General features: G+C 64.0%; 60 protein-coding genes and 2 tRNA genes (2 of these 62 cut by a window edge). 31 read left to right on the forward strand and 31 right to left on the reverse strand.

Annotated features, from left to right (window positions below):
• From glmS to glmU, 5 genes are all read right to left on the reverse strand, one after another.
• On the reverse strand, positions 1 to 204 hold the 5' portion of the coding sequence (gene glmS / locus V473_RS11055) for a glutamine--fructose-6-phosphate transaminase (isomerizing) (protein ID WP_066603849.1). It extends 1620 nt beyond the left edge of the window; 204 of the gene's 1824 nt are visible here — the first part of the coding sequence; the start codon lies at positions 202 to 204; its stop codon lies off the left edge, out of view.
• 15 nt (positions 205 to 219) lie between these two features.
• On the reverse strand, positions 220 to 600 hold the full coding sequence (locus tag V473_RS11060; RefSeq protein ID WP_066603858.1) for a PIN domain-containing protein: 381 nt from the start codon (positions 598 to 600) through the stop codon (positions 220 to 222).
• Positions 597 to 971 carry a ribbon-helix-helix domain-containing protein gene (locus V473_RS11065; RefSeq protein ID WP_082679071.1) on the reverse strand — a complete coding sequence of 125 codons (375 nt, stop codon included), beginning with the start codon at positions 969 to 971 and terminating at the stop codon, positions 597 to 599. The genes V473_RS11060 and V473_RS11065 overlap by 4 nt, the downstream gene beginning before the upstream one ends.
• Before the next feature lie 30 nt (positions 972 to 1001).
• Positions 1002 to 1892, reverse strand: coding sequence for a metallophosphoesterase (locus V473_RS11070; RefSeq protein ID WP_066603869.1), 891 nt, complete (start codon positions 1890 to 1892; stop codon positions 1002 to 1004).
• Between the two features lie 96 nt (positions 1893 to 1988).
• Positions 1989 to 3284, reverse strand: a complete 1296-nt coding sequence (gene glmU, locus V473_RS11075; protein ID WP_066603870.1) for a bifunctional UDP-N-acetylglucosamine diphosphorylase/glucosamine-1-phosphate N-acetyltransferase GlmU — start codon at positions 3282 to 3284, stop codon at positions 1989 to 1991.
• Between the two features lie 175 nt (positions 3285 to 3459).
• Here glmU and V473_RS11080 point away from each other — a divergent pair, with 175 nt between their 5' ends.
• Positions 3460 to 4128 (forward strand): HAD family hydrolase, encoded by a 669-nt coding sequence (locus tag V473_RS11080; protein ID WP_201785520.1) that lies wholly within the window; start codon positions 3460 to 3462, stop codon positions 4126 to 4128.
• A 10-nt stretch (positions 4129 to 4138) separates the two neighbouring features.
• A complete protein-coding gene (locus V473_RS11085) occupies positions 4139 to 4900 on the forward strand; it encodes an enoyl-CoA hydratase/isomerase family protein (protein WP_066603877.1) in 762 nt (253 codons plus the stop codon).
• Between the two features lie 71 nt (positions 4901 to 4971).
• Here the strand turns inward: V473_RS11085 and V473_RS11090 are convergent, their stop codons facing one another.
• The 4 genes from V473_RS11090 to V473_RS11105 all read right to left on the reverse strand — a co-directional run bounded on the left by V473_RS11090 (position 4972) and on the right by V473_RS11105 (position 7977).
• A complete protein-coding gene (locus V473_RS11090; protein WP_066603884.1) occupies positions 4972 to 5331 on the reverse strand; it encodes a UrcA family protein in 360 nt (119 codons plus the stop codon).
• 615 nt (positions 5332 to 5946) lie between these two features.
• A complete protein-coding gene (locus tag V473_RS11095; RefSeq protein ID WP_066603886.1) occupies positions 5947 to 6762 on the reverse strand; it encodes a phosphotransferase in 816 nt (271 codons plus the stop codon).
• Positions 6763 to 6844: 82 nt separating this feature from the next.
• On the reverse strand, positions 6845 to 7729 hold the full coding sequence (locus tag V473_RS11100) for a restriction endonuclease (RefSeq protein ID WP_201785496.1): 885 nt from the start codon (positions 7727 to 7729) through the stop codon (positions 6845 to 6847).
• 44 nt (positions 7730 to 7773) lie between these two features.
• The gene (locus V473_RS11105) at positions 7774 to 7977 is read right to left on the reverse strand and encodes a hypothetical protein (RefSeq protein ID WP_066603892.1); all 204 of its coding nucleotides are present in this window, start codon (positions 7975 to 7977) and stop codon (positions 7774 to 7776) included.
• 161 nt (positions 7978 to 8138) lie between these two features.
• Between V473_RS11105 and uvrA the strand changes: the two genes are divergently transcribed.
• From uvrA to V473_RS11135, 8 genes are all read left to right on the forward strand, one after another.
• Positions 8139 to 11069: an excinuclease ABC subunit UvrA gene (uvrA, locus tag V473_RS11110; RefSeq protein WP_066603894.1), complete on the forward strand. Its 2931-nt coding sequence runs from the start codon at positions 8139 to 8141 to the stop codon at positions 11067 to 11069.
• A gap of 11 nt (positions 11070 to 11080) precedes the next feature.
• Positions 11081 to 11890 (forward strand): hypothetical protein, encoded by an 810-nt coding sequence (locus tag V473_RS23565; RefSeq protein ID WP_148648363.1) that lies wholly within the window; start codon positions 11081 to 11083, stop codon positions 11888 to 11890.
• A 62-nt stretch (positions 11891 to 11952) separates the two neighbouring features.
• Entirely contained in the window at positions 11953 to 12276 is a 324-nt protein-coding gene (locus V473_RS23570; protein ID WP_148648364.1) for a hypothetical protein, read from the forward strand.
• A 134-nt stretch (positions 12277 to 12410) separates the two neighbouring features.
• Positions 12411 to 12605 (forward strand): type II toxin-antitoxin system RelB family antitoxin, encoded by a 195-nt coding sequence (relB, locus tag V473_RS11115; RefSeq protein WP_066603901.1) that lies wholly within the window; start codon positions 12411 to 12413, stop codon positions 12603 to 12605.
• Positions 12605 to 12880: a type II toxin-antitoxin system RelE/ParE family toxin gene (locus V473_RS11120; RefSeq protein WP_244884377.1), complete on the forward strand. Its 276-nt coding sequence runs from the start codon at positions 12605 to 12607 to the stop codon at positions 12878 to 12880. Before relB ends, V473_RS11120 begins: the two co-directional genes overlap by 1 nt.
• Positions 12881 to 12973: 93 nt before the next feature.
• Complete coding sequence (locus V473_RS11125) at positions 12974 to 13156, forward strand: hypothetical protein (protein WP_148648365.1); 183 nt, start codon at positions 12974 to 12976, stop codon at positions 13154 to 13156.
• An 84-nt stretch (positions 13157 to 13240) separates the two neighbouring features.
• A complete protein-coding gene (locus V473_RS11130; RefSeq protein WP_066603911.1) occupies positions 13241 to 14290 on the forward strand; it encodes a hypothetical protein in 1050 nt (349 codons plus the stop codon).
• A gap of 358 nt (positions 14291 to 14648) precedes the next feature.
• Entirely contained in the window at positions 14649 to 14861 is a 213-nt protein-coding gene (locus V473_RS11135) for a cold-shock protein (RefSeq protein ID WP_066603914.1), read from the forward strand.
• 35 nt (positions 14862 to 14896) lie between these two features.
• Here the strand turns inward: V473_RS11135 and V473_RS11140 are convergent, their stop codons facing one another.
• Entirely contained in the window at positions 14897 to 15493 is a 597-nt protein-coding gene (locus tag V473_RS11140) for a hypothetical protein (protein ID WP_066603917.1), read from the reverse strand.
• Positions 15494 to 15615: 122 nt separating this feature from the next.
• Between V473_RS11140 and V473_RS11145 the strand changes: the two genes are divergently transcribed.
• Together V473_RS11145 and V473_RS11150 are read left to right on the forward strand one after the other, a co-directional pair.
• A complete protein-coding gene (locus tag V473_RS11145; protein WP_066605525.1) occupies positions 15616 to 15828 on the forward strand; it encodes a hypothetical protein in 213 nt (70 codons plus the stop codon).
• 179 nt (positions 15829 to 16007) lie between these two features.
• Positions 16008 to 16364 (forward strand): glycine zipper 2TM domain-containing protein, encoded by a 357-nt coding sequence (locus tag V473_RS11150; RefSeq protein WP_066603921.1) that lies wholly within the window; start codon positions 16008 to 16010, stop codon positions 16362 to 16364.
• A 55-nt stretch (positions 16365 to 16419) separates the two neighbouring features.
• Here the strand turns inward: V473_RS11150 and V473_RS11155 are convergent, their stop codons facing one another.
• The 4 genes from V473_RS11155 to V473_RS22940 all read right to left on the reverse strand — a co-directional run bounded on the left by V473_RS11155 (position 16420) and on the right by V473_RS22940 (position 20088).
• The gene (locus tag V473_RS11155) at positions 16420 to 17352 is read right to left on the reverse strand and encodes an electron transfer flavoprotein subunit alpha/FixB family protein (RefSeq protein WP_066603923.1); all 933 of its coding nucleotides are present in this window, start codon (positions 17350 to 17352) and stop codon (positions 16420 to 16422) included.
• The gene (locus V473_RS11160) at positions 17349 to 18098 is read right to left on the reverse strand and encodes an electron transfer flavoprotein subunit beta/FixA family protein (RefSeq protein WP_066605528.1); all 750 of its coding nucleotides are present in this window, start codon (positions 18096 to 18098) and stop codon (positions 17349 to 17351) included. Before V473_RS11160 ends, V473_RS11155 begins: the two co-directional genes overlap by 4 nt.
• Before the next feature lie 113 nt (positions 18099 to 18211).
• Positions 18212 to 19411 (reverse strand): ADP-forming succinate--CoA ligase subunit beta, encoded by a 1200-nt coding sequence (gene sucC / locus V473_RS11165; RefSeq protein WP_066603925.1) that lies wholly within the window; start codon positions 19409 to 19411, stop codon positions 18212 to 18214.
• Positions 19412 to 19914: 503 nt separating this feature from the next.
• Positions 19915 to 20088 (reverse strand): hypothetical protein, encoded by a 174-nt coding sequence (locus V473_RS22940; protein ID WP_165363643.1) that lies wholly within the window; start codon positions 20086 to 20088, stop codon positions 19915 to 19917.
• A 385-nt stretch (positions 20089 to 20473) separates the two neighbouring features.
• Here V473_RS22940 and V473_RS11175 point away from each other — a divergent pair, with 385 nt between their 5' ends.
• From V473_RS11175 to V473_RS11195, 5 genes are all read left to right on the forward strand, one after another.
• On the forward strand, positions 20474 to 21862 hold the full coding sequence (locus tag V473_RS11175) for a glycosyl transferase family protein (protein ID WP_066603929.1): 1389 nt from the start codon (positions 20474 to 20476) through the stop codon (positions 21860 to 21862).
• A gap of 305 nt (positions 21863 to 22167) precedes the next feature.
• Entirely contained in the window at positions 22168 to 22932 is a 765-nt protein-coding gene (locus tag V473_RS22945) for a hypothetical protein (protein WP_244884380.1), read from the forward strand.
• 57 nt (positions 22933 to 22989) lie between these two features.
• The gene (locus tag V473_RS11185) at positions 22990 to 23904 is read left to right on the forward strand and encodes a sulfite exporter TauE/SafE family protein (protein WP_066603935.1); all 915 of its coding nucleotides are present in this window, start codon (positions 22990 to 22992) and stop codon (positions 23902 to 23904) included.
• Positions 23904 to 24665, forward strand: a complete 762-nt coding sequence (locus V473_RS11190; protein WP_244884381.1) for a TIGR02186 family protein — start codon at positions 23904 to 23906, stop codon at positions 24663 to 24665. The genes V473_RS11185 and V473_RS11190 overlap by 1 nt, the downstream gene beginning before the upstream one ends.
• Positions 24666 to 24758: 93 nt before the next feature.
• Entirely contained in the window at positions 24759 to 26084 is a 1326-nt protein-coding gene (locus tag V473_RS11195) for a DUF3422 domain-containing protein (protein WP_066603936.1), read from the forward strand.
• A gap of 3 nt (positions 26085 to 26087) precedes the next feature.
• On the opposite strand, the gene V473_RS11200 is transcribed toward V473_RS11195, so the two are convergent.
• The 15 genes from V473_RS11200 to V473_RS11270 all read right to left on the reverse strand — a co-directional run bounded on the left by V473_RS11200 (position 26088) and on the right by V473_RS11270 (position 43298).
• Positions 26088 to 29414, reverse strand: a complete 3327-nt coding sequence (locus V473_RS11200) for a glycosyl hydrolase (RefSeq protein WP_066603939.1) — start codon at positions 29412 to 29414, stop codon at positions 26088 to 26090.
• An 18-nt stretch (positions 29415 to 29432) separates the two neighbouring features.
• On the reverse strand, positions 29433 to 30353 hold the full coding sequence (locus tag V473_RS11205; protein WP_066605533.1) for an alpha/beta hydrolase: 921 nt from the start codon (positions 30351 to 30353) through the stop codon (positions 29433 to 29435).
• Complete coding sequence (locus V473_RS11210; RefSeq protein ID WP_066603941.1) at positions 30353 to 30784, reverse strand: hypothetical protein; 432 nt, start codon at positions 30782 to 30784, stop codon at positions 30353 to 30355. The genes V473_RS11205 and V473_RS11210 overlap by 1 nt, the downstream gene beginning before the upstream one ends.
• Entirely contained in the window at positions 30781 to 31689 is a 909-nt protein-coding gene (locus V473_RS11215; protein WP_066603944.1) for an alpha/beta hydrolase, read from the reverse strand. The genes V473_RS11210 and V473_RS11215 overlap by 4 nt, the downstream gene beginning before the upstream one ends.
• Positions 31690 to 31701: 12 nt before the next feature.
• Complete coding sequence (locus tag V473_RS11220; protein ID WP_066603947.1) at positions 31702 to 33018, reverse strand: family 1 glycosylhydrolase; 1317 nt, start codon at positions 33016 to 33018, stop codon at positions 31702 to 31704.
• 13 nt (positions 33019 to 33031) lie between these two features.
• Complete coding sequence (locus V473_RS11225; RefSeq protein ID WP_066603950.1) at positions 33032 to 33883, reverse strand: alpha/beta hydrolase; 852 nt, start codon at positions 33881 to 33883, stop codon at positions 33032 to 33034.
• 68 nt (positions 33884 to 33951) lie between these two features.
• Positions 33952 to 36165: a TonB-dependent receptor gene (locus tag V473_RS11230; protein ID WP_066603953.1), complete on the reverse strand. Its 2214-nt coding sequence runs from the start codon at positions 36163 to 36165 to the stop codon at positions 33952 to 33954.
• A gap of 38 nt (positions 36166 to 36203) precedes the next feature.
• Positions 36204 to 37034 carry a fumarylacetoacetate hydrolase family protein gene (locus V473_RS11235; RefSeq protein ID WP_066603956.1) on the reverse strand — a complete coding sequence of 277 codons (831 nt, stop codon included), beginning with the start codon at positions 37032 to 37034 and terminating at the stop codon, positions 36204 to 36206.
• Entirely contained in the window at positions 37034 to 37954 is a 921-nt protein-coding gene (locus V473_RS11240; protein ID WP_066603958.1) for a VOC family protein, read from the reverse strand. Before V473_RS11240 ends, V473_RS11235 begins: the two co-directional genes overlap by 1 nt.
• Positions 37951 to 38382: a GlcG/HbpS family heme-binding protein gene (locus V473_RS11245; protein WP_066603960.1), complete on the reverse strand. Its 432-nt coding sequence runs from the start codon at positions 38380 to 38382 to the stop codon at positions 37951 to 37953. The genes V473_RS11240 and V473_RS11245 overlap by 4 nt, the downstream gene beginning before the upstream one ends.
• Positions 38379 to 39878 carry a bifunctional 3-(3-hydroxy-phenyl)propionate/3-hydroxycinnamic acid hydroxylase gene (locus tag V473_RS11250; RefSeq protein ID WP_066603965.1) on the reverse strand — a complete coding sequence of 500 codons (1500 nt, stop codon included), beginning with the start codon at positions 39876 to 39878 and terminating at the stop codon, positions 38379 to 38381. Before V473_RS11250 ends, V473_RS11245 begins: the two co-directional genes overlap by 4 nt.
• A 16-nt stretch (positions 39879 to 39894) precedes the next feature.
• The gene (locus tag V473_RS11255; protein ID WP_066605535.1) at positions 39895 to 41130 is read right to left on the reverse strand and encodes an amidohydrolase family protein; all 1236 of its coding nucleotides are present in this window, start codon (positions 41128 to 41130) and stop codon (positions 39895 to 39897) included.
• Between the two features lie 81 nt (positions 41131 to 41211).
• A complete protein-coding gene (locus V473_RS11260) occupies positions 41212 to 42108 on the reverse strand; it encodes a LysR family transcriptional regulator (RefSeq protein ID WP_066603967.1) in 897 nt (298 codons plus the stop codon).
• Positions 42105 to 43097 (reverse strand): threonine ammonia-lyase, encoded by a 993-nt coding sequence (locus tag V473_RS11265; RefSeq protein WP_066603969.1) that lies wholly within the window; start codon positions 43095 to 43097, stop codon positions 42105 to 42107. Before V473_RS11265 ends, V473_RS11260 begins: the two co-directional genes overlap by 4 nt.
• A 126-nt stretch (positions 43098 to 43223) precedes the next feature.
• Positions 43224 to 43298, reverse strand: a tRNA-Gln gene (locus V473_RS11270).
• A 122-nt stretch (positions 43299 to 43420) separates the two neighbouring features.
• Here V473_RS11270 and V473_RS11275 point away from each other — a divergent pair.
• Both V473_RS11275 and V473_RS11280 read left to right on the forward strand, forming a co-directional pair.
• Positions 43421 to 43936 (forward strand): MarR family winged helix-turn-helix transcriptional regulator, encoded by a 516-nt coding sequence (locus tag V473_RS11275; protein WP_066603974.1) that lies wholly within the window; start codon positions 43421 to 43423, stop codon positions 43934 to 43936.
• A 70-nt stretch (positions 43937 to 44006) separates the two neighbouring features.
• A complete protein-coding gene (locus tag V473_RS11280; RefSeq protein WP_066603975.1) occupies positions 44007 to 44321 on the forward strand; it encodes a hypothetical protein in 315 nt (104 codons plus the stop codon).
• Positions 44322 to 44398: 77 nt separating this feature from the next.
• On the opposite strand, the gene V473_RS11285 is transcribed toward V473_RS11280, so the two are convergent.
• A complete protein-coding gene (locus V473_RS11285; RefSeq protein ID WP_244884385.1) occupies positions 44399 to 44977 on the reverse strand; it encodes a helix-turn-helix domain-containing protein in 579 nt (192 codons plus the stop codon).
• 27 nt (positions 44978 to 45004) lie between these two features.
• Here V473_RS11285 and V473_RS11290 point away from each other — a divergent pair, with 27 nt between their 5' ends.
• Complete coding sequence (locus tag V473_RS11290) at positions 45005 to 45904, forward strand: DMT family transporter (protein ID WP_066605536.1); 900 nt, start codon at positions 45005 to 45007, stop codon at positions 45902 to 45904.
• Here the strand turns inward: V473_RS11290 and V473_RS11295 are convergent.
• A complete protein-coding gene (locus tag V473_RS11295) occupies positions 45901 to 46659 on the reverse strand; it encodes an enoyl-CoA hydratase (RefSeq protein ID WP_066603977.1) in 759 nt (252 codons plus the stop codon). The genes V473_RS11290 and V473_RS11295 overlap by 4 nt on opposite strands.
• 114 nt (positions 46660 to 46773) lie before the next feature.
• Here V473_RS11295 and V473_RS11300 point away from each other — a divergent pair, with 114 nt between their 5' ends.
• The 11 genes from V473_RS11300 to rplA form a co-directional block, all read left to right on the forward strand.
• Entirely contained in the window at positions 46774 to 47763 is a 990-nt protein-coding gene (locus V473_RS11300) for a bile acid:sodium symporter family protein (RefSeq protein ID WP_066605541.1), read from the forward strand.
• Positions 47764 to 47842: 79 nt separating this feature from the next.
• Entirely contained in the window at positions 47843 to 49006 is a 1164-nt protein-coding gene (locus tag V473_RS11305; RefSeq protein WP_066605546.1) for an aromatic ring-hydroxylating oxygenase subunit alpha, read from the forward strand.
• Complete coding sequence (locus tag V473_RS11310; RefSeq protein ID WP_066603980.1) at positions 49003 to 50613, forward strand: phytoene desaturase family protein; 1611 nt, start codon at positions 49003 to 49005, stop codon at positions 50611 to 50613. Before V473_RS11305 ends, V473_RS11310 begins: the two co-directional genes overlap by 4 nt.
• A 53-nt stretch (positions 50614 to 50666) precedes the next feature.
• A complete protein-coding gene (locus V473_RS11315) occupies positions 50667 to 51662 on the forward strand; it encodes an aspartate carbamoyltransferase catalytic subunit (RefSeq protein ID WP_066603983.1) in 996 nt (331 codons plus the stop codon).
• A 123-nt stretch (positions 51663 to 51785) separates the two neighbouring features.
• Positions 51786 to 53009, forward strand: coding sequence for a dihydroorotase (locus tag V473_RS11320; protein ID WP_066603985.1), 1224 nt, complete (start codon positions 51786 to 51788; stop codon positions 53007 to 53009).
• 63 nt (positions 53010 to 53072) lie between these two features.
• Positions 53073 to 53990 (forward strand): YihY/virulence factor BrkB family protein, encoded by a 918-nt coding sequence (locus V473_RS11325; protein WP_066603988.1) that lies wholly within the window; start codon positions 53073 to 53075, stop codon positions 53988 to 53990.
• A gap of 62 nt (positions 53991 to 54052) precedes the next feature.
• Positions 54053 to 54128 (forward strand) — tRNA-Trp (locus V473_RS11330).
• A gap of 228 nt (positions 54129 to 54356) precedes the next feature.
• A complete protein-coding gene (secE, locus tag V473_RS11335) occupies positions 54357 to 54563 on the forward strand; it encodes a preprotein translocase subunit SecE (protein WP_066603991.1) in 207 nt (68 codons plus the stop codon).
• Positions 54564 to 54652: 89 nt separating this feature from the next.
• Positions 54653 to 55189, forward strand: coding sequence for a transcription termination/antitermination protein NusG (nusG, locus tag V473_RS11340; RefSeq protein ID WP_066603996.1), 537 nt, complete (start codon positions 54653 to 54655; stop codon positions 55187 to 55189).
• A 152-nt stretch (positions 55190 to 55341) separates the two neighbouring features.
• Positions 55342 to 55773, forward strand: a complete 432-nt coding sequence (gene rplK / locus V473_RS11345) for a 50S ribosomal protein L11 (protein WP_066603999.1) — start codon at positions 55342 to 55344, stop codon at positions 55771 to 55773.
• A 4-nt stretch (positions 55774 to 55777) separates the two neighbouring features.
• A protein-coding gene (rplA, locus tag V473_RS11350; RefSeq protein WP_066604003.1) for a 50S ribosomal protein L1 crosses the window boundary here: on the forward strand, positions 55778 to 55909 show its 5' end (the start). 567 nt of this gene lie beyond the right edge of the window; 132 of the gene's 699 nt are visible here — the first part of the coding sequence; it begins with the start codon at positions 55778 to 55780; its stop codon lies off the right edge, out of view.

Consider the following 55909-nt stretch of genomic DNA (forward strand, 5'->3'; position numbering starts at 1 on the left):
GCCGGTGGTGCCGGGCAGCGGCTCGTCGCGCAATTCGCGCACCAAATTCGCCAACTTGCCCTCGGCCCGCCGCCGCTCGATCGCGCCGTCATGGATGGTGGCCACCCCCGCGCTGTCATAGCCGCGATATTCCAGCCGCTTCAAACCGTCGACCAGCCGTTCCGCCACGTCGTCCTTGCCGATGATGCCGATGATGCCGCACATGTGCCGGAAAGCCTTTCAGAGTGTATAGGGAACGCGGATGCCCGGCATCTCTGCCGGGAAATCCTTTGTATTTCGTGTCACCAGCACGCGGCCGCGCAATTGCGCCGTGGCCAGGATGATGGCGTCTGGCGACTTGAGCCGTGCCCGTTCACGGCGCAACGCCGCCGCCCGACGCGATATCTCGTCATCGATTTCGTCTAGGCCGAACTGCCCCAGAAACATCAACACGTCGCGGACAGCCGATTCATTGCCTTTCGACAATATCTCTATCCACGCCATGCGACTGATCCACATGCGCGCGCCGCTGTCCGCTATGCGGAAAATTTCGCGATGCGCCGGCTCATGATTCAATAAGGCGTCGATGACGATATTGGCATCGAGACTATAGCCGCTCATGCGCCATTCTTCTTGCCCTTTTCTGGCGCCTTCGTCCCGGCCGCCTTTTTCGTCAGCGCCAGATAATGCGCCCGCTCCTTGTCATCCTCTTGCGTGAAATATTCGGGCGACGCGGCGCGAACTTCATCATAATCATCATCCCACGGGCGGGTCCATTCCGCCCGCCGCGCCCGATCATATTCATCGGGATCGACCGACACCCCATGCCGCGCCCACGCGCCGAAACCCTGCTCCAGCCAATCTTTCGATGTTTGCGGACGGTAGGCGGAAACCGCCTCCCGCAACACCGCCGCGCGCGACTTGCCCTGCTCGCGCGCGATCTGGTCGAGCCATTTGACATCTTCGTCGGGAATATCGGCCAGGAAACGCATGATGCCATGATATCATATCATGATATCAAGTCAATCGCCTCGCAGGGGCTTGATAGTCACCAGCCAGATATCAGGCGGCGCCAGCATCCGCACCGGCGCGCTGCTCGTCCCCACCCCGCCCGACACGATCATCGTCCGCTTGCCCTCGCGATATCGGCCGCACGCATAGCGCGTCCCATATTTCGACGGTACATAGACGATGCCGAAAAACGGCAGGGCGATCTGCCCGCAATGGCTATGGCCGACAAGCGTCAGAGACTCCCGGTCGGGCAGTCGCGGGAACACGTCCGGCCCATGCGACAATATCACCGGCGCGCCGCCCACCCGATCCATCGCCGCCAGCGTGCCGGGCATGTCGATCTTGCGGGTGTAAATATCCTTCAACCCGCCGATCGCCAAAGGCCCGCGCCGCGCCGCGCCATCCTGCAACAGAGTGACGCCGATCCCCGCAAACGCCGCCCGCCAGTCCGGCCCGCTCAACGCCCGGCGATTCAACTTGCTGCGGCTGTCATGATTGCCCAGCACCGCCACCACGCCCAACGGCGCGCGCAACCCCGCAAAGGGCGCAATGCTCGCCCGCGCATCATAGCTGCTCCACCCCTTGTCATCGCCGATATAATCGCCGCCCAGCAGGATCAGGTCGGGCTTCAACCCATTGATCTGCGCCACGATCCGCGCCAGCCGATCCCGGCTGCCGTCCGGCCCCGACAAATGCGTGTCGGTCAGCAGCGCGACGGTGACGGGCGTGCGCGGCGCGGCGGCGGGAAAGGGCAACGCCACCTCCGCCCGCCGCACGACCGGCATGGCGCTGGCGTTCAGGAACAGCCATAAAGCGAAAATGGCGATACCAAGTGAAAGGACGAGCAGAATGATGAGCAGGGCGCGAAGGCGATGCCGCGCCGTAACGCCAGCCGCCCTCACCCTTTCCACCGCCTGCGGCGGCAGGCCCCTTCCCTCTCCCGACGGGAGAGGGAAAGAGGCGCGAATGCGCCGATAAGGGTGAGGGTGAAGCGCCGCTTATGCTTTTGCATTCTTCCGCGCCATCATCCGCTCCCGAAAGCGCTTGGCCCATCCCGCCTTGCCGACCTGCGCGGGCCGCACCAGGCACAGCGCATCGGCCTCCACCGGCTTCGTCACCACGCTGCCGGCCGCTACGATCGCGCCCGCGCCGATGGTCGCCGGGGCCACCAGCGCGCTGTTGGACCCGATGAACGCTCCCGCGCCGATCTGCGTCTTATATTTGAAGAAGCCGTCATAATTGCAGGTGATCGTACCCGCCCCGATATTGGCGCCCGCCCCCACGCTGGCGTCGCCGATATAGGACAGGTGGTTGACCTTCGCCCCCTCGTCCAGCCGCGCCTTCTTGATCTCGACGAAATTGCCGACCTTGGCGTTGGGGCCGATATCCGCCCCCGGCCGCAACCGCGCATAGGGGCCGATCGCCGCGCCGCTTGCCACGCTCGCGCCTTCCAGATGGGAAAAGGCGTAGATCACGACATCGTCCGCCACGGTCACGCCCGGCCCGAACACGACATTGGGCTCCACCACCACGTCGCGGCCCAGCACGGTATCATGGGCGAAGAACACCGTTTCCGGCGCCACCAGCGTCACGCCATCGCGCATCGCCTCGTTCCGCCGCCGCGCCTGCCACATCGCCTCCACGCCCGCCAGTTCGATCCGGCTGTTCACGCCCGCCACTTCCCAGGCGTCGGTCTCGATCACCGCGCTTGTCCCACCGGGCAGCATGACGATGTCGGGCAGATAATATTCGCCCGCGGCATTCTGGTTGCCGATCTGGTCGAGCAGCACGAACAGGTCGGTCGATCGCACCGCCATCAACCCGCTATTGCACAAGGTAACGGCGCGTTCGGCTTCGCTTGCATCCTTAAATTCCACCATCTTCTCGATGATGCCCTGCCCATCGGCGATGATCCGGCCGTATGCGGCGGCGTCATCGGGGCGAAAGCCCAGCACGACAGCGCGCGGCTCGTCGCCCCGGCTCAGCCGATCGAGCATCGCGCGCATCGTGCCCGCGCTCACCAGCGGCACGTCGCCATAAAGGATCAGCACGTCGCCCGCGAATCCCGCCAGCGCATCATGCGCCTGGGCGACGGCATGGCCCGTGCCCAGTTGCTGCGCCTGCACCGCGACGATCGCGCCGGTGCCGGCCACCGCCTGCTCGACCTGTTCGCGCCCCGCGCCGACCACCACGACCTGCCGCTGTGGCGACAATGCGCCCGCGCTCGCCAGCAGGTGCAGCAGCATCGGCCGCCCGGCCACGGGGTGCAACACCTTGTGCAGGCTGGATTTCATCCGCGTCCCCTGCCCCGCGGCAAGGATGATGACGGCGAGCGGGCGCGAAGACGAGTCGGGTACAGTCACGATGAAAGCGTCCCTGGCAGGAGGAGGAATCTTGCCGCTCTCTGCCATGTTTGCCTTGCCATTGCCACCGCGCACGCGGCATGGCGGCGGCATGACCAGCCCCCCCATCGATCCCATCCCCTTCGACATCGTCGGCTTCGACCTCGACGGCACCCTGATCGACACCAGCGGCGATCTCGCCGCCGCGGTCAATTACGCCATCGGCACGATCGACCGCCCGCCCTTTCCGGCCGCCGCGATCCACCCCTTTGTGGGCAAGGGCGCAAAGGTTATGCTGGCCAGGGCGCTAGACGCATCGGGCGGCTACACCGCGGACATGCTAGATGCCCTCCTGCCGATCCTGCTCGACTATTATGAGCAGAATCTCGCCATCCACTCGGTCCCCTATCCCGGCCTGCTGGACGCGATGGATGCGCTGGCGGAGGCCGGCGTCACGCTCGCCATCTGCACCAACAAGGCGGAACGCTTCACCATCCCGCTGATGCGCCAGCTCGGCCTGTCGGACCGCTTCGCCGCGATCGTGGGCGGCGATACGGTCGGCGTCGCCAAGCCCGACCCGGCCCCGATCCGCGAAATGATCGCCCGCGCGGGCGGCGGCCGCGCCATCTTCATCGGCGACACGATCAACGACATAGCGGGCGCACGCAATGCCGGCATCGCCAATGTCGCGGTCGGCTTCGGCTTCCTCGACGGCCCTGTAAACAATCTCGACGCCGACGCCGTCATCCACCATTATGACGAACTGGTCCCGCTGCTCCGGCGCTGGCCGGCATGACGCGCCTGTCATGACCCTGCGCCTGGAGCATGACGGTCCCGTCGCCCGGCTGCTGATCGATCGGCCCGACCGTCGCAACGCCATGACCCAGGCGATGTGGGAAGCCCTGCCCGCCCTCGTCGGCCAGGCGATGGCCGATGACGCCATCCGCGTCCTCATCCTCGCCTCCGCCGCCCCCGGCCTCTTCTGCGCTGGCGCGGACATCAACGAATTTGCGACCTGCTCTGCGCAAGAAGACTGGCGCGTCGCCAACCAGGCCGCGATCCGCGCCAGCCAATATGCCCTCGCCCATGCGCCAAAGCCCGTGATCGCCGCGATCGACGGCGATGGCGTCGGCGGCGGCTGCGGCCTCGCCATCGCCTGCGACCTGCGCATCGCAGCGCCCACAGCCCGCCTCGGCATTACGCCAGCGAAACTCGGCATCGTCTATTCGCTGTTCGACACCAAATTGCTGGTCGACCTGGTCGGCCCCGCCCGCGCGAAGCGCATCCTCTACACCGGCGCGCTCCACAGCGCCGACGAAGCCCTGTCCATCGGCCTGATCGAGGAGATCGCGCCCGATCCGCTCGCCGCGGCGCAAGCCCTCGCACGCACCATCGCCGCCAACGCCCGGCACAGCGTCCAGTCCTCCAAGGCGATCGTCCGCCGCATCCTCGACGGACAAGCGGACGACGACGCGACGACGCTGGCGCTGTTCCGCGACGCCTTCACCCTGCCCGACTTCGCCGAAGGCGTCGCCGCCTTCCGCGCCAAGCGCCGCCCGGATTTCTGAATCGCTTTTACCGTCGCCCAACGCAAAAAGGCCCGGCGCGAACCGGGCCTTCTACATGGCGGGCGGGACGATCAGTTGCCCACGACCGGCCGCATCTCCTTGCCCGCATCCGCCCCACCCGCGTCGGCATAGCGCTCGCCCGTTTCGGCGCGGGCGATGGCGGCGCTGACGGGGGCCTGGACCTGCGCCACCGCCTTGACCTTGCACGCTTGCGCGGCGGCCAGGTCCATCGAGGAGCACACGCGGCTGGCGGCGCGGGCGATACGGCTGCGGAGCTGCTGCTGGTGCGCCGGCTGGGTCAGGTCCAGGTCGCCATGATAGACGGCGCTGGTGCGGCCATTGGAGACGAAGTCTTCGGCGGATGCGGCGCCGGCGCTGGCCAGCAGGGCAAGGGACGCAACGGCGGCGGCGAATTTGGGTGCTACGAACATGGGCTTATCTCCTCAAAATCTGTTGTGACCGGCGCACCGCTGCAAAGGGGGGCTGTGCGGGGCGCCGGGTGCGAACGGGGGGAGCCAGAGGGTCTTTTTGGGGTCGGCATCCTGCCCCGTTCGCCTCATCTTGTTACCCTTGCCGCGTGCGCCGCGCCCGCCCGCTTCGACCGATGGCGATCCGCATCGGCCAACGACAGGATCGGCGACCAAGGACAGAGGAAAGCGGACGAACGGCGCGACGAACGACATCCGCGCCCATGCGAACGACATGCGCGCGCCATATTGCCGTAAGGGAAAGACGAATCGCCCAGCCGCCAGCGCCAGACGCGAAAACGCCCCCGGCGCAAGGGAAGGCCGGGGGCGTATCCAGATGCTGTCGGGCACCGGATCGGGGATAAAGCTATATGGCGGAGACGACGCCATCGGCGCTGAACCGTCGCTTAACGGGGCTGATGGCGCCGCGCTCTGCCGATGCCCCACCATAGCAGGTGAACGCGCCCGATCTGCCCCGCTTCGATGATCCGCCCATGCGCAGCGCCCGGCGGCATCCGCGCCGGACCAACGGCCCTCAGCGCGCCACGAACGACATGGCGGGCCTCGCCAAGCCAGCATTCACTGGTCGATCGCGGGCAATCCTGCGGCGGCCAGCGCCTCGTCCAGATAGAGCGCAAAGGCGTCGTTTCGCGCCGGCAGCCGCTGCCGCAACCAGGCCAGCGCCACCAGCGGTCGCCACGCCGCCAGCGCCTCCGGCTCCATGTCCGTCACCGCCCGATAGCGGCTGATATACTGGGCCGCCGCCTGATCCCGTATCTTCTCCTCCCACCATCCCCCCGTCTGGCCGGGACCAAAGCGCATCAGCATCTCGGTCCGCACCACGTCCGTCGGCGCTGCGGCGCGCGCCGCCCGCGACCAGTCGATCACCGCCAGTCCGTCGGGCGTCACGATCAGATTGGCCGGGTGCAGATCGCCATGGGACAGCGCGTCTCCCTCGATCAGTTGGTCCAGCCGCTCGATCGCGGCGGCGCGCAGCCTCTCGCCCACTGGCGCCACCTCGATATCCTCGGCCAATATCGCCTTGCGGCTGCGCAGCATCGGCAAGCGCTGCGCCTGGATATGCTGCTGCAACCGCGCCATCTGCGCCAGCGCCCAGCGCCAACGCCACGGTTTCTGGCGCAAATGGACCAGCAGGTCCGACCCCGCCATCTCGCCATAGACGATCCCGCGCCGACCGCCCGCTTCCTTCAACCCCAGCGCCGGCGCCACCGGCAAGTCGGTCGCCTGGATCGCCTGCATCATCGCATATTCGCGCTCGACAATGCCGGGGTCGATACCCGCATGAAACAGCTTGAGCACTCGCCCCCCGTCCAGCCGGAACACCTCGGCGCTCTGCCCGGCGGCGATGAAATGGGACGGATCGGGCAGGCTCATGGGCGCAACCTCTGCCCTAGCGCGGCCGGATTGGCCAGTGGGTTTGCGGTGGACGGGAACGCGTCAGGCCGCCTTGCGCGTTTCAAATTTCCGCAAAAAAGTCACTGACGATATCGACTTCCTCATGGATCACCTGCCGCACCCGCACGCCCAGCCCCCGCTCTTTCAGCAACTGGCACAGCGCTTCCCCATCGATCAGGTCGATGGCCGGCGCGCCGTCGCGTGTAGCCTCCTTGCGCGCATCGGTGGTGAAAGTGCCGGTGGTGATGATCAACCCCTTATCCGCCCGCCCCTGCATCGCCCCGCGAAAATCGCGTACAGTGGGGGAAGACACCGATCCGGCATAGCGCTTGCACTGGAACAGCACCTGAAAACTGATGAGGTTCATGCGCAGCACGCCCGCCCCGTCAATGCCGCCATCGCCCGACTTGCCCGTCACCTCGACCCGCACGAAACCGCTTTCGCGCAGCAACCGCTGCGTAAGCCGTTCGAACGCGTCAGGCGGCATGGTGCGAAGCACTTTCAGCAGCGCATCGGACCATTCTGCCTCTTCTTCCTCGGTTGGCTGATCATGCAGGATGATTTCTTCGTTTCGGGTCGGCGTCGCTGCGTCATCGCCCATGGCCGCCGCCTCTTTGGCCTTCCGGCGCGCGGCCAGTGCAATTTGATGCACATTATAGGCATCGGCCACCATCCGCCGAACCTTCTCGTCTGGCATCGACACGGCTTGCCGCCCGTCGTCGGTCAACACCCACATGCCGCGCTTGGGATTATCGACCAGCCCCGGATATTTAAGGTAACTGCGCGCCCACGACATGCGGTCGGGCACCACTGCCGCGCCGGAGGTCGGATAGGTCACGTCCATCTGCTGCGGCGTCATCCCCAGCATCTCGATCAGCGCTTCCTCTATCTCCTCGTTCGTCGCCGATCCGCCATGGCTGTCCAGCACCTTAAGTATGGGCAGCATGAAATCTTCGTGACGGGGGATGGAAAGAGGTGAAGTTTGATCGGTCATAACAAACGCCCCTGCTTGCCGGTATCCGCAAACGCTTTGATCTGCGCGTCGGACTGGCCACCGCTTGGCGACTTGAACAGGATATTATAATGAACTTGGGAATGGAACGGAGGGTCCGGGCAGACGAGATCGATGCCTTCACTGGCCACATACGCGCGTACCACGTCCAGATTATTGCCATAATAGAGTTTGTTGCTCATTGGTCCCCCGCTGCTGCCAACCCTAGTTGCGACCGCCATGCCGTGCCAAGCAAAACTTGCCTTTCCGGCCACCTTCCCCTGCCGCTGCCCAATCCCTATCTTCGCCCGCAAGGGCGCACCAGCGCTTGCCCAATTAGAACAAATCTGGAACAACACGCCCCATGAGCCTCACCCACATCTCCGTCCGCGGCGCGCGCGAGCACAACCTCAAGGGCGTCGACGTAGACCTGCCCCGCGACAGCCTCATCGTCATCACCGGCCTGTCCGGCTCCGGCAAATCCAGCCTCGCCTTCGACACCATCTATGCGGAGGGGCAGCGGCGCTATGTGGAATCGCTCTCCGCCTATGCACGCCAGTTTCTGGAGATGATGCAGAAGCCCGATGTCGAGCATATCGAGGGCCTCAGCCCCGCGATCAGCATCGAGCAGAAGACGACCAGCCGCAACCCGCGCTCGACGGTCGCCACGGTCACCGAAATCTACGACTATATGCGCCTCCTCTGGGCGCGCGTCGGCATCCCCTACAGCCCCGCGACCGGCCTCCCCATCAGCGCGCAGACGGTGTCGCAGATGGTGGACCGCGTCGCCCTCCTGCCCGAAGGCACCCGCTTCTACCTGCTCGCCCCGGTCGTACGCGGGCGCAAGGGCGAATATCGCAAGGAACTCGCCGAATGGCAGAAGGCGGGCTACACCCGCGTCCGCATCGACGGCGAAATGATGCTGATCGAGGATGCGCCCGCCCTCGACAAGAAATACAAGCATGACATCGAAGTCGTGGTCGATCGCCTGGCCGTGGAGCCCGACATGGGCACGCGGCTGGCCGACAGTTTTGAGCAGGCCCTCAAACTCGCCGATGGCCTCGCCTTCGTGGACTTGGCCGACGGCGTCGTGCCGGGCCGCGAAAACGAAGTACAGTCCGCCGACAAGAAGATGAAGGGCGCGGGCATCCCCGCCAACCGCATCGTCTTCTCCGAAAAATTCGCCTGCCCGGTCAGCGGCTTCACCATCCCCGACATCGAACCGCGCCTCTTCTCCTTCAACGCGCCCATGGGCGCCTGCCCGGCCTGTGACGGCCTGGGCGAGCGGCAGGAATTCGACCCCGAACTGGTGGTCCCCAACGAAGCGCTCTCGATCAAGAAGGGCGCCGTCGTCCCCTGGGCCAAATCCAATCCGCCCAGCCCCTATTATATGCAGGTGCTCGGCTCCCTCGCCAAGGAATTCGCCTTCTCGCTCGACACCCCCTGGGCCGATCTGCCGGGCGAAGTGAAGCTCATCATCCTCCACGGCACCGGCGGCAAGCCCGTCACCTTGCGCTTCATCGACGGCAAGAAGAGCTATGAGGTCAAGAAGGCGTTCGAGGGCGTCATCGGCAACCTCAATCGCCGCCTGCTCCAGACCGAAAGCGCCTGGATGCGCGAGGAACTGAGCAAATATCAGACCGCCATGCCCTGCGAAACCTGCCACGGCGCGCGCCTGAAACCCGAAGCGCTCGCCGTCAAGATCGCGGGCGAGGACATCTCCGTCTCCACCCGCCGCTCGGTGGTGGACGCGCTCGCCTTCTTCACCGCGATGCCCGATCATCTGAACGACCAGCAGCAGCAGATCGCCCGCGCCATCCTCAAGGAAATCGTCGAGCGCCTCGGCTTCCTCAACAATGTCGGCCTCGATTACCTCAACCTCGACCGCACCAGCGGCACCCTGTCCGGCGGCGAATCCCAGCGCATCCGCCTCGCCAGCCAGATCGGCAGCGGCCTGTCGGGCGTCCTCTACGTCCTCGACGAACCCTCGATCGGCCTGCACCAGCGCGACAATGACCGGCTGCTCGTTACCCTCAAACGCCTGCGCGACCTCGGCAACAGCGTCATCGTCGTGGAGCATGACGAGGATGCGATCCGCCACGCCGACTATATCGTCGACATGGGTCCGGGCGCAGGCGTCCATGGCGGCCAGATCGTGGCGCAGGGCACGCTGGCCGAAATCCTGGCGCACAAGGACAGCGTCACCGCGGACTATCTCAACGGCACCCGCCGCATCGAAGTCCCCGCCAAACGCCGCAAGGGCTCAGGCAAGAAACTCACCGTCCACAATGCCCGCGCCAACAACCTGACCGGCGTCACCGCGTCGATCCCGCTCGGCACCTTCACCTGCATCACCGGCGTCAGCGGGTCAGGCAAATCCAGCTTCACCATAGATACCCTCTATGCGGCATCGGCGCGCGCCCTCAACGGCGCCCGCATCGTCGCCGGCCCGCATGACAAGATCACCGGCCTCGACCATTGCGACAAGGTGATCGACATCGACCAGTCGCCCATTGGCCGCACCCCGCGGTCCAACCCGGCCACCTATACCGGCGCCTTCACCAACATCCGCGACTGGTTCGCGGGCCTCCCCGAAAGCCAGGCGCGGGGCTACAAGCCCGGCCGCTTCAGCTTCAACGTCAAGGGCGGCCGCTGCGAAGCGTGCCAGGGCGACGGCGTGCTCAAGATCGAGATGCACTTCCTCCCCGACGTCTATGTCACCTGCGACGTCTGCCACGGCGCGCGCTATAATCGCGAGACGCTGGAGGTGAAGTTCAAGGGCATGAGCATCGCCGACATACTCGACATGACGGTCGAGGATGCGGTCGAATTTTTCAAGGCCGTGCCCCCCATCCGCGACAAGATGGCGATGCTCGCCGAAGTGGGCCTGGGCTATGTCAAGGTCGGCCAGCAGGCCACGACCCTGTCCGGCGGCGAAGCCCAGCGCGTCAAACTCGCCAAGGAACTGTCGCGTCGCGCCACCGGCAACACCCTCTATATCCTGGACGAACCCACGACGGGCCTGCATTTCGAGGATGTCCGCAAACTGCTCGAAGTCCTTCACGCGCTGGTCGACCAGGGCAATAGCGTGGTCGTGATCGAGCATAATCTGGACGTCATCAAGACCGCCGACTGGATCATCGATATGGGACCGGAAGGCGGCGTCAAGGGCGGCGAAGTGGTCGCCGAAGGCACGCCGGAGAAGGTGGTGAAGGAGAAGCGCAGCTTTACCGGGCGCTATCTGGCGCCGTTGCTGGGGCTGGAGGCTTTGGCGGCGGAGGAAATTTTGATGTAGGAAAGGACAGCATGAGCAGGCCACTCGAAGTAAATAAAACTTCCGGCAGAAAACTCGCGGACCTTAAAGATTCGCTAATGCTGATTCATGACTGCTGCAAAAATTGTAGAGATGGTAAATTACACTATATCCCAGCACTTGCAGGGCAGCTTAGATCCATTCTGAGCGAAAAAAGAAAAGATGCAGATGCACTTATCAAAGTTATAGCAGATAGCTTCAACATAGAATTAAATTTCTTTGTGTTTATTGACGCAAATAATCTACAGGACTCTTTTCCAGACGATATAAAACCAGAAGTGACAATGTCTGGCTTTCCAATTTCTTCTGAAAGAGAAATAAATTCGCAGACCAGACTAAATCTGGACGATTTTCTTAATTACAAAATATTAAAAATCAAAGAAAATTCATATAGTGTTATCAACATAATTAAGTGGTTCTCCGACAGGGCAGGCGGATCTCATTATTCTAAAACTCTTCCAAAAGATTTTTCTGATCTATTAGATTTAGGATACGCAGGATTCCCGTTTTTAATTCAGTTTTTTATTCAGATTGGCGAGGCAGTAGTTAGCGCAGGATATAAAATTCTGGCCAAATTTTCCAATCAAGATATTTGCTTGATAATGGGAGCCCATTCAGTTCCAAAAAACTTTGCACATATAATTGATTGCTCAAGTAAATTCTCGAAAATGAGAACTATTTTACACTTTGATGAGAATGGAAAATTTGGATCATACATATCAGGAATACAAGGTGAAAATATTAGATTGAGATCTAACGCAGATTTTGATTTTGAAAAACCAATGTTATCCAGTTATCATTAAGAATATCGCACGATTTAAAATCGATAGCCAGCCTAAGATTAAATGACAATAGTGTTTGCGATGTGATCGCAGAATTCCCTATCTTAAACTCCTCCGATTGGGGCATGTCTGATGTATTCGTTAATAAGAAAATGGAAGAATCGGATGGTCAGGATTTTGAGTTTTTAATGATGTTATTTTCCATGCACTCCAAGCAATTATCCACACTGGAAAATGCAAAAATGCTCGCATACCATGCAAGCCGTGCAAATAATCCTGAAGATAGTGGAATATTAGTAGGGAAAAATAGCTATTTATATATGAAACCAGGAGATATTAATTTCGAATCATTTGGCGGGTCAATTAAGACAATTTCAGCAATTGATGCGGGATTTAATAAAAATTAGTTTTTGAATAACGGAGGCGAATTCTTGCAACTACATTTGCAGGTTATAACTAAATCCCTCCAAACCTGATCCATATCGGACCAACCTGCTGCACCCCGATTGGCCCCACCACGCTCATCTGCTACACTCCCCCCATGACCAAGCTCACCCCCATCGAGTCCGAGTTCGCGACGACCAAAGACGCGGAAGCCTATGACGCATGGTTCCGTGCGGAGGTCGAAGCCGCCATGGCATCGGACGAACCCGACATCCCTCATGACGAAGCGATGGCTCGGATGCAGGCCATTATCGACCGCCGCAAAAAGACTGACAGACGTAAGACAGCATAGTGCTGCCGGTCGTCTGGAGAGCCAGCGCTCTGCGAAAACTCGAAAGCGTCATCGACTATATCGAAATACGGAATCCGGCGGCGGCCGACCGCATTGGTGCTGCTATCCAACACGCAGCCGATCGCCTGCCCGACCATCCCTATCTTCACCGGCCCGGCCGTGTTTCCGGCACGCGAGAGGCTGTGGTTCATCCCAACTATATCCTCGTCTATCGCGTCATGGCCGACCGGATTCAGATACTTGCGCTTCACCATAGTCGCCAGCAATATCCCTGAAGATATCCGGGCGACCTACGCATCATTGACGTCATCATTTTTTTCACTTGTCTGCTTCTGCCGTTCGTCGCGATGCCCCTCCTGTGGCGGCGCATGAAGCGCGTCCGCAACGAAACCTATCAACACAAGCAGCAGGAACGGCGCGCCCAGCCATGGGAAGAATCCCTTGGCTCGGACGGCGAAGTCCCGCTCGCCCGATCCGGCAGCCCGAATGACGATCTCATCGACCTTGGCAGCAAGGCGCGCGAAACCCGCTGGCCGATCGAAAATCCCTGAACCGATTTATCCTATTTCGCTGTCCTACATGCCCCTTTTCTGTCCATCCTCCCGGCAATCCCCTCAGCCGGAGGCACGCGACCCATGTCCTATCACGACCCCATCCTCCCCACCCCTACCCCCGCGCCGCAAAGCCGCGTCGATGGCTGGAGCCCCGCGCGCCAGCGCCGTTTTCTCGAAGTCCTCGCCGCGACCGGCGTCATCCGCCTCGCCTGCGAAGCCGTGTTCATCACCACCCGCTCCGCCTATACGCTGCGCATCCGCCGCGACGGCGCGGCCTTTCGCCTGGGCTGGGACGCGGCGATCCTGATCGCCCGCGCGCGGCTGGCCGACACCTTGCTCGCCCGCGCCATCATGGGGACGGAGGAAACCATCCGCCGCGATCCCGACAATGATGAAATCACCCGCCACCGCCACGACAACCGGCTCGCCATGTCGATGCTCGCCCGGCTCGATCGCATGGCCGATTGCCCGGTCGAAGGCTCCGACGCCGCGCTCGCCCGCGTCGTCGCGCAGGATTTCACGGCCTACCTCGACATGCTTTGCCCGGAAGCCGACGCCCAGGCCGAAGCCGACCGCCTCGGCCTGCCCCGCACCGGCGCGGAGCCGGCCGCGCGCCTGATGGAGGACGCCACCCTCTATGACGGCTCCATGCCCGACACGCCCGCCCCGGTCGATACCGACACCGCCCTCTCAAGCCAATTGTCTCCGGGCGCATCGGCCGCGCTGTTCGTCGCCGCGCGCATGGCGCTCCACAAACCGCAAAACCCGCACTTTTCCGTTGATGATGAACGGTGTGAACTTCGCGATCCGCCACCCCTAAATCTCGCCGATCTCCCGCCGGACGAAGCCGCCGATCGGTTGCGCGGCATCTGGTGGGACGACCGACTGGACCGCTGGCGCACCGATTTCCCGCCGCCGCCCGGTTTCGACGGCGACGCCAGCGACACGATCTACGATGTCGACGATTATGAGCGCGACCTGACGGAGGCGGAGGAAGACGCGCTCGCCGCCCAGCAGGCCGCCGAACGCCGCCCCTATGAACAGGCCGCCGCCCTCGCCCGCGACGATTTCTTCGGCTTCGTCCTGGCGCAGGACGCGGGGTGCGCGGACGCAATGGCTGGGGCGGGATGATGGGATGATGGGCATCGCCGCCGCCGCCTCAACCACCCCGCTCGTGGCCGATGCCGCCCCCCGCCCGCCCGTTCGCTTCGAGCGTAGACGAGAGGCGGTAGCGCCACGCCCGCGTCAAACCACTCGCCAGCGCCGCCGACATTTCTCGACTGCGCTCGAAACGAACGAGGGTCGGGTGATGGCTCCGCGCCCAACCCACCCCGATTTGCTATTTGCCCGCCCATGCCCTAAGAGAAGGCAGCTACAGTCGCAAATCGACGGTTCTCGGCGCTTTGCGGCACCTGTTTCCTTCTTTCCCTGCCCCTTTAGCGATCCGGTGCGACCACACGGGCCGCGCCGCACGAAAGAAGGAACTACCATGAGCATCGTCGGAACCGTCAAATTCTTCAACGCCGACAAGGGCTATGGCTTCATCGCTCCCGATGACGGCAGCCCGGACGCATTCGTTCACATCACCGCCGTCGAGCGCGCTGGCCTCGCCACGCTGCGCGAAAAGGACCGCGTCTCCTATGATCTGGAGCAGGACCGTCGTGGCAAGATGGCCGCTGTGAACCTGCAGCACGCCGAATAATCCGGATGGCGGGCGCTCCGGCGCCCGCCTTTCTACTATGGCTGCTGGTCCATATAGACCGAGCCGACCAGCAGAATCGCGATCAGCGCGACCAGCAGCGCCCCGTTGACCCAGCGATGGCGCACGAACAGCAGGGCGATCAGCGCCCCGAACAGCCCCAGCAGAGCCAGCGACATCCAATAGTCGGCATCTGCGCTCAGGGCCGGCCCGGTCGATGGCCGATAGATTTCCAGCGCCACCTGGCCGACGATGTTGCCGATATTGGCGCACAGCACGCCGCCGATCACCAGCCTTTTGTGGCGGTCGTACCACTGGTCGAAATCGGGCCAGTCTTCCGGCTCGTCGGGGAAAATCAGCGTCGCGGCCAGATAATAGACCCCGACCAGCGCCAGCACCGCGGTCAATGTCAGATAATTGGCGTCCATCTGCGCCCGCGCCTCATAGGCCGTCAGCCAGAAACTGGTAAGGTCGAGCAGCACGAACAGCCCCAGCAGCGGCGTCAGCCAGCCGATCCGCACCGCCCTGGCGCCCCGCTTCAGCTTGAGCGCCCTGGAAAAGCCGCCCAGCACCTCACTGATCGCCAGCCCCAGCAACAGCCCAAAGGCCGCGAACACCAGATCGAATCCCGACATTCGGCTCCCCCGACGCACCGTCCGTCGCAAGCCTAGCAAAAGCGACCGTCCAGGCAATGCGGCTTGGAACCCCCGGCCCCGCCGCCGGTTATCCCCCCGAACCCGCAACCATGGAGCATAACATGATCCGCACCCTGATCTTCGGCGCTATCGCCGGCTATGTCGGCAAGAAACTCTACGACGAAGGCAAGCTGACCGAATTCAAGAACGACCTGGTCACCCGCTACAACGACGCCAAGACGAGCCTGGCCGACCAGAGCGCGACGAAGGACACCGCGGTCAGCGCCCCGCTGGTCACCTCGACCGGCGCGATCAACCGTCCGCTGCCCAACTAACCCCCTTCCCATCCGGCGGCCCAGTCCCCCCGCTCGCCGCCGGTCACCGCCCGCTCGCCACCGCTCCCCCTCTCGCGGTCGCAGCGGGCGGTTTTCTTTTGACCGCACTCGTCACCGCCACGCAACCATGGCTGCTGCGCCGGGTTGTTGAGGGCATAAGGGTAATAAGGAGAGACGCCATGAAGAAACCCATCCTCGCCGCCGCCATGCTGGCCATGCTGCCATTGGGCGCCTGTACGTCGGACAATTATGGCGGCGGTTACGGCTATGACCGTCCTGGCGACCGCCGCGGCCCGCCGCGCCACAACCGTCGTCCGATCCGCGACAACGACCAGATTTACCGCGACCGCGATGGCCGCTATTATTGCAAGCGCGACGACGGCACCACCGGCACCATTGTCGGCGCCATTGCCGGCGGCGTGCTGGGCAATGTCATTGCGCCCGGCGGATCAAAGACGCTGGGCACGATCCTTGGCGGCGCAGGCGGTGCTCTGGCTGGCCGGGCCATCGACAAGAACGACATCAACTGCGAATGACATGAAAAAGGGCGCGGAGATTACCCCGCGCCCTTTCCTACATCGTCACGCTGGCTTACAGCTTGCCGGTAAGCTCCGGTACGACTTTGAACAGATCACCCACCAGACCGATATCGGCGACTTGGAAGATCGGCGCATCCTCATCCTTGTTGATGGCGATGATGGTCTTGCTGTCCTTCATGCCGGCCAGATGCTGGATCGCACCCGAAATGCCGACGGCGACATAGACTTCCGGCGCGACGATCTTGCCGGTCTGGCCGACCTGATAGTCGTTGGGGACGTAGCCCGCATCGACCGCCGCGCGGCTCGCACCGACCGCAGCGCCCAACTTGTCGGCGAGCGGGAAGATCACCTCTTCAAATGTCGGCCCATCCTTGAGCGCACGACCACCCGACACGATGATCTTGGCGCTGGTCAGTTCGGGACGTTCCAGCTTGGCGATCTCGGCGCCGACGAAGGACGACAGTCCCTTGTCCCCGGTCGAAGCGACCGCTTCCACCGTGCCGCTGCCGCCGTCACGCTCCGCCTTTTCGAAAGCCGTGCCGCGAACGGTGATGACCTTTTTGGCGTCCTTGCTCTTGACGGTGGCAATAGCGTTACCGGCATAGATCGGGCGGGTAAACGTGTCTTCGCTCTCGACCGACAGGATATCGCTGATCTGCATGACATCGAGCAGCGCGGCGACGCGCGGCGCGATATTCTTGCCGTTGCTGGTGGCCGGCGCGACGAAGGCGTCGTGATGGCCCATCAGTTCGACGATCAGCGGCGCCACATTCTCCGCCAGCGCATGAGCGAAAGCAGCATCATCGGCGACATGGACCTTGCCCACGCCCGCAATCTTCGCGGCGGCGGCGGCGACGCCATCGACGCCTTGGCCGGCGACCAGCAAATGCACTTCGCCCAGCTTGGCGGCGGCGGTGATGGCGGAAAGGGTCGCGTCCTTGACGGCGCCGCCCTCATGTTCAACCCAAACAAGTGTCTTGCTCATGCGGCGACTCCCAGAGCTTTCAGCTTTGCGACCAGTTCATCGACATCGGCGACCTTGACGCCGGCGGTGCGCTTGGGCGGTTCGACCACCTTGAGCGTTTCCAGCCGGGCGCTGATGTCCACGCCGTAATCGGCGGGGGTCTTCTGCGCCAGGGGCTTGGACTTGGCCTTCATGATGTTGGGCAGCGACGCATAGCGCGGCTCGTTAAGGCGCAGGTCGGTGGTGATGATCGCCGGCGTCGACAGCTTCACCGTCTCCAGCCCGCCATCGACTTCGCGGGTGACCGAAACGCTGCCATCGGCAACTTCGACCTTCGACGCGAACGTGCCCTGGGGCAGGCCCAGCAGGGCGGCCAGCATCTGGCCGGTCTGGTTGCTGTCGTCGTCGATCGCCTGCTTGCCCAGGATGATGAGGCCAGCGCCTTCCTCTTCCTGCACCTTGGCGAGCAGCTTGGCCACGCCCAGCGGTTCGACCTCATCGTCGGTCTGGATCAGGATCGCCCGATCCGCACCCATGGCCAGCGAGGTCCGCAGCGTTTCCTGCGCCTTGGCGACGCCGATCGACACCGCGATCACTTCGGTCGCCACGCCCTTTTCCTTCAGCCGAATGGCTTCCTCGATCGCGATCTCGTCGAACGGGTTCATGCTCATCTTGACGTTCGCCAGATCGACGCCCGTTCCGTCCGCCTTCACACGCGGCTTCACATTATAGTCAATGACCCGCTTCACGGGCACAAGGATCTTCATTTTCAACATCCTCCGGTTTCACGCCATCGCCCGCCAACGCGGACAAGGACGTGGGCGGCCCGTTCCCGGACCACCCACGCCCCATGGCGTATCTTGTTAGGTGGGGTCGTGCCTCAGGCTGCTTTCCTCACTTCCGCCACGATCTTCTTGGCCGCATCCCCCAGGTCGTCCGCAGGGACGATCGCCAGGCCCGACGCGGCCAATATGTCCTTGCCCTGCTGGACGTTGGTGCCTTCCAGGCGCACAACCAGCGGGACCGACAGATTCACTTCCTTCGCCGCCGCGACGATGCCGTCGGCGATGATGTCGCACTTCATGATGCCGCCGAAGATATTGACCAGAATGCCCTTCACAGCCGGGTCCTTCAGGATGATCTTAAAGGCCGCGGTCACCTTCTCGGTCGTGGCGCCGCCGCCTACATCCAGGAAGTTGGCGGGGAATTCGCCGTTCAGCTTAATGATGTCCATCGTCGCCATGGCCAGGCCCGCGCCGTTGACCATGCAGCCGATGTTACCGTCCAGCTTGATGTAGGCGAGGTCATACTTGGATGCTTCGACTTCGGCCGCATCTTCCTCGGTCAGGTCGCGCAGTTCGGCGATGTCCTTGTGACGGAACATGGCATTGCCGTCGAAAGCGACCTTGGCGTCCAACACCAGCAGATTGCCCTGCTCGGTCAGCGCGAGCGGATTGATTTCGATCTGCTCCGCATCGGTGTCCTCAAAAGCGGCGTAAAGCGACGAAGCGACCTTGGCCGCCTGCTTGGCGAGGTCGCCGGTCAGGCCCAGTGCGGCGGCGATCGACCGGCCATGATGGGCCTGGAAGCCAGTTGCGGGATCGACCGAGAAGCTGTGGATTTTTTCAGGCGTCGAGTGGGCGACTTCCTCGATGTCCATGCCGCCTTCGGTGGACACGACGAACGCAATCTTGCTGCTGCCGCGATCGACCAGAAGGGCCAGATAGAATTCCTTGGCGATGTCGGCGCCGTCGGTGATGTAGAGGCGGTTGACCTGCTTGCCCGCATCGCCGGTCTGGATCGTGACCAGCGTGTTGCCCAGCATGTCGGTCGAATGCGCCTTCACTTCGTCCAGGTTGAAGGCGAGGCGCACGCCGCCCTTCGCTTCCGGGGCCAGTTCCTTGAACTTGCCCTTGCCACGGCCACCGGCGTGGATCTGCGACTTCACGACATAAAGCGGTCCGGGCAGCTTCTTGGCGGCTTCGACCGCTTCCTCGACCGAGAAAGCGGCATAACCGGCAGCGATCGGCGCGCCATATTTCGCGAGGAGTTCCTTCGCTTGATATTCATGAATATTCATAAGGGCTGCCCTTTTCGCTGAAATCTGATGTCAGCGGCTAAGCACAGCCCCAGACGAGGCGCTAGAAAATTTCGCAAAACGACTTTGCAAAATTGCAAAGCGCGCAGAGCCAATCATCCCTCTTACGGCCGATACGGTTAAAATGTGCTGGCAGGCAACACTGGGCTGGCAACCGCCAAAATCTCAGGATCCTGTAACGCCCCCACGTTGCGCAACAGTTGATCGACAGAGATTTTACCGCTGTGAGACTTGCGGAGCGACGCGAGCGACCGGGGCTTTTGCAATTGGGTCAGGCTCACTCATCCCGTCATCCATTCCGCCATGCATTACGCCATTTGTGAGGAGAGCCCTGCCTCTTCCAGCCCAGCGCGCAACTGTGATTCGGGAGAGAGGGGCGGCACAGGCGGACAAAGGGAGAGTCGCAGCTGACGGCAAGGCGCCGCTGGGTTAAAACCATCTTTTGTCGTTCGATAGGCTGATCCAGCGGCATTGACCCGGTCGGATCAATGCGCGCGAATGATCAACCGTTCATTTTCCCGACGATAGGCGTCAATCCGGTCCGTATAGCTTCGGGCAAGGCTTTGATAAGCGTCTCGCCCTTTGTCCGATCGGCTGGATTGTGCGCGTATCAGCGACATCTGCTGCCGGTGCAGCAGGTAATTGACGTCCATCTCCATATTCACCCTCCTCCCGTAAAAGTTAGAAGAGATTGGTCGATTGGCCAAGACTGCCTAAGACTCGCAAAATCAACGCCTGCAAACTAGCACTGAGACTACCCATTGGCGACCCCGCTTATCGCGCCGCCAAGGCGACCGGGCGCTCTCCAGCGCAAAACCGCATATTCGAAGGCGACAAGATCGTCCGTCAGAAAACGCGCGAGGCGGATCGTGACGGACGATCCATGCCGATCTATTCCCTTGCCGATGTCTGCGAAGGTACAACTGTGCTGCTGGGTCAACATTTCGAAGGACTTGTGCGAAAAAATGCAAAAGACTTGGAACGATGTGACGCAAATGGCATCCTCTCTCGCCTAGGGGGATTGGGGGTCAAGTCTTGGGAGACATGTTGGCCGCAGGCCTTGTGGCCCTGCACCACGAAGTCCTGCTTTTTGCTGTCGTCGGACTGGCGATCGGCGGGCTGGACGATTTCCTAGTCGACCTCCTCTTCATAGCCCGTCGGTGTTGGCGCAATGTCGCCATTTATGCGCGCCATCCGCGTATGACTACGGCAACCTTGCCCGCTTCATTCCGGCCGGGTTGCATCGCCATATTCATTCCCGCCTGGCGGGAATCGGATGTGATCGGGCCGATGCTACGCCATGCGCTGGCGTGCTGGCCGAACGACAATTATCGGATTTTCGTCGGCCTCTATTCCAATGACCCCGAAACAATCGAGATAGTCGCGCCTATCGCCGCCGGGGAACCGCGCATCATCGTAGGAATCAACCCCAGGCCAGGTCCGAGCACCAAGGCGGACTGCCTTAATGTCCTGTGGCAGGCGATGCTGGCGGAAGAAGCGCGCATCGGCAAAGCTTTCAAGGCGGTCGTGCTGCACGATGCCGAAGATGTGGTTCATGCCGACGAGATCCGACTGTTCGACTTCATGATCGATCGCTTCGCCCTAGTCCAGTTGCCCGTGCTGCCCCTGCCCGGTCGAGGGACGTGGTTCGCGCGCGCGATCGCCAATCATTATGGCGATGAATTTGCGGAAAACCATGGGAAAGCTCTGACAGTACGCGAAGCATTGGGCGCGTCGATCCCATCAGCGGGGGTGGCGTGCGCCTTCGAACGGGCGATTCTCGGCCGCCTGTTCGACACCGCTCATGGGGGACCTTTCGATCCGTCATCGCTGACGGAGGATTATGAAGCGGGTCTGCGGATCGCCAATATGGGCGGGCGCGGCGTGTTCGTGCGTATGCGCGACCGTACCGGGGCGCTGGTCGCGACCCGCGAATATTTCCCGGACAGCATTCACGCCGCCGTCCGGCAAAAGGCGCGCTGGATAGTGGGCATATCCTTGGCCGGTTGGGACCGCATGGGCTGGCATGGCGGTGTTGCCGAATGGTGGATGCGCATCCGCGACCGGCGCGCCACCATGGCGGCGCTTGTGCTCTTCGCCGCCTATATGGCGCTGATCCTCTGGGGCCTGATCGCCGTTCTGGGCGCGCTTGCGCCACTATCCACGACCCCGCTGCCGCCCCTCATCACAGCCTTGCTATGGTTCAACCTGGGGTTGATGGGGTGGAGAGCGGTCATGCGCGCCCTGTTTGTCGGCCGGGCCTATGGCTGGCGCCAGGGATTGATGGCGATCCCGCGCACCTTCGTCGCCAACTATATCGCCATATTGGCGGCTCGGCGCGCGGTCTTTCTTTATGGCAAATCGTTGCTGGGCCAGCCACTTAGCTGGGACAAGACGCAGCATTGTTTCCCCGACCTGAAGACCGATCCATGAGCCGTGTCGCAAACGGCCGCCCGTTGCGTTTCTCCGCCATCATGATGCTGGGTTGGGTGGCTATCCGCCTAGTGGGCCAGGAAGCCGTAACGCCACCGGTGCAACGGCCATATGCAGATACTCCCTCCAAACCCTCGCCCTTATTGCCACAAGCCCTGTTGGCATCCAGCGCCGTGGCGACCCTGCCACGGTGGGAAAGGCTTACAACCCAGCCTCCGCCCTACATCGCCGCGCGGATGAAAATAACACAATGCGCGCCACCGCCGCCACGACCATCCACTAATGGCGCCATCCCGGTCGATCTGATGGATTTCATTACCTTCAGCGTAGCGTTCTCCAACCGCCATTATGCCAGCGATCCCGACTATATGGATCTTTTTCAGGCGCCGACGGCCATCCCCTCTCCGCTTATGGCCCAGCAGACGACGCCGGATCGATGGCGGGCCGCCGCATGGCTGCTGTGGCGCCCCGGCAGCGCGCGGCCAAGCGGGACCGTGCCGACTGGCCAACTCGGCGGCTCGCAGGCGGGACTTCGCGTGGATTATGATCTGACGCCTGGCACCGCGAGCAGGACCACCGCCTATGGCCGCCTTACCAGCGCCTTCGGGCGCCCCGCGGCGCCCGAAGGCGCGGTCGGATTGTCGATCCAGCCGATGCGCGCGATCCCGATCAGCGTCGCGGTCGAACGGCGCATCGCGTTGGGCGACGGCGCACGCAACGCGAATGCTATAATGGTGGCGGGCGGGTTTGGCCCGGCGGCTATCGGGCCAGCCGTCTTGGCGGAGGGCTATAGCCAAGCCGGCATCGTCGGATTCAGCCGCGGAGATGCTTTCATCGACGGCAAATTCTCGCTCTCCACCCCACTTGCGCAATCGCCCTTCCGCGTCGGGGTGGCCCTGTCTGGCGGCGCGCAACCGGGCGCCAGCAGGCTGGATATCGGCCCAGAAATGCAGTTCCGCCTACCCTTGCCACAGGTCGCCGCCCGGATCGGCATCGAATGGCGTGAACGGATCGCGGGAGACGCCCGGCCTGGATCGGGCCTTGCCATCACCCTCGCGGCCGATTTTTAGTCGCCTGGCGCCATCGCCGCTTTATATCCATGCCGGTTGGCGTTACCCCCAACGGGCATGGATCTCTACCTGCCCATAGCCAATCTATCGGTGAACGCGCTTGTCATCATCGGCCTCGGCGGTGTCGTCGGGCTGCTGTCCGGCATGTTCGGCGTGGGCGGCGGATTTCTGACGACGCCGCTGCTGATCTTCTACGGCATTCCACCCACGGTCGCCGCCGCGTCCGCCGCTTCGCAGGTGACGGGCGCCAGCGTTTCGGGCGTGTTCACCCATATGGCGCGCGGCACCGTCGATTTCCGTATGGGCGGCGTGCTGATCGCGGGCGGCGTGATGGGGGCCGGCATGGGCGTCTTCATCTTCCGCCTGCTCCAATATCTGGGGCAGATCGATACGGTCATCGGCATCCTCTATGTGCTGATGCTGGGCGGCATCGGCGCGCTGATGGCCAAGGAATCGATCCAGGCGCTGGTGGCGCTGAAAACGGGCAAGCGCCCTCCCGCCCGCAAGCGGCGGCATCATCCGCTGGTCGCCGCGCTGCCGATGCGCTGGCGTTTCTATCGCTCCGGCCTATATATCTCGCCGCTGGCGCCCCTGTTGCTGGGCATGGCGACGGGCATCTTGACGATGTTGCTGGGCGTGGGCGGCGGTTTCATCCTGGTGCCCGCCATGCTTTATTTGCTGGGCATGGCGACTCAATCGGTGGTCGGCACATCGCTGTTCCAGATATTGTTCGTCACCATGGCGACGACGATGATGCACGCGATGACGACCAAGGCGGTGGACCTGGTGCTGGCGCTGCTGCTGCTGATCGGCAGCGTCGTCGGCGCGCAGGTCGGCACCCGCCTTTCCATGTCGATCCGACCTGAATATCTGCGCATACTGCTGGCCACGATAGTGTTGTTCGTCGCGGCGCGGATGGCGCTGGGACTGGGATTTCGTCCCGACGAAATCTACACGATCGAGGTGCGCTGATGCCGCGCTGGCGCGCCTTGCTCGCCCTGCCCGCGGCGCTGGCGCTGATGGGGGCGAACGAGCCGCAACTGGTGCCGGACGTGTCGCAGCGCGAAGTCGTCATCCAGTACAGCTTCACCGGCGCCGACCTGTTGCTGTTCGGCGCGATCGTCTATCCCGACGGGCGACGCCCCGACAAGCCGGCCGACATCGTCGTCGTGCTCAAGGGACCGGAACAGTCGATCACCATGCGCGAAAAGCAGAAGGTGGCCGGCATCTGGGTCAATGCCGACACCGCGCGTTTCCGCTCCGCCCCCAGCTTCTACGCCATGGCATCGTCGCGCCCCATCGGCCGGATCGTCGATGAACGTACCGCCGCCATCTACGAACTGGGCGTCGACAAGCTGCAACTCTCGCCCTCCTCGCTCAACGAAAGCGCGGAATTGTCGCGCTTTCAATCCGGCTTGGTCGATTTGCGGGCGCGGTCCGGCCTGTTCGTGGAGCGGCCTGGCATCGTCGAGATCACGGACGGCGTCCTGTACCGCGCGCGCCTGCCGCTGTCGGCGCGCGTCATCGTGGGCGATTACACCGCCGAAACCTTCTTGGTGCAGGACGGGCGGGTGGTCGCCGCCGCGGTGCGCGACATCACCGTGCGCAAATCCGGCTTCGAACAGTTCATGGCCAGCGCGGCCGAACATTGGTCCTTCGTCTATGGCCTGGTCGCGATCGCCATGGCCGTGGGCATGGGTTGGGCGGCTGGCGCCATCGCCCGCCGCATCTGAATGGGCCAATCCTCATTCTTTGGATCAAGCCAATTGCCCAAGCCCCAATAGTCCGACTAAAACGGCGCAAAATGGGTCGAAGGGGACGGGGCGATGACGGACACAGCCAAGCAGGCGGGCGATGGCCCTTTTCCCAACCTGGCGCAGCGCAGCCACGCCCTGCGCGCCTCGCTTTCGCGCGAAATGCACATTCGCAAAATGCCGCGGCTCGATACGCCCATGCGCGCCGTGCAGTTCATGATGATCGTCAATGAGCAGGAAGCGCACGACAGCGTCGCCGCGCTGTGCGCCATCGTGCCCGATGATGGCCCCTCCCCTGATGCCAGCGACCGCTTCTTCGCGTGCCGCGTCGGTGCGCTCGGCTTTTCCTGGGAACGGCACAGCGAGTTCATCACCTACAGCTTCATCGCCGACGGCTATGGCGAGCCGTTCGACCTTTCGCCCTTCCTGCCCGTGTCGCACTGGATAGACCGACTGCCGGGCCAGGTTATCCGATCGACCCAGATCGCCTTGACGAAGAATGAGCCATCCAACGCGACGATCGCCACCTATTTCGCGTCCGACGACCTCATCATCTCCGACGTCGCCCAATGCCGGGCGCGCGTCTGGGGCGATTTCCGTTTGCACGACAATGGCTTTGGCCGCCTGCTCATCCAGGATCGCGGGCTGGAAGGGGCGGAAGCATCGCTGCTGGTGCAACGATTGCAGGAATTGGGCAATTATCGGAAGATCGCTTTGCTCGGTCTGCCCGAAGCGCAACGGGCGACCCCCATCCTTGCGACGCTGGAGCAGCGCCTGACCGATGTGACCGCCTGTGTCGCAGAACCGCAGGCAGATGCCGACGCTGTTTTGGAAGACCTGTCATCACTCAGCGCTGAACTGGCGCAGATTGTCGCGCGGACCCGTTACCGCATGAGCGCAACCCATGCCTATGCGGAACTATGCTTCGACCGCATCCGCCGTCTGGATGTCGCGCCGGTACGCGGCTATCGCTCGCTCGACGATTTTACCGAGCGGCGGTTGCTGCCGGCGATGCGGACTTGCGACGCTTTCGGTCGCCGGCTGGAGGACCTGTCGCAGCGCACCGCCTGGACCAGCGCGATGCTGCGCACGCGGGTCGACACTGCGCTGGCGCGCCGCAATCGCGACCTGCTGGCGTCAATGGACCGGCGTACCGGACTGCAACTGCGCCTCCAGCATACGGTCGAGGGGCTGTCGGTCGTGGCGATCAGCTATTATGCGCTGGGTCTTTGGCATCACATCAAGGAAGCGATCGAGCATCAGGGCGCGCATCTGCCCGGCTGGATCGACCTGGCCCTGATCCCCGCGATCATCGCGGTGGTTTTCCTGGGCCTGCGCCAGATCAAGAAGGTAAAGCGCCCGCCATCCTTGCGGGACGGCGACACGCTCGATCATTAGGACTTATTCCGCCAGCAACCGCACCGGGCCGATCAGGCCGGACGGCCGCAGCGGGGCGTCGGGCTTGTAAGTCGGGGCGGCGGGGAAAGTGATTTTTTCCGCACCGGGCTGCTGGTCGCCGATCAGGCGATTGACCCACAGGTTCGCGACCTTGACCTCCAACTGGTTAGCCCCCGGCTTCACCAGTTTGCCGATGTCGAGCAGATAGGGCGCGAACCAGGTGGTGCCGGCCAGTTGGCCGTTGACGCGCACCTCGGCCAGATCGCCGATCTTGCCCAGGTCGATCCACAGCGGCGCGCCGGACTTCACGCCCTTGGGCAACGCAAAGCGCGTAGCGTAGGTCGCGATGCCGGAGAAATAGCGCACGCCCTTGTCGACGTTGCTTTCCAGCGGAGTGAGGGTGGGCATGGCGATGCTTTCAGGCGCGCCACGGCCGCGTTGGAAGCGGACGGTCCAGGGGTTGGTCAACCTCGCGACGGAATGGGCCGGCTTGGCCGAGATGGTGGCGGATAGCGCCGCAGCAGGTTTGCGGAACAGGATGAAGAAGGCATCCTCAGCGCCGACGTCGAGCGGGATCACCGTGTCGCCCCCTTCGATGCGGTAAGAAAGGGGCGCGGCCGTGCCGTCAATCGCACGCCAGATTTCGGGCTGCCTGCCGGTCGCACGGAAGCGCGCCTCGATCCGGCCAGCCTTGTCGGTGCGGTTATTGACGAAGTAGAGGTCGCCATCCGTCAGCTTGCGGTGGACGAAGCGATAATCGGCGTCCTGTGCGCCCTGCCCGATTCGGAAGTCCGGGCCGACGCCGATGCTGACGAGTGCGGCTTCAGCGTCGCGGCTGGCGATCACCCTCCCCTTGCCGATCGGTGCGCCGCTCCACAGGCGGGTGACGAGCGCCTTGAACGCGGCGGCATCGTCCGCCAGGCCCGGCGCGCGTTCAGGCGCCATGCCGATCACGGTCGCGCCGCCCTCCACCAGCGCGGCGATCCTTCGCAAGGTCGCCAGCGTCATCACCCGGCTGGCGCCCCCCAGATAGAGGGCGCGATAACGGGCGTTGCCCGCCGCCAGATCGCCATTGGCCACGCTCATGCGATTGGCGATGATGTCGGCATTGACGAAATCATAGGCATAGCGGATCGGCAGATCGGCCGGCACGCCATGTTCGAACAAAGACGTGATCGGCGTATCTTCGCCATAGAAATAGGCGAGATCGGCCTGATCGCGGCCCTGCTGAAGCAGGTAACCGGTGCGCGCCATATAATCCACCCATGGCCTGGCCATCTCCGCCCAGCTTTCATGCCGGTTGAAATATTGGCCGAAGATCATGAGGCTGAGGCCCGGTGCCTTGTCATCGACCGGCTGATGGACCGAAGTATGGACGATCGGCCGGTTGACCCCCGAAGCAAATTCCAGGTCAATGACCCGCTTCAGGTCCGACGGCGCAAACGCCCAAGGCGCGAAGGCCGATGTCATGGACTCCGCCGACACGACATTCTGGCCATAGATATGAGCGACCGACGCCGCCCCCTTCATGTCGCCGATCAGCGTGGGACGCGCCGTGCCGCCGCGGTTGAAGGTCCACATCGCCGCCATCGGCACATCGGTATGCGACCGCATGGCCAAGTCATCGCCCAGCACAGGGCGACCATTTTCCAGCGCTTCGCCATAGACGGCCAGGCCATTTTCATGCGCGACCTTGGCCACTGTGCCATAATGGGCGTCGGCCAGCAGGTCCGCCAGCGTCTGGCGATAATCATGGAGGAAGGCGTCGCTCCGCGCGGCCGATCCCACGATCGCGCCGGTCAGCGTCGGCAGGAAAGGCGTAGGGTCATAACCGCGCCGGGCTTGGAACTCCTCCACAATGCGCGGGGTCCAGTTCGACGCGCCGACCTCGATACTGTCGGTCAGCAGCGCGCTTATGCCCTTCTTACCGATCCAATCCGCGCCCACCGTATCGCGATACATGCCGAGATAGGTTTCGAGATAGCGGCGCACCGCCGCCGCGTCATATTTGTCGACCTCCAGCCCCGTGGCTTCGGGGGTGGCGGGATGATTCATTTTGCCGGTCAGCGAGTAACCCATACGGATGATGCGCCAGTCGCGCCCCTTGGGTGCGGTCCAATCGAGCGTGCCATCAGGACGCAGCCGGTCGGTCAAGTCGATCACCTTGGCGGGGTCGATGGCAGGCGCGTCAGGCGCGGGAACGTCGCTCAGCGCATTATAGTCGGCGACGATCGCATAACCGGCCTTGGCCTCATAATGATCGATCTTGGCTTCGGCCGAGAGGCGCAAATCGCCTATGCCCAGCGTCAGACTGGCGGGACGACCGAAGACGTCCATCATGACAGCGCCGGGGGCACCGTCGCCCAACCCCGGCGACTTGGGCGCGTCGTTTGGAGAAAGGACGAGGCGGAAGCGCTGGGCGGTGACGGGCGCGAAGCCGATCGTCGCCGACACTTCGGTCAGCGAAAAACGGCCGACCGGCCGCCAGCCCTGCACCGTTTCCACTTCCAGCGTCGGGCGGTAGAACGGGTCGCCGAAGGGCGGCCGGGCATGGGGCACGAACAGGCTGGCCGACCGGATCGTCACCGGCTTGCCATAATCGAGGATCACCGCGCCGGGATGGGTGGCGTCGCCCTTGGCGATCTGCGCCACGGTTTCCATATCATTGTCGAGCAGCGGCGCAGGGGCGAGCGCCGTTCCGTCCGCTTGCGTCATGCGCGGCCGCGGCAGGGCAATTAGCTTGATAGGATAGGCTAGAATAGGAGCGTCGCCATAGACGGTAGGAAGCGCGGCCGCGCCCTCGCCAGCTGCGAGCGGATCGCTGAATTTCGCGCTCTGGAATGCGCCGGTGATGGAGGGCGGCATGGGCAGCGCGCCTTTCACCCGCTGGCCGCCACGCAGGTCCGTCTCGCTCCAGACCAGCTTCTTCATCGCGTCCTGCGGCTTAACCCAGGGACCGCCCGTCTCGCTCCAGCCCGGCGACGCGGCAATGGCGAATTCCAGCCCCTTGGCATCGGCGGTGTGGACGGCGTGGCGAAAAGCATCCTTCCAGCCGTCGGTCATATAGATCAACCGTTCCGGCACGATCTGCGGCGTCATCAGGCTGGCGTCGAAATTCTGGACCCCGCCAATCCCCATGCGCGCCATCCAGTCGAGATCCTTGTCGATCCCGTCCTTGGTCACATTGCCGTTCATCCAGTGCCACCAGACGCGCGGGCGGGCCGACTGCGGCGGATTGCGAAATCCTTCCGCCAATTCGTCAGCCCAGAGCGGCGCCGCGAAGGAGGCGCAGGCCAGCAGAGCGACGGGGCGAAGGCTTTTACGAATCATGAGCAATCCTTGAGAAAATCAGCGCGCGCCGAGCAGGCCGCGCATGTCCATCCAGGCGAGAAATTCGGGCAAGAGCATCGCCGTGGTCGTCCCCGGCCGCCCCCCGCCAAAGCCATGATCGCCCCGTTCATAGGCATGGAGTTCGACCGGACGCTTCGCCTTGCGCCAGGCTTCGACTATGCCGAAGCCCTGCTTGGCGAAAAGACCGTCATCCATGGCGATGGCGTTGAACATGGGCGGCGCATCGGCGGGCACCGCGATGTCGAGCATCGGGCCATAAATATAGCCGATGAAGGCCGGGCGCTGTTCAGACCGGCCCTCCAACGCGGCGTTCAGCGTCGTCATCGCGCCGGCCGAAAAGCCGATCATGCCGATACGCGCGGGATCGATATGCCAGCTTGCGGCGCGGCTGCGAACGATGGCGAGGGCCTGAAGCGCATCCTGCGTGGCGCGGGGTTCCTTCACCTTCGCGCTCGGTTCGCCCTTCGCGGCCGCGCCGAAACGCGCGCCCATGACGCCCAGAAATGCCTTGTCGTCGCGCGGCGTCTCGTTGAGGCGATATTTCAGCACGAAGGCTGCGACGCCATGATCGGCCAGCCAGCGCGCGACGTCGCTCCCTTCCCCTGTCATCGACAACGACAGGAAAGCGCCGCCCGGCGCCACGAGCACCGCCGCGCCAGTCGCTTTGGCAGGATCGGGCAGATAGGGCGTGATGGTCGGCCGCACGACATTGCGGACCATGATATTGTCGATGCTGTTCGCCCCGATCTGAACCTCCATGCTCGACCATTGTTCGTCGCTGCCGGCCTTGGGCGCGGGTTGATCGGGATAGAGCGCGATCGCGCCCTCCTGCCCCTGCGGCGGGACCGTTTCCATGCGCACATTCTGAGCCAGAGCGGGCGTGACGAGCACCAACGCCAGAGTCATCATCGAACGGATCACCGGGTCATCCTCTTGAGGGCTAGAATGGTTATGAGAGCGCCTAGCGATCCGCCGTAAAGCAACTTAATCGCCAGCGCCTGCCCCCATGCGACAGGCGACTGGGCGACGGCGCCGGTCGCCCAGGCGAGCAGGCCACCTAGCACCGCACCGCCGATCGCAAAGCCGAACGCGCGCAGGATGATCGTGCGGGTCGACACGCGCCGCCCCAGCCGCGTGCGGGCGATCAGTGAGGGGACGAGCGCGCTCATCAGCGCAACGGCAATGCTCTGCGGCACGAAATCAAGGCCCAGTGCGTCGGGCGCGCCCCAGGTGAGCGGGCGCGCAACCATCCCGAAAATGCCGAGGAAGAAGGCCAGGCTGAGGGTCGCGTTGATCGCAAAGCCGATGCCGGCCTGCCGCGCGATCGGCAAGGCCGGCGCGGCGCTCATTGCGCGACCTTCGCGTTCAGCAGCCCGCGCATGTCCAGCCAGGCCTGGAACTGGGGCAGCACGCCCATGCTCGTCGTGCCCGGCTTGCCCGTGCCAAAGCCGTGATCGCCACGCTCATAGGCATGGAGTTCGACCGGCACATGGGCGCGGCGCCAGCTTTCGATCAGGGCATAGGAGGGATTGGGGAAGAGGCTGTCGTCATTGGCGATGGCGGCGAACATCGGTGGCGCATCGGCCGGCACGGCGCGGGCCAGCATCGGACCGTAAACATAACCGATGAAGGACGGGCGATCGCTCCCCTTCCCTTCCAACGCCGCGTTGAGCGTGGTCATGGCGCCGGCGGAGAAGCCGATCATGCCAACCCGCTGCGGATCGACGCCCCATTTGTCGGCATTGGCGCGCACCAGCTTGATCGCCGCCAGAGCGTCGAGAGTTGCGCGCGGTTCGGTGATTCCCGGCGCGGCAGTCGGATCGCGCAGCGACTCCGCCATGCGCCTGCCCATATAGGCGGACGCTTCGCCGATGTCGGCGGGGGTCTGGTTCAGCCGATATTTCAGGACGAAGGCGGCGATGCCATGATCCGCCAGCCAGCGCGCGACGCTCCAGCCCTCATGATCCATCGCCAGCAGCATGAAGGCGCCGCCGGGCGCGACGATCACCGCAGCTCCGGTCGCCTTGGCGGGATCAGGCAGGACAGGCGTGATGGTCGGCACGGTGACATTGCGCACCGCCAGATCCTTCCCGAAACGCACCCAATTTTCGGTCGATTCCTTGGGTGCCTTCATGTCCGGATAGAGCGGAATGGCGTTCGGATCGGCGGGGGCTTCTGCGGGAACCGGCGTCGGCATCTGGGCGATGGCGGGAACCGCGAGCACAAGGGCGACAGCGGCGACGAAACGCTTCATGTCTTTCTCTCCTTACAACGCATTGCGGCTGGCGATCGCGCCATAGACGGCGGCGCTTGGTTTGGCGGTGCGGGCGAAGGTGACGGGATCGACGCTGTGCAGGCCGAACTTCACCTTATAGCCAAATATCCATTCGAAATTGTCGAGCAGCGACCAGTGGCAATAGCCCAGCACAGGCACGCCGTCGTCCATCACCTGCTTGAGGTCCGCGAGCGCTGCGGGGATGAATGTGGCGCGGATGGTGTCGTCGGTCGTGCCGACGCCATGTTCCGACACCAGGATCGGCACGCCTGTCGCTTCATGGGCGTAGCGGACCGCGCCCGCGAGCGAAGGCGCCCAGACTTCGGTGCCAGACCAATTGACGATCGAACCGGCGGGCGTTGGCAGACGACCCTTGTCGCCCCAGAGCGCGCGCTCGTAATTCTGGACGCCCATGAAGTCGTCGGCCTTGGCGATGTCCAGCCAGTTGCCGTACAATTCCTTCCGCATGCGGTCGCGGATCGAGTTGTTGCCCACCGCTTGATCGTCCATGATCGCGAGGGAAAAGCCGACCGGCAGGTCGGGACGGACCGCCTTGATCGCCGCTTTGGCCGCTTTGTGCGCGGCCTCCAGACCAGTTTGCAACGCGGGAAGATCTTCCACCCCCGCGACATTGGCGGCGACGAATTTCGGGACGCCCAGGCGCTTGGCCGCGGTTTCCAGCGTCAATTTCTGGATGTCCCACACCTGCGGCGGCAGCATCGGCTTCAGCAGCAGCAGGATATTGGGTTCGTTGAAGGTGATGGCGCTGGCGATCCCCTTGCCCAGCGCGCGCATCGCCTTGTCGCAATAGCGAGCGAACAATTGCGCGCTTTCCGGATTGGTCCAGCCGCCCTGGGCGCTGAACCAGCGCGGCGCGGTGAAGTGGCTGAAGGTTACGATCGGGGCCAGGCCGCGCTGGATGGAGCCGTCTATGATCGCCTTGTAATGATCCAGCATCGCCTGGGAAAAGAGACCCTTTTCCGGCTCGATCCGCGCCCATTCGATACCGAAGCGATAGGCATTGAGGCCCATGTCCTTGACCAGATCGAGATCGGCTTCCCACAGGTCGAAGCTGTTGCACGCATCGCGGGAGGGTTCGGCGAAGACGGTGGGCTGTTGGTTTTCGACAAACCAGAGATCGCTGGCGACGTTGTTGCCCTCGATCTGATGCGGCGCGGTGGCGACGCCCCAGTAGAAGCCCTTGGGGAAGCCGGGACTGATGACAGCCTTGCGCGCGGCGATGGCGGGAGCGGCCATCATAGCCCCGGTCGCGATTCCGGTCGCGAGCAACGTCCTGCGATCAAGCATCTATCCCTCCTGATTATGATTGAGTGGTTTCGCGCACGAAGGCGCAGATTTCTTGCGACAGCCGCCGGTCGGCGGTGCCCAGATGCATGGACATGCTGTAATGATTATGGCCCGAATGAATAAAAGCGCGCGGCATCGCACCATGGCGGGCAAACCGATCCTGCATTAATCCCAGAAACTCCGCCTGAAAACGCGGCGGGTCGAACTCGGCGCAGGCGAGCATCAGCGGCAATGGCGTGGCGGCGACCGCCTCCATCGGCATTCGGTCGGGATAGAGCGCCGGGTCGCCATAATAGAGCATGTCGCGCGCATCGAGCGGCGTGTAGCCGTAGAGGCCGGACAGCAGGATGGCGGCGCGGATGTCGCCCGCGCCAGCCAGTTTCAGATAGCCCGCCACATGGACTGATCCGGCAGACGTGCCCATCAGCACGATTCGATCCGGGTCGCCCCCATGCTGCGCAGCATGATCCTTGATCCAGGCGGCGACCGCGGCGACATCCTCCGCCCCGGCGGGCCAGACATGATCGGGCGCCAGGCGATAATTGATAACGACGCCAAGAAACCCCGCCTGCGCCGCCATGCGGCCGACATTAGCGTTGGGCCAAGCATCGACCCCGCCTTTATCGCCCTTCAGGAACCCGCCGCCATGCACGAACACGAGGACAGGCGCGAGGCCGTCACCCTGCGGCCGATAGATGTCGAGGCGGTGGCGTTCATGCGGGCCATAAACGACGTCCGCCGCCGCCATCGGCCGCTGCGCCAGCAGCGCCAACTGTTCGGCGTCGAAGAGCGCGCGGCATTGCGCAAGGACGGCCGGGCCAAGGTCCGTCCCCATGGCCGCTATGGATTGCCTGACTGGATTCATCTCCGCACCCTAACCACCTCGGCCACCAGCGAAAGGGGCATGGCGGCGAACCGCCATGCCCCTTTCGATCAGAATTTCGCGTCGAGTTGCAGGCCGACCTGGCGGAAGGACTGCGGACCATAAATGGCGCCGACGCCCGAACCGAAATTGCTCTGGAGCAGAGAGGGTTCGTGGACGTTGAACAGGTTGCGCACGAACACGCCCGCCGAATAGCGTTCATCCTCGCTGCGCACGCCCAGGCGACCGCCAACCGTCCAGTGCGGACGGAAGGTTTCTTCGCTGCGCGAAGTATTCTGGTAACGGACCCGCGATTTCCAGATTGTGTCCGCCGCCAGGAAGCCGTTCAGACCAGCCGTCAGCGGCTGTTCATATTCACCCGACAGGGTGAATTTATAGCGTGGCGAATAGGCCAGTTGGCTGCCGCCAATGTCGGTGCTGTCATTGCCGATGAAGCCGCCCGGATAGGTCGCCTTGGTATAGATGAAGCCGGTGTTCATCGACAGCCGATCGGAAATCTGCCCGAACAGATTGACTTCCGCGCCGCGCGTCTTGACCCCGTCGATGTTCGTCTGGGCACAGACAAGCTGGGCGGTGGTGGGGTTGACGGTACATTCCTGCGCCTGGAAATTCTTGATCTTGCTGTAGAAGACGCTGACGTCGAGCACCGCGCCGCCGAACAGCGTGGCCTTCATGCCCGCTTCGTAGGACATGGGGATTTCCGGCTGCACGACATAGGGCAGCAACGGCGCGGTCGGCACCGCGATCTGACCGCCCTTGAAGCCGCGCGATGCGGTGACATAGGCCATCAGCGACCGGTCGATGTCATATTGAATGCCGGCGCGCCAGGATATCTTGTCGACATTGAGGATCTGGAAGCTTTCCGCGCCGGTTCCCGCGTCGGTCCGGTCGAGCGACAGGCGCCCGGCGGTGTAGCGTCCGCCCAGGATCAGGCGCAGCTTGTCAGTGGCGTGCAACGTGCCCTGACCGAAGATCGCCAGCGATTCATCCGTGATTTCGTTCAGGGCGCCGGGCGAATCCACCGGACGTATGACGAAGCCATTGGGCAGCGTCACCGAAATGGTGAAGCGTTCGGGCTGCTGCACCGTCTTCTGGTTCGAATAGAAGGCGCCGACCGTATATTCGAAGACCGAATTGCTGGGCGACGACGCGCGGAATTCCTGCGTGAACAGGCGGATGTCGGTGCCTGTCGGGCCGCTTATGAGTTCCGACGCCAGCGGATCGGCGCGATAGATGTTGCCCAGCGTATTGCTGCTTTCCGTCTTGCGATAGGCAGTGATGGACGTCAGCGTCAGCGGACCGGCATCATAATCGACCTGCGCCGATCCACCCCATGCCTTGACCTTGCTGCTGAATTCATCCCCGACGCAGAAGGTCTGGTTGCCCTCGCCCGGCGTGATGCCGCAGCTGTTGAGCAGCGCGGTGTTGGCAGCGGTGTTCGACAGGAAGGTGAAGAAGTCGCCGCCATTGTCCGCCGACCCCTTCGACCAGTCGCCGATCAGGTTGACGGTCAGGTCTTCGCTCGCATTCCACAGGAACCGGCCACGCACGGCGTAGCGATTGACGTCGTTCCAGTCGCCGGTGACGGCATTACGGTTCACGCCCTGCCGCGTGTTGCTCATACCCGACACGCGCAGCGCGCTGGTGGAGCTGAACGGCACGTTGATGACGCCCTGAACGACCTGCTGGCCATATTTGGACCCCACGGTCCCGGCATCGGACAATTCGGTGCGCACGCGCCCGCTAAATTCGTTAGGGTCAGGCGCGTTGGTGGTGATGTTGATGACGCCGGCCGATGTGGTCAGGCCGAACAAGGTGCCTTGCGGCCCCTTGAGCACTTCGATCCGCGACACGTCGAACAGGTCGGAGATATTGGCGTTGCCCTGGCTCACCTGGTCGACGACGACACCTACGGATGCGACAGCGCCGGGCGAGAAGCTTTGCGTACCGATGCCGCGGATCGATCCGCCGCCGCCGGTATTCTGCGACGGGGCCGACTGGATTTCCAGCGCGGGGGCGACGCGGTTGAGGTCGTTCAGATTATTGACCTGCTGGCGCTCCAGCTGCTTCTGGCTGGCGACGGTGATCGAAATCGGCACCTCCGTCACCTTTTCCTGTCGGCGCTGTGCGGTCACGATGATGTCGGACATGGCCGATTCCGCCGGCTCCTGTGGCGTAGCGGCATCCTGGGCAAAGGCGGGTGCGGCGATGGCGAACGTGCTGACGCTCGCCATGGCCAGAATGGGCTTGTGGAATATGCGCATGGTGTCTCCTCCCCTTCTTATCATTGGATAATATAGGCTTATTGTTCGTCGATGATGCGGTTGGCGAGCGTGCCGATGGCGCCGATGGTGACCTCGACCTTGTCGCCCGCGTGCATATAGAGCGGCGGGGTGCGCTTATCGCCGACGCCGCCGGGCGTACCGGTGGCGATGACGTCGCCCGGCGCCAGCGGCGTGAAGGCACTGATATATTCGATGACCGTGGGGATATCCCAAATCATGTCGGCGATCGGCTGGTCCTGCACCATGTCGCCATTGAGGCAGGTCTGGACGCGCAGCGCGCCCAGATCATCAATCTCGTCCACCGTCACCAGCGCGGGGCCAAAGCCGCCGGTGCCGGGAAAAGTCTTGCCCGGCGTGAACTGGATATTGTGGCGCTGCCAGTCGCGCGCCGATCCGTCGTTGAAGACGGCATAGCCAGCGACATGGCTCAACGCATCGGTGGCGGCAACCTTGTGGCACGGCTTGCCGATGACGATCGCCAGTTCGCCTTCATAATCAAAGCGGGTCGTCACGGCGGGCTTCACCATCGGCTGGCCATCGGCGACCAGGCTGTCGGCATAGCGCACAAAGATGGCGGGATGCGCCTTCTGCTCCCGGCCGGTTTCCTTGACATGCTCGGCATAGTTCAGCCCGACGCACAGTATCTTGGCGGGATCGGGGATAACCGGCAGCAACACAATGTCGGCGGCGGCATAGGTCGCGCCGTCAGCCAGCGTCGCCAGGCTGCCGTCGGTCAGCGCGGCCTTCAGGCTGGGCGTCGCGCCGGTCGCCAGTTCGATGATCGTTGCGCCGTCCTGGCGGCCGAAGCTGGGGGTGCCGTCGGGGCGGCGGAAACTGACATAGCGCATTAGTGATTTTCCTCTGTCAGGACGTCGATCGGGTGGGCCAGGGATTGGGGCTGCCAGTCGCGGCGATGGCGGAATTTTTCTTCGGCAGCGCGCAGCCCGTCGAAATTCTTGTCGGACATGCCCCACTGGTCGATCCGCTTTTCGGGCCAGGTCCAGTCTTCCGGCGCGCCGGGCCGATAGTCGTCGGGCACCTTGTTCACGGCGGTCGAAAATTCGATCACCGGGCCGAACGGGGCGATGAAATAGGCGAAGACATTGGCGCCGGGGCCATGACGGCCCGGTCCCCAGGCCGGCGCCATATCCTGATCGCGCAGGCGACCGATGCCGCGCATCACCGCGTCCAGATCCTCCATCTCGAAGGCGATATGGTTGAGGCTGGAAATCCCCGCGCGGGCGAAGGCGGTGCTATGATGCGAGTCATTGCAGCGCACGAACACCATGCCCTTGGTCCGGTCCGACACGCGGAAGCCCAATGCGTCCTCGGCCAGATGGCCGGTCATTTCCGCGTCGGCGGAATTGAACACCACATGGGTCAGCTTGACCGGCAGGTCCGCGCCCTCGATCGGTTCGACCTCCTGCGCGTCGACCAGGAAGCGCAGCAATTCGCCTTCGGCCAGTTCCACGATGATGCCATGGCCGCCGCCCAAGTCTTCTGAGACGACAGGCATTGCGGGGAGGCCGGCAATGGTGACGCTGCGCTTCAGTTGCTCCAGCCGGTCGGACGTGCAGACGAAGGTGGTCGACCGGACGTAGGCGTCAGCCGACTCCTCGAACGCGACGAGATAGGGGAAAGTCCCTGATCCGCGCAGATAATGGATGTCGCCAACCACCTTCGCCGGGGCCATGCCCCAGATGTCGGTCATAAAGGTGGCGGCGTCCGCCGCGCCCGGCATCGCCAGTTCGATGCTGCGAAGTCTCATGATTGCACTCCATGGGAAAGTCCGGCGGCCAGGATGCCGGCAATGGCGCAGGCTTCGTCGCAGTCGCCGGTGTCGCCGCTGATCCCGACGGCGCCCATAACCGCGCCTTCCAAATCGCGGATCAGGACGCCGCCGGGGGACAAAGCGAGTTGGCCGCTAGTGACGGCCACCACACTCTGGAAGAAACCGGGGTTGGCGGCGGCGCGGGTTGCAATGACCCGCGTATCCGCCCCCATACCCAGTGCGCCCGTGGCTTTGGCCTTGGCGATATCGAAACGGAACAGGCTGGCGCCATCCTCCCGCGCGAAGGCGACGGGATGCGCGCCGGCATCGAGCAGGAAGACGGCCAGCGGCTGCGCACCTTGCGCCCGGCCATGGCCCAGTGCGGCGTCGATGATGCGACGCGCCTGATCCAGAGAAAGGGTCATGCGGCGATCTCCTGACGGAAGGCGCCGGCGACCAGCGCATCGCGCCGGGCGATCAGGTCGCCCCCCTTGCCGGTGCCGAAAACATAATGGTCGGGCCGGACCAACACGGCATCGGCCTTCCGATCGGCCAGCCAGGCGGCGATCGCGCCGCCATCGGCCAGTTGCGTGAGGTCTACGACCGTGACGTCACCGCTCTCCACCATGGCGCGGGTGAAGAGACGCCAGCCGCTGCCGGTGACGTCGTCCAGCAGGCGATCCCCCACGCGGGGCTGGATGAAACGCTCACCCGCGCCCGGCGTGCCGGCCGCGACGATGCCCGTCGCGATGGCGGGGATCAGGTCGGCGGCGGTGCCATGCTGCGCGCCCTTGGCGGCTTCGCGCATCTGCGCGTCGCGCTCGGCGGCCGCTTGCGGGTCCAGCATACAGATATAGCGCCCCGCGGCGACAGCGGCGGTGATGACCGCACGGACATGGGGATCGCGTTCGGGCTGATAGCTGTCGAGCAGCGCGTCGGGCGCCGCGCCCTTCACCACCATCTCCAGCTTCCAGGCCAGGTTGGCGACGTCGCGCAGGCCGTGGCACATGCCTTGCCCGAAAAAGGGCGGCGTCTGATGCGCGGCATCGCCGGCCAGGAAGACGCCGCCCGTCCGCCATCGCTCGGCGATCAAACCATGGAAGCGATAGGTCGCCGCCCGCACGATCCTGTGCGGAACCCCGGAGAGATAGGGTTCGACAAGGGCTGCAACCGAATCCGGCTCCATCATCGCCTGGTCGTCTTCGCCGGGCAGCAGCATGAACTCCCAGCGGCGGTGATTGCCGCGCCCCGGCACGATCGTCGCCGGGCGCTTGGGATCGCAGATCATCACCGACAGCTTTTGCAGGTCGGCGGCGTCGGGGAAGCCCCACAGGTCGGGGAAGCGCACCGGCCCATCGACTTCGGCATCGACCACCAACCAGGGCTCTTCAAAATCCAGATCGTCCAGCTTTATGTCCAGCGCCTTGCGCACCGCGCTGCGCGATCCGTCGCAGGCGATGACGTAGCGAGCCTGCTCTGTCCGACCTTCGGAAAGCCGCAGCGTGACGCCGTTTTCGTTCTCCTCCAGCCCTTCAAATGAGACGCCGAGTTGGACAGTTATATTAGGGTAATCGGTCAGCGCCTCGCGGAGATGATCCTCCAGTTCGGGCTGGTAGAAGAAATAGTCGTTGGACCAGCTAAACGGCCGCGCCCGCCCGACCGTGCCCATGTAGCGGATGACGCCATGGTCGGCGCCGACATGCAGATGCCCTTCGGTGTCGCGCATGTCGCCCGCCACCCGGTCGATCACGCCAGCCGACTGGAACAGGCGCATCATTTCGTGATCCAGATGGACCGCGCGCGGCAGAGGATAGGGGTTCGCCTCCTGCTCGATCACCAGGATCGACAGGCCGGATTTCCCAAGGAGATTGGCCGCAAAGGCCCCCACCGGCCCGCAGCCGATGATTGCAACGTCGAACATGGCGGCATCTTTCCGGTCAGGCGGTCACGGGCTGCGCTACGGGGGATTTATGCATCCGCCCGCCCAGCATGATCATCTTGATATTATGGGCGTCCTGCAGGATGCGGACGTCCTGGGTCGGGTCGCCGTCGACCAGCAGCAGGTCGGCGAGATAGCCGGTCTTCACCTGTCCAACTCGTTGTCCCATCAGCTGTCCGCCCAACATGGTCGCGGCGTTCAGCGCCTCGGCCGGGGTGAAGCCATAATGGGTCACGAAATGCTCCAGGTCGCGGGCGTTGCGACCATGGGGATTGAAGGGGAAGCCATAATCGCCACCGGGCAGGATACGCACGCCGCGCGCCTTGAGCTTGGGGACGAGCGCCTTTTCCAGTTCCAAACGCTCGGCGGCGCTGGCTTTCATGGAAGACATGTCGATATGGGGCGGCGGCGACGCTTCCAGCGCGGCGACCGAGACGCCGGGGCCGGGGGCGTAGAAGATGTCGTCCTTCTTCGCGGCCATCGCGTCGATCGCCGCATCGTTGGCGAAGGAGCAATGATAAAGGATGCGCGCCCCCGCTTCGAGCGCCAGTTCGATCGCACGGGGCGAATAGGCATGGGTCGCGATCCACAGGCCCGCTTCCCTGGCCGCTTCGCCCGCCGCCAGCATTTCCGCGTCAGTGTAGAGGACGTCGCCCGACGATCCGGGCTTGAGCGCGTCTTCGCCGGAGATGACCAGCTTGAGCGACTTCACGCCTTCCGCCGCGCAATAGGCGACGAAGGCGCGCATGGCGTCAGGGCCGCGACCGTTGAACACGTCGCCGGTTTCCACCCCCTCCTCGCCTTCGGGGCTACGCTCCAGCGTCGAGGGGATCAGGCGCGGACCGGGGGTTTCGCCGGCGTCGATCGCGCGGACGAGTTCGGGTTCGATCTGGTCGCCAAGCGCGCCTGCGGAATAGAGGCTGGTGAAACCATGGTCGAGCAGCACGCGGGCATTGCGCCAGGCGGCGACCTTCAATTCTTCGGGCGGCAGGATGAACTGGTGATAGATTTTCTCGACCGAGCTGCCCCAGGTCAGATGGGCGTGGGAATCGACCATGCCGGGCATCAGCGTGCCGCCCTGGCCATCGATCACGCTGTCGGCCTCGACCGCAGCGATAGCAGCGGCGTCATGCAGGACGGCTGCGATCCTGTCGTCTTCAACGACCACCGCTCCGGCGACCGGGGCGCTGCCCGTCCCGTCGAAAATTGCGATGTTGCGGATGATGTGCCGCACGATGGTCCCTCCCGAAAGCTCTTGTTGGAACAGCTTATGCGCCGCCAAAGCCCCAAAGAAAAATAATGATTTTTTCGAACATCATAGTCTGGAGCTATGGATAAGCACATCCAGCAAAGCCTCGCCTAGTCGCGACAGCCGCCCGCCAGCCAGCATCCGCACACCGATACTGCGCGGAAAGGCAGCTTCTGCGATCGTGATGGCGCGTAGCACGCCGATCGACAGTTCCGCCGATGCGACCTGCATCGGCAAGATGGTGACGCGCTGGCTGCCCCGCACCATCGCCTTGGTCGTGAGCAGGGAATCGCAGCGAATGATGTCCTGCGGCACCGGAATGTCGGCGGCCATGAACAGCGCATCGACCTGACGGCGGAAGGCGCCGCGCGCTTCGGGCAAGACCCAGCGCATCAGTGCGGTGTCACGCAGCGACAGGCTGGCGGGTAGATGGTCGTTCTGCTTGCCCACGATCAGCGCGAAGGGATCGCGGGAAAAGGTGCGCTCCTCGATACCCTCCGGCGGTTCGTCAATGCCGGTGGTGACGAAGACCATTTCGATGTCGCCACGATGGAGCATGGCAGCCAGGTCATGGTCGGGCCGTTCGACAACATGCAGCGCGAACCGACCGATCCGCGCTTCCAGCCGCCGCACCGCATCGGGCAACAAACTGACCAATGCGCCGGGCGTACCGCCAACGCGCAGCGGGCCGGTGATGCCGCGGCTGGCGAGTTGCACTTCCGCCTGCACGTCCGACAGAAGGCTGTCCATCGCTTCGGCGCGGCGGAGCAGCGCCTGCCCTTCAGGCGTGAGCAGGATGCCGCTGCGCGAGCGTTCGAACAGCGAGACGCCCAGCGATTGTTCCAATTGCGCGATGGCGTTCGACACGGATGGTTGCGAAATGTTGAGCGCGCGCGCGCCGCCGCTGATGCTGTTGGCGCGGCACACCGCCAGGAAGGTGCGGATGGCGCGCGGATCGATCATGCGGCGGCCCCGCCGACAATGGCGGCATAGGCGGCCGGATCGACATTGCTGCCCGACAGGACAACGACGCTGGCATCGCCGCAGGGCGGAGCTAGGCCGTTCAGCACCGCCGCCAGCGCGACCGCCCCGCCCGGCTCCACGACCAGCTTGAGCGTGGAGAAGGCGAAGCGCATCGCGTCGCGCACCTGATCGTCGCTGACGACGAGGCCGCCCGACAGCAGCGCCTGGTTGATCGGGAAGGTCATCGCGCCGGGACTGGGCGCCATCAGCGCGTCGCAGATGCTGCGCGCATCCGGCGCGATGTTCTCGCGGACACCGCTGGCGAGCGAGCGGGCGGTATCGTCGAACCCGGCGGGTTCGACGGCGTAAAGGGCGATTTCAGGCGCGCGCGCTTTAACTGCCGTGGCGATCCCGGCCGTCAGACCGCCGCCGCCACAACAGACCAGGATTTGGCCGATGATGGCGCCTGCTTCCGCGGCTTGGTCGAGGATTTCGAGGCCCGCCGTCCCCTGCCCCGCGATGACGAAGGGGTCATCGAAGGATGGCACCAATGTCGCGCCCCGGCTGTGCGCCAGCGCGGTGGCGATTTCCTCCCGGCTTTCGCTATGGCGGTCATAGGTGACGATCTCCGCCCCCAGCGCGCGGTTGTTGGCCAGTTTGATCGCGGGCGCATCGGACGGCATCACGATGGTCGCCGGAAGGGCGAGCAATTGCGCCGCGGCGGCCACGCCCTGAGCATGATTGCCCGACGACCAGGCGACGACGCCCGCCGCCCGCTGCTGCGCATCGAGGCGTGCGAGGCGGTTATATGCGCCACGGAACTTGAACGATCCTGTGTGTTGCGCTCCTTCGAACTTGATGAGGACGCGGCGGCCCAATCGATCGTTAAGCGCGTGATTTTCCAAGAGGGGCGTGCGCACCGCCGCCGGGGCGATGATCCGGGCGGCGTCGATGATGTCGTGGATCGTAATGGCGGGCTTTTGGTCCATACGCTGCTCCTGCTTTGGCCGCGCGCAGAGGTAAGCCGAGACGCGGGCATTTCGCCTTTCACGCGAAATCTCTATTCGTCCGGGGCCCGTCCGAAAACCAGGGATTGTCGAAGCGTAAGAGAAAACTGGCTGGGGCGGCAGGATTCGAACCTGCGAATGGCGGCATCAAAAGCCGCTGCCTTACCACTTGGCGACGCCCCAGCAGAGCCGATCTTGTCGGCGCGGACCGCCATATAACGTGTCATCGACGAAAGGAAAGCCTAGTCATGATAGTTTCGTGACGCCAATATGCACTTTGTCACTTTGCCGGATCATAGCCCTTCATGTCGGTTTCCAGTTCCCCCGCCTCGCCCGCGCCAATCTCGCCCGCGTCACCCCTCTTCCTGCGCGAGGATGAGATCAGGCGTGGGATCGAGATGCTCTATTTCGGTTATTCCGCCCTCACTCGGTCGATCGACGAAAGCCTGTCGGCGCAAGGGCTGGGCCGGGCGCATCATCGCGCGCTCTATTTCATCTCGCGCCAGCCGGACCTGACGGTCAAGGATTTGCTGCGGTTGCTGGCGATCACCAAGCAATCCTTGGGTCGGGTGCTGAGCGACCTGGTGGAGCGCGGTTATATCGAAACGCGAGCGGGGGCCAGCGACCGCAGGCAGAAGCTATTGCGACTCAGCTCGTCGGGCAAGGCGCTGGAGGCAGAGCTGTTCCGCGCGCTGCGCGAGAAGATGGCGACCGCCTATGCCCAGGCCGGACAGGGATCGGTCACCGGATTCTGGCGTGTGCTGGAAGGGTTGATCCCCGAAGCCGACCGATCGATGGTGTTCGGTCTGCGCGGCGGATAAGCACCGGCCAAGAAACCTTCTGCCGCCTCCTGCGCTTATCTTGCTCCTTTTAATGGCTAGAGGAGCCACGATGCGTACTTCCCTTATCGCCGCAGCCGCGCTGCTGACCGTCGCCGGCCTGTCCGCCTGCTCGGAAAAGGCGCAGGATAATCTGGACAATGCCGGATCGGCGATCGGCAGCGACGTGAGCAATGCGGTCGATAGTGCCGGCGCCAAAATCGACAATGGCCTGGACGATGCCGGCCGCGCGATCGACGAAGGTACGGACAAGATCGGCGAAGCGACCGACAAGGCCGCGGCCGACGCCAAGCGCGAGGCGGGCGAAGCGAAGCGCGACGTTGGCGCATCGCTGGAAGAGGCGGGCAGCGACCTGCGCAACGAGTGAGGGTGGACGAGGGATTAGGCCACACGGCAGGACTAGGTTCCCGCCTGCGCGGGAACAGGTCCTGAACAGCCTTACCGTTAAAACACCACGTTGCGGACAAACCGCACCGGCCCTGCTTCGCGATTCGCGAAGAGATAGGGCCTGTCGCTAGTGAAGATGAGGAAGTCGCCGGTCGCCACCCGCTGGGGATCAGCGCCTTTCCGTTCGACCGTCAGCACCCCTTCCATGACATAGAGCATCTCATGCCAGTCGGCCGCGTCCGCTTCAGCGGGATAGGTTTCGCCCGCGGCCAGCGACCAGGTCCATAGCTCCGCTTCCCGCGCGGCGGGAACGGTGCCGAGCAGGGTGGCGCGGCTGTCGGGATTTCGGCCGCGCCAGGCCAGGCTGTCGATCCGGTTGTTATCGCGCATGTCGGGCGGGCGGACGAGGCGCGAAAAACTGACGCCGAGCGCCTGGGCCAGCCGGTCTAGCGTCGACAGGCTGACATTCGCCTCCCCGCTTTCGATGCCGGAGATCATGCGGCGGCTGACGCCGGCCTGCGCCGCCAACCCATCCTGGCTGAAGCCGCGTTCGGCACGCAGCGCGCGGACATTGCCCGCGACATGGGCGAGGACGTCCGGGCGTTGATCCTGCGCTGGCGCGTCTTGACTGTGCAATATAGTGCTCATAGGGCGATGTGCATTATGTTGCACAATGACGCATCCGACAAGCCCGCCCAGCATCGCCTGATGATCGGTCGCCCCGAACTCGCGCTGATCGGGGTGACGATCCTGTGGGGCGCCACTTTCCTGGTCGTGCATCATGCGATGCGCGAAACCGGGCCGCTATTCTTCGTCGGCCTGCGCTTTGCGACCGCGGCGCTGCTGACGCTGCCGCTCGCGCTGCCGGTGCTGCGCGGGCTGACGCGGCGCGAGTTGGTGGCGGGACTGGTGATCGGGCTGGGCATTTTCGTGGGCTATTCGCTCCAGACCTGGGGCTTGCAGACGATCAGCAGCAGCACGTCGGCGTTCATCACCGCCGCCTATGTGCCGCTGGTGCCGATTTTGCAGTGGGTGATCCTGCGGCGGCGGCCCCGGCTGGCGAGTTGGGCGGGGGTCGCGCTGGCCTTTGTCGGGCTGTTGTTGATCGCGGCGCCCAGAGACGGGCTGGCGCTGGGAACCGGCGAGTTGCTGACGCTGCTCAGTACGGTGGCGATCGCGCTGGAGATCATCTTCATCAGCCTGTGGGCCGGTAAGGTGGATGTCGCGCGGGTGACTGTGGTGCAACTGGCGGTGACGGCGCTGCTCGCCTTCGCCTGCATGGGACCGGCGGGCGAGAGCGTGCCGCCCTTTTCCTGGACGGTTGTGCTGAGCGCCTGCGGCCTGGGCGCGATGACGGCGCTGATCCAGTTGGTGATGAACTGGGCGCAGCGCACCGTGTCGCCGACGCGGGCGACGTTGATCTACGCCGGCGAGCCGGTCTGGGCCGGGATCATCGGCCGGATCGCGGGCGAACGGATGCCGCCGACGGCGCTGGTCGGCGGCCTGCTGATCGTGGCGGCGGTGGTAGTGAGCGAGATACGCTACGGACGGAAGGTCGATTAGCTATGCTTGAACACCGGCGCGCGTTTTTCGAAGAAGGCGGCGAAGGCTTCCTGGGCTTCGGGCGAAGCCAGGGTTTCGCGGAACAGCCGCGCTTCCTCCTCGATCCGGGCATTGAGCGCGGCGGGATCGCCCTTCATCAGCCTGCGGGTGGCGGCCAGCGCCTGCGGCGGCTTGGCCATCAGCGCCGCCACCTTGGCGCGGGCATGGTCGAGCAGGCGGTCGGCCGGGACAATCGCGGTTATAAGGCCTGAACGGTCGGCCCCGTCGGCGTCCATCGGTTCACCCAGCAGCAACATCGCCGCCGCCTTGGCATGACCCATCATCGCAGGCGCGAGCAGGCTGGAGCCGGCTTCGGGCACGATGCCCAGATTGACGAAGGGCATGACGAAGCGCGCGTCGGGCGCGGCATAGATGAGGTCGCAGTGAAAAAGCATCGTCGTGCCGACGCCCACGGCCAGCCCCTGCACCGCGGCGACCAGCGGCTTGTCGAAAGCGGCGATGGCGCGGATGAAGTCGAAGGCGGCGGCGCCGCCCTCCGGCCCGGCGGTGAAATCCTTCAGGTCGTTGCCCGCGCAAAAGGCTTCGCCCCGGCCCGCGATCAGCACGGCGCCGATATCAGCGCGCGCCGATGCGTCGGCCAAGGCCGCGGTCATGGCGCGATACATGGTCGCGGTCAGCGCATTCTTCTTTTCCGGTCGGTCGATCTGGATTTCGATCACGCCCGCCTTTTCCACGATTGCGATATGGTCGCTCATGGTCAGCCTCTCCCTATTTCGCCTGACTTGTCCTGGCCCAAGGCGAAGTTGTTGGCGCATCCCATGGCCTGCGTCTATCCCCCCGCTCATCCCGTCGCCTGACCGAAGTTGATGATGAACCGCCTGCGCCAAGCCCTGGACCCGTTTCTGCTGTTGCTGCTGGCGACCGTCGCACTAGCGTCCCTATTGCCGGCGCGGGGGGATGGCGCGCGGATCGCCAGCATCGTCGCGGATGCCGGGATCGTGCTGCTTTTTTTCCTGCATGGCGCAAAATTGTCGCGCGAGGCGATCTTGAGCGGGGCCAAGGCTTGGAAATTGCACCTGGCGACGTTGGCGACGACCTTTATCGCTTTCCCGTTGCTGGGGCTGTTGATCGGCCGATTCGGCTTCGTACCGCAGGATATGCGGGCGGGATTGCTGTTCCTGGCGCTGCTGCCATCGACGGTGCAATCGGCCATCGCCTTCACCGCGATCGCGCGGGGCAATGTCGCGGCGGCAGTAGTCAGCGCCTCCTTCTCCAATTTGCTGGGCATTTTCCTGACGCCGCTGTTGGTCGCGCTGCTGATGCAAAGGGACGGTAGCGGCAGCCTGATCTCCCTGTCCTCGATCGAAGGGATCGTGCTGCAATTGTTGCTGCCCTTCGTCATCGGGCATCTGCTGCGGCCGTGGATCGGCGGGTTCGTGACGCGGCGCAAGGCTATGCTGGGGCGAGTCGATCGGGGATCGATATTGCTGGTGGTCTATGCCGCCTTTTCCGCGGCTGTGGTCAAGGGGCTGTGGTCCAGGGTGTCGAGCACTTCATTGCTGATATTGGTGGGGCTGTGCATCGCCATGTTGGTCGTGGTGCTGCTGTTCACGCTGGCGCTGGGGCGGATGCTGGGCCTGACGCGGGAAGATGCGATCGTTCTGCAATTTTGCGGGTCCAAGAAGAGCCTGGCGTCGGGCGTGCCGATGGCGGGCGTCTTGTTCCCGGCGGCGGCGGTGGGGCCGATCCTGCTGCCGATCATGGTCTTCCATCAGATCCAGCTGATGGCCTGCGCCATGCTGGCGCGACGGTACGGGGCGCAGGCGAACGCGAAAAGCGACGGCGAGTTGGACAGTTGATTCGATTTGGGATGGCGTTTGGCGCGGTTACATTATACAATCGTAAAATTGTGAATTGACGCTAGGGAATCCTGACAAGGTGGCGGGGCAGATCGACAGGATAGTGGACCCGGATGCCGGGTGGAGCCTGCCCGCATGGACCTATAGCGATCCTGAATTTTTCGCGGTCGAGGTGGAGCGGATCTTCCGCCCGGCCTGGCAGATCGTCTGCCACCGGAGCGACATTCCCACCCCCGGCGATTTCCACACGCTCGATATGATCGACGAGAGCGTGATCGTGATCCGCGGCGACGATGGGGCCGTGCGCGCCTTCACCAATGTCTGCCGCCATCGCGGGGCGCGGATCGTGGACGGCTCCAGCGGATGCGCGAAGAAGTTGGCCTGCCCCTATCATGGCTGGACCTATGAGACGGACGGGCGGCTGACCGGCGTGCCGATGAAGGCCAGCTATGGCGGGGGGTTCGCGATGGCGGACCATGGGCTGGCGGCGGTCGAGGTGGAGTGCTGGCAGGGTTTCCTGTTCGTGCGGCTGGCGAATGATGGCGGGCCGTCGGTGGCGCAGATGATGGCGCCTTATATGGAGGAGATCGCCGCCTATCGGTTCGAGGATATGCGGGCGCTGGGGCGGGTGACGTTGCGGCCGCGATCGGTGAACTGGAAGAATATCGGCGACAATTATTCGGACGGGCTGCATATTGCGGTCGCGCATCCGGGCCTCAAGCGGCTGATGGGCGATGGCTATGGCGTGGAAGCGTCGCGCCATGTCGACAAGATGTGGGGGCCGATAGTGGACCGGCCGTCGGCCAACCTGACCGAGCGCGCCTATCAGCATTTCCTGCCCCATGTGCCGCATCTGGCGCCCGGACGGCAAAGGCTGTGGACCTATTATAAGCTATGGCCCAATTTCGCGTTCGACATCTATCCCGACCAGGTGGATTTCATGGCCTGGCTGCCGGTGTCGCCGACGCAGACGCTGATCCGGGAGATCAGCTATGCGCTGCCCGATGATCGGCGCGAGATGAAGGCGGCGCGCTATCTCAACTGGCGGATCAACCGGCAGGTCAATGCCGAGGATACGGACCTGGTCGCGCGGGTGCAGGCTGGGATGGCGTCGGCCAGCTTCACCGTCGGGCCATTGAGCGAGCAGGAAGTGGCGTTGCGGCATTTTTGCGGGCGGGTGCGCGATGTGATCCCGCAGGCGCGGCTGCACCGCGCACCGGGGATTGGGTGGAGCAAGGCATGACGAAATCCTACGACGCCGTCATTATCGGGGGCGGGCATAATGGGCTGGTCTGCGCCTTCTATCTGGCGCGGGCGGGCTATAAGGTCCGCATATTGGAGCGGCGCGCTGTCGTGGGCGGGGCGGCGGTGACGGAGGAATTTCATCCCGGCTTCCGCAATTCCACCGCCAGCTATACGGTCAGCCTGCTCAATCCCAAGGTCATCCGCGACATGCAACTGGCGGATCACGGCTATCGCGTGATCGAGCGGCCGATCAGCAATTTCCTGCCCCAGCCCGATGGCGGTTATTTGAAGCTGGGCGGTGGGCTGGAGCGGACGCAGGCGGAGTTCGCCAAGTTCAGCGCGCCGGATGCGGCCGCCCTGCCCGCTTATTATGACGCGCTGGAGGTGGTGGCCGATGTGCTGCGCGACCTGGTGCTGAAAAGCCCGCCCAATGTCGGCGATGGGCTGACCATGATCGTCGAGGCGCTGAAGCAGGGTCGGCGGGTCGCGGGGTTGGGGCTGGAACAGCAGCGCGATGTGCTGGACCTGTTCATCAAGTCGGCGCGCAGCTTCCTCGACGGCTGGTTCGAGAGCGACGCGGTGAAGGCGGCGTTCGGCTTCGATGCGGTGGTCGGCAATTACGCCAGCCCCGATACGCCGGGCAGCGCCTATGTGCTGTTGCACCATGTGTTCGGCGAGGTGAACGGCAAGAAGGGCGCCTGGGGTCATGCGGTCGGCGGCATGGGCGCGATCACGCAGATCATGGCCAAGGTCGTGACCGCCATGGGCGTGGAGATCAGCCTGGAGGCGCCGGTCGAGATGGTGCTGGTGGATGGCGCGCGCGCGGTCGGTGTGCGGCTGGAGAGCGGCGAAGAGGTGATCGGCGGCGCGGTGATCGCCAATGTCGGGCCGAAACTGCTCTATGAGCGGATGATCCGGCCAAGCGACCTGCCGGCCGATTTTACGAAGCGGATCAAGGCGTTCAAGGCGGGATCGGGGACGTTCCGCATGAATGTGGCGCTGGACGCCCTGCCCGACTTCATCTGCCTGCCAGGCGTGGGGGAGCATCACCAGTCGGGGATCATCATCGCGCCGACGCTGGACTATATGGACCGCGCCTTCATGGACGCCAAGCGCTACGGCTGGTCGAAGGCGCCGATCGTGGAGATGCTGATCCCGTCCACGATCGACGATACACTCGCGCCGGAGGGGTGCCATGTGGCGAGCCTGTTCTGCCAGCAATTCGCGCCGGAACTGCCGGATGGGCGTTCGTGGGACGACGAGCGGGAGGCGGCGGCGGATGCTATTATCGCGACGGTGGAGGCGGCCGCGCCAGGCTTCGCCAGAAGCGTGATCGCGCGACAGATCCATTCGCCACTCGACCTGGAGCGCAAATTCGGGCTGGTCGGCGGCGACATCATGCATGGCAATCTGACGCTGGACCAGATGTGGGCGGCGCGGCCGGTGCTGGGTCATGGGGCGTATCGCGGGCCGGTAAAGGGGCTGTATATGTGCGGCGCGGGGACGCATCCGGGCGGCGGCGTGACCGGCGCGCCGGGGCATAATGCAGCGCGCGCGGTGTTGCGGGACGGGACGCTCATCGGGAAATGGCGCGGCCGGGCATAAGCGCGCCATCGACGCCTTGCCCTCCCCGGCCTGCTTCCCTAAAGCACCGGTTCATGCCCGACATCTTCATACCCGACGCCACCCCCGACCTGACAGGCCGGGCGTTGTTTCCGCACAAGCATCTTCTGTCGATCGCGGACCTGAAACCCTGGGAAATCCGCTTCCTGCTGGATGAGGCGGAGCATTGGGCGCAGACGAACAAGGGCCAGGCGCGCAAGCATGACGGACGGCTGGCGGGGATGACGCAGATCAACGCCTTTTTCGAGAATAGCACGCGCACATTGTTGTCGTTCGAAATTGCGGGAAAGCGGCTGGGCGCGGATGTCGTCAACATGGCGGCGGCCACGTCGAGCGTGAAGAAGGGCGAGACGCTGATCGACACGGCGATGACGCTGAACGCCATGGCGGCCGATGTGATCGTGATCCGCCATGCGAGTTCGGGCGCGGTGCGGTTGATTGCGGACAAGGTGGATTGTCCGGTGCTGAACGCCGGCGATGGATGGCACCAGCATCCCACGCAAGCGCTGCTCGACGCGCTGACGATCCGGCGGCGCAAGGGCGGGTTCGAGGGGCTGGTGGTCGCGATCTGCGGCGATGTGCTGCATAGCCGGGTGGCGCGGTCGAACATGCTGTGCCTGGCCGCGCTGGGCGCGCAGGTGCGGGCGGTGGCGCCGCCGACGCTGTTGCCGCCGGAGGTGGAGTTGCTGGGGGCGACGCCCTTTACGCGGATGGACGAGGGGCTGGACGGGGCCGACGTGGTGATGATGCTGCGGTTGCAGAATGAGCGGATGGACGGGGCGTTCACCCCCTCTCCGCGCGAATATCATGCGCTGTACGGGCTGACGCCGGAGCGGCTGGCGCTGGCCAAATCCGACGCGCTGGTGATGCATCCAGGGCCGATGAACCGGGGCGTGGAGATCAGCAGTTCGGTGGCCGACGATCCCGATCGGTCGGCGATCACCGAACAGGTTGCGATGGGCGTGGCGGTGCGCATGGCGTGCCTAGACGTGCTGACCCGCAGGGCGCGGGGTGTGGAGGGATGGGCATGAGCCTGTTTCCAGCATCCGTTCAGGCTGAACCTGTTGAAGCCCTGCTCTTCTCATGCGCGCAACGGTCAAAGGAAAGAATGGCCCGTCGACAGGTTCAGGGCGAACGGATTGGGAGCATAGCCCATGACTAAGATCGCCATCATCAACGGCAAGCTGGCCGATCCCGCGGGTGACGCCCTGACGCCGGGCGTCGTGTTGATCGAGGGCGACCGGATCGTCGCGGCGGGCGATGTCGCGGTGCCGGACGACGCGCAGCGGGTCGATGCGCTGGGGCTGGTGGTCGCGCCGGGCCTGATCGATCTGGGCGTGTTCGCCACCGACAAGCCGGCCTTTCATTTCGGCGGGATCACGCGCGCGGCGCTGATGCCAGACCAGCGCGCTCCGCTGGACGAGGTGGGCCTCATTCGCGAAGCGACGCGGGCGGGCAAGCCCGATTTTTGGGTCCATCCGATCGCGGCGGCGACGCGCGGGTTGCAGGGCGCCGAAATGGCCGAAATGGGCCTGATGCAGATGGCGGGCGCGAAGGCGGTCGGCACGGGCCGCCAGTGGATCGCCGATTCAGGCGTGATGCTGCGCGTGCTCTCCTACGCCAGCGGCCTGGGACTGACCGTCATCGCCCATGCCGAAGATGGCGGGCTGACGGCAAAGGCGGTGGCGACCAGCGGCGAGACGGCGACGCGGCTGGGCCTGCCCCACGCGCCGGCCGGCGCGGAGGCGCTGGCCATCGCGCGCGACATCATGCTGGCGCGCGAAGCGGGCGCAGCGATCCATTTCCGGCTGGTGACGACCAAGGCGGGTTTCGATTGCATCCGCGCCGCCAAGGCGGAGGGGCTGAAGGTCACCTGCGGCATCAGCCCGGCCTATCTCTATCTCAACGACCAGGCGGTGACAGATTTCCGGACCTTTGCGCGACTTTCCCCGCCGCTGCGGGATGAGAGCGACCGGCAGGCCTGCCTTGCAGCGGTGGCCGACGGGACGGTGGACGTCATCACATCCAGCCACGACCCGCGCGGGCCGGAGGACAAGCGCCTGCCCTTCGCCGACGCCTCGCCCGGCATGGCGGGGGCGGAGACGCTGCTGGCGCTGTCGCTCAACCTGGTGCGCGACGGGCAGGTGACGATCAACCGGCTGATGACATTGCTGTCGGCCAATCCGGCGACGATTTTGGGCGTCGATGCGGGCGGCTTTGCGGCCGGAAGCGCGGCGGACCTGATCTTCGTCGATCCCGATGCGCCGTGGATCGTCGATTCGGCCAAGATGGCGGCGGCGGCGGGCAACACGCCGTTCGACCGCCTGCCTGTCCAGGGCCGCGCGCGGCGGATCATGAAGGGCGGCTTTTTCCTTTAGCCCAGTTGAGGGAACCACCCTCCCCCTCACGCGCTTGCCTTTCAAGACCAGCAGGGGACACGGATGACGCAGAGAGTGGCGCAGCAGGTGCATGTGGATGCGCCGTGGAAGATACCGCCGCGGGCGTGGTGGGAAATATTGAAGCGCGTTTATACCGCGTTGTCGGCCAACCATATCGGTCTGCTGGCGGCGGGCGTTGCCTATTACGCTTTTCTGTCGATCGCGCCCCTGCTGGCGGCGGTGGTGCTCACATACGGCCTGGTCGGCGATCCCGCAATCGTCAGTCGGCATATGCAAGCCATCATCACCGTGGTGCCGGCCGATGCCGCCGGGCTGATCAACGACCAGTTGCTGGGCGTCGTTAGTACCCGAAAACCCGCCATCGGGTTCGGGCTGTTGCTGGCGCTGGCGATCGCCGTCTATGGCGCGACGCGGGCGGCGTCGGCGATCATGGAGGCGCTCAACATCGTCTACGGGCAGAAGGAAGGGCGCAACATCTTCCGCTTCTATCGCACGTCGATGGGGATCACCTTTTCCGCCGTGCTGGTCGTGGTGGCGGGTGTGTTCACGGCGACGATCATCGGCCTGTTGCAGGATTTCCTGACCAATTGGGGACCGGGCGTGCTGTTTGCCATCAAGGCGACGACATGGGTGTGCGCGGGTTTGCTGGCCAGCGTCATCTTCGGACTGATCTACCGCTTCGGCCCCAACCGCCGCCATGCCCAATGGCAGTGGCTGACCGTCGGCTCTGTGTCGGCGACGCTATTCTGGCTGGTCGCGACGCTCGGCGTGTCCTTCTACGTGTCCACCTTCGGCAATTACAACAAGACCTACGGGTCGCTGGGCGCGGTGGTGGTGCTGCAATTATGGCTCTTCGTATCGGCCTATATCGTGTTGCTGGGCGCGCAGATCAACGCGGAAGCCGAACGCCAGACCAGCGCCGACACCAGCGTCGCGCCGCAAGACGCAAAAGCGGCATAATCGCGCTTGCCCTCCTGTCCTCCCCACGCTAAAGCGCCCTCCTTCGCTGGCTAGGCCAGTGCAGGAGTGTAGCTCAGTTGGTAGAGCGTCGGTCTCCAAAACCGAATGCCGTGGGTTCGAGTCCCTCCACTCCTGCCAAGCGAACTGGCCGCGAAACCTTGAAAATTCAGGGGTTCGCGGCTAAGTGCGCTTGGCGATTTCGAGGCGGGCGGAACGTCCGCCGGTTAAGAAATCGTGGCCGTAAAGGCCGGCGAATTTGGTCGCGGAGCATGTGGCCGCACCCCCGGACGCCAGACAGGGCGGGATCGGGAGGGCGGACTGTTGCTTCGCGAATTGGTGTTGGTTCGAGACGTGCAGAGGCAGGCGATGGCGAAGGTTTCCCCCGGCGAATTCGTCAATCAGGTGCAGACCGAGGCGAAGAAGATCGTGTGGCCCACCGGCCGCGAAACCATGATGACTGGCGTGATGGTCGTCATCATGACGACGCTGCTGGGCCTGTTCTTCTTCGGCATCGACACTTTTTTCGGCGCGATCGTCCAGTGGTTGCTGGGCGTCGCGGCAGGCCGGGCCTGAGTTTTTCGCGATTTCCAAGGAAGTCGAACTGGTTTTTTGGTTGCCGCGATTTCCAGGGAAATCGCTAGGCGGGAGTTTGAAGAGGTAACATGGCGCGCTGGTACATCATCCACGCCTATTCGGGCTTCGAAAACAAGGTCAAGGAATCGATCCTGTCCGAAGCCGAGCGCATGGGCCTCTCTCAACTGGTCGAGCAGGTGGAAGTGCCTGTCGAGACGGTGACCGAGGTCAAGCGCGGAAAGAAGGTCCAGGTCGAACGCAAGTTCATGCCCGGCTATGTCCTCGCCAAGCTGGCGATGAACGACGACATCTATCACCTAGTCAAGAACACGCCCAAGGTGACGGGCTTCCTGGGTTCGATGGGCAAGCCGCAGGCGATCAGCGAAACCGAAGCCGCCCGCTATTTCGGCGCCCGCAAGGAAGCCGAAGCCGCGCCCAAGCACAAGGTCAGCGTCGATTACGAAATCGGCGACAGCGTCAAGGTGCTGGACGGTCCCTTCGCCAGCTTCAACGGCGTGGTCGAGGAACTGGATTTCGAGAAGAACCGGGTCAAGGTGTCGGTGTCGATCTTCGGTCGCGCCACCCCGGTCGAGCTGGATTTCGAGCAGGTCGAACTGTCGAAGTAAGAATTTGGCGGCCTTGCTCCGGCAGGGACGCGAACAGAAATTTCCGGGCGACCGGAAATGTTGTGCGGGAGGAGGCTTCGGCCCCCGGTTGAACCGCTAAACTTGAACCGGGCGCGCCTTTCGGGGTGCGTCCAGCAACAGAGTGAGTGACAATGGCCAAGAAGATTACGGGCTATATCAAGCTCCAGGTGCCCGCTGGAGCCGCCAACCCCTCGCCGCCGATCGGTCCGGCGCTGGGTCAGCGCGGTGTGAACATCATGGAATTCTGCAAGGCGTTCAACGCCTCGACGGACAAGATGGAAAAGGGCACCCCGCTGCCGACCATCATCACCGTCTATGCGGACCGCAGCTTCACCTTCACCACGAAGCAGCCGCCGGCCACCTACCTGATCAAGAAGGCGATCAACCTGAAGTCGGGTTCCAAGGAACCGGGCAAGATCGTCGCCGGCAAGATCACGCGCGCCCAGCTCGCTGAAATCGCGCAGGCCAAGATGGTCGATCTGAACGCGAACGACATCGACGCTGCAACGAAGATCATCGAAGGCTCCGCTCGCGCGATGGGCCTCGACGTGGTGGAGGGCTAAGACCATGGCAAAGCTGACCAAGAAGGCGAAGGCTCTGGCCACCGCAGTTGACCGTGAAAAGCTGCATGGCGTCGATGAAGCGCTGGGCCTGATCAAGACCCACGCGACAGCCAAGTTCGACGAATCGGTCGAAATC

Origin of the sequence: Sphingobium cupriresistens LL01 (assembly GCF_001046645.1) — a bacterium.
In the GTDB taxonomy this organism is placed as follows: Bacteria; Pseudomonadota; Alphaproteobacteria; order Sphingomonadales; family Sphingomonadaceae; genus Sphingobium; species Sphingobium cupriresistens.

Coding starts and splice junctions, on each gene's coding strand:
- V473_RS11060 (WP_066603858.1), bottom strand. CDS start 600: ATGAGCGGCTATAGTCTCGATGCCAATATCGTCATCGACGCCTTATTG.
- V473_RS11065 (WP_082679071.1), bottom strand. CDS start 971: ATGCGTTTCCTGGCCGATATTCCCGACGAAGATGTCAAATGGCTCGAC.
- glmU (WP_066603870.1), bottom strand. CDS start 3,284: ATGAAATCCAGCCTGCACAAGGTGTTGCACCCCGTGGCCGGGCGGCCG.
- V473_RS11085 (WP_066603877.1), top strand. CDS start 4,139: ATGACCCTGCGCCTGGAGCATGACGGTCCCGTCGCCCGGCTGCTGATC.
- V473_RS11090 (WP_066603884.1), bottom strand. CDS start 5,331: ATGTTCGTAGCACCCAAATTCGCCGCCGCCGTTGCGTCCCTTGCCCTG.
- V473_RS11095 (WP_066603886.1), bottom strand. CDS start 6,762: ATGAGCCTGCCCGATCCGTCCCATTTCATCGCCGCCGGGCAGAGCGCC.
- V473_RS11100 (WP_201785496.1), bottom strand. CDS start 7,729: ATGCTGCCCATACTTAAGGTGCTGGACAGCCATGGCGGATCGGCGACG.
- V473_RS11105 (WP_066603892.1), bottom strand. CDS start 7,977: ATGAGCAACAAACTCTATTATGGCAATAATCTGGACGTGGTACGCGCG.
- uvrA (WP_066603894.1), top strand. CDS start 8,139: ATGAGCCTCACCCACATCTCCGTCCGCGGCGCGCGCGAGCACAACCTC.
- V473_RS23565 (WP_148648363.1), top strand. CDS start 11,081: ATGAGCAGGCCACTCGAAGTAAATAAAACTTCCGGCAGAAAACTCGCG.
- relB (WP_066603901.1), top strand. CDS start 12,411: ATGACCAAGCTCACCCCCATCGAGTCCGAGTTCGCGACGACCAAAGAC.
- V473_RS11125 (WP_148648365.1), top strand. CDS start 12,974: ATGAAGCGCGTCCGCAACGAAACCTATCAACACAAGCAGCAGGAACGG.
- V473_RS11130 (WP_066603911.1), top strand. CDS start 13,241: ATGTCCTATCACGACCCCATCCTCCCCACCCCTACCCCCGCGCCGCAA.
- V473_RS11135 (WP_066603914.1), top strand. CDS start 14,649: ATGAGCATCGTCGGAACCGTCAAATTCTTCAACGCCGACAAGGGCTAT.
- V473_RS11140 (WP_066603917.1), bottom strand. CDS start 15,493: ATGTCGGGATTCGATCTGGTGTTCGCGGCCTTTGGGCTGTTGCTGGGG.
- V473_RS11145 (WP_066605525.1), top strand. CDS start 15,616: ATGATCCGCACCCTGATCTTCGGCGCTATCGCCGGCTATGTCGGCAAG.
- V473_RS11150 (WP_066603921.1), top strand. CDS start 16,008: ATGAAGAAACCCATCCTCGCCGCCGCCATGCTGGCCATGCTGCCATTG.
- V473_RS11155 (WP_066603923.1), bottom strand. CDS start 17,352: ATGAGCAAGACACTTGTTTGGGTTGAACATGAGGGCGGCGCCGTCAAG.
- V473_RS11160 (WP_066605528.1), bottom strand. CDS start 18,098: ATGAAGATCCTTGTGCCCGTGAAGCGGGTCATTGACTATAATGTGAAG.
- sucC (WP_066603925.1), bottom strand. CDS start 19,411: ATGAATATTCATGAATATCAAGCGAAGGAACTCCTCGCGAAATATGGC.
- V473_RS22940 (WP_165363643.1), bottom strand. CDS start 20,088: ATGGAGATGGACGTCAATTACCTGCTGCACCGGCAGCAGATGTCGCTG.
- V473_RS11175 (WP_066603929.1), top strand. CDS start 20,474: ATGTTGGCCGCAGGCCTTGTGGCCCTGCACCACGAAGTCCTGCTTTTT.
- V473_RS22945 (WP_244884380.1), top strand. CDS start 22,168: ATGGATTTCATTACCTTCAGCGTAGCGTTCTCCAACCGCCATTATGCC.
- V473_RS11185 (WP_066603935.1), top strand. CDS start 22,990: ATGGATCTCTACCTGCCCATAGCCAATCTATCGGTGAACGCGCTTGTC.
- V473_RS11190 (WP_244884381.1), top strand. CDS start 23,904: ATGCCGCGCTGGCGCGCCTTGCTCGCCCTGCCCGCGGCGCTGGCGCTG.
- V473_RS11195 (WP_066603936.1), top strand. CDS start 24,759: ATGACGGACACAGCCAAGCAGGCGGGCGATGGCCCTTTTCCCAACCTG.
- V473_RS11200 (WP_066603939.1), bottom strand. CDS start 29,414: ATGATTCGTAAAAGCCTTCGCCCCGTCGCTCTGCTGGCCTGCGCCTCC.
- V473_RS11210 (WP_066603941.1), bottom strand. CDS start 30,784: ATGAGCGCCGCGCCGGCCTTGCCGATCGCGCGGCAGGCCGGCATCGGC.
- V473_RS11215 (WP_066603944.1), bottom strand. CDS start 31,689: ATGAAGCGTTTCGTCGCCGCTGTCGCCCTTGTGCTCGCGGTTCCCGCC.
- V473_RS11220 (WP_066603947.1), bottom strand. CDS start 33,018: ATGCTTGATCGCAGGACGTTGCTCGCGACCGGAATCGCGACCGGGGCT.
- V473_RS11225 (WP_066603950.1), bottom strand. CDS start 33,883: ATGAATCCAGTCAGGCAATCCATAGCGGCCATGGGGACGGACCTTGGC.
- V473_RS11230 (WP_066603953.1), bottom strand. CDS start 36,165: ATGCGCATATTCCACAAGCCCATTCTGGCCATGGCGAGCGTCAGCACG.
- V473_RS11235 (WP_066603956.1), bottom strand. CDS start 37,034: ATGCGCTATGTCAGTTTCCGCCGCCCCGACGGCACCCCCAGCTTCGGC.
- V473_RS11240 (WP_066603958.1), bottom strand. CDS start 37,954: ATGAGACTTCGCAGCATCGAACTGGCGATGCCGGGCGCGGCGGACGCC.
- V473_RS11245 (WP_066603960.1), bottom strand. CDS start 38,382: ATGACCCTTTCTCTGGATCAGGCGCGTCGCATCATCGACGCCGCACTG.
- V473_RS11250 (WP_066603965.1), bottom strand. CDS start 39,878: ATGTTCGACGTTGCAATCATCGGCTGCGGGCCGGTGGGGGCCTTTGCG.
- V473_RS11260 (WP_066603967.1), bottom strand. CDS start 42,108: ATGATCGATCCGCGCGCCATCCGCACCTTCCTGGCGGTGTGCCGCGCC.
- V473_RS11265 (WP_066603969.1), bottom strand. CDS start 43,097: ATGGACCAAAAGCCCGCCATTACGATCCACGACATCATCGACGCCGCC.
- V473_RS11275 (WP_066603974.1), top strand. CDS start 43,421: ATGTCGGTTTCCAGTTCCCCCGCCTCGCCCGCGCCAATCTCGCCCGCG.
- V473_RS11280 (WP_066603975.1), top strand. CDS start 44,007: ATGCGTACTTCCCTTATCGCCGCAGCCGCGCTGCTGACCGTCGCCGGC.
- V473_RS11290 (WP_066605536.1), top strand. CDS start 45,005: ATGTTGCACAATGACGCATCCGACAAGCCCGCCCAGCATCGCCTGATG.
- V473_RS11295 (WP_066603977.1), bottom strand. CDS start 46,659: ATGAGCGACCATATCGCAATCGTGGAAAAGGCGGGCGTGATCGAAATC.
- V473_RS11300 (WP_066605541.1), top strand. CDS start 46,774: ATGAACCGCCTGCGCCAAGCCCTGGACCCGTTTCTGCTGTTGCTGCTG.
- V473_RS11310 (WP_066603980.1), top strand. CDS start 49,003: ATGACGAAATCCTACGACGCCGTCATTATCGGGGGCGGGCATAATGGG.
- V473_RS11315 (WP_066603983.1), top strand. CDS start 50,667: ATGCCCGACATCTTCATACCCGACGCCACCCCCGACCTGACAGGCCGG.
- V473_RS11320 (WP_066603985.1), top strand. CDS start 51,786: ATGACTAAGATCGCCATCATCAACGGCAAGCTGGCCGATCCCGCGGGT.
- V473_RS11325 (WP_066603988.1), top strand. CDS start 53,073: ATGACGCAGAGAGTGGCGCAGCAGGTGCATGTGGATGCGCCGTGGAAG.
- secE (WP_066603991.1), top strand. CDS start 54,357: ATGGCGAAGGTTTCCCCCGGCGAATTCGTCAATCAGGTGCAGACCGAG.
- nusG (WP_066603996.1), top strand. CDS start 54,653: ATGGCGCGCTGGTACATCATCCACGCCTATTCGGGCTTCGAAAACAAG.
- rplK (WP_066603999.1), top strand. CDS start 55,342: ATGGCCAAGAAGATTACGGGCTATATCAAGCTCCAGGTGCCCGCTGGA.